We start from the raw sequence: 56453 nt of genomic DNA on the forward strand, positions 1-56453 counted from the left end.
GTGCTGGTCTCCGAGCTCGCGGGGCAGAGCAATATCGTATCGAAGGCGCAGGACATGGGGCTTGACTTTGATCCGGCAAGCGAGCAATCCAAGCATATTATCGGTAAGATCAAGGATCTCGAGCATGAAGGGTATCAATTCGAAGGCGCAGACGCTTCCCTGGAGCTGCTTCTTCGGGAAGCGAACGGAGAGCTCAAGGAGCTGTTTACCTTCGAATCCTTCAAGATGCTGGTCGAGAAGTCGGCCGGACAGCCGGTCGTCTCCGAAGCCTTCGTCAAAGTCAACGTCGCCGGCGAGAGCATTTATACCGCTGCGGAAGGCAACGGTCCGGTCAATGCCCTCGATAATGCGCTGCGTAAAGCGCTGGTCCAATACTTCCCGACGCTCAAGGAAATGCATCTTGCCGACTATAAGGTGCGGGTGCTGGATGACAAGGATGCAACGGCAGCCAAGGTCCGGGTTCTGATCGAATCCAAGAACTTCGAGAATGCCTGGAACACCGTCGGGGTATCCAGCAATGTCATCGAAGCCAGCTGGGAAGCGCTGGTGGACAGTATGCGTTATGCGCTGCTCGGTCAGATTTCCCCGGAGCAGGTGCATGAGTCTGCGGCAAGGCAAGGCTTGGTAAATCATTAGGTTATGTCCAATATAAAAAGCGCGTATCCACCATGTTCAGGACATGGCGGCCGCGCTTTTTTTTGGTTTCGTCAGCTGGCTAAGCAAACGATTAATTTAACAGCTTGGACACCTTTTTACGAAGATCCTTGGGATCGGGAGCGCCCAGAATGATTTCCTGAATCACGCCGTTACGATCGATCAGCACGTTGGTCGGGAAAACCTGGCCTTTATACAGCTCCTCGAACACTTCTCCTTTGGTATCGAGAAGGATCGGGTATTGAAGGTTAAAGTCCTGAACAAATTGACGCGCTTTCTTCGCATTGTCATACTTGGACACGTTCACGCCGTAGATTTCGAGCTCACTTGCATACTCTGCAGCCAACTTGTCGAGCTCCGGCGCCTCCTGCTTGCACGGCTCGCACCAGGATGCCCAGAAATTGACTAGCATTGCTTTATCGCGCGCTCCGCCGCCGGAATAGGACTTATCGTCCATCCCCTTCAAGGTAAAGGTCGGGGCAAGCAGGCCGGCTTTGGCCCCCGTCTCCGTCGGAAGCGGCTTCTCCTGCATGAAGACGGCCTGGATATCGTCGCCGGCTTGATTATAGACAACAGCGCCTGCTGCGATAAGAAGCAGGACGATAATGATGATGTTACGTTTCATAGGTATAGGTTCCTTTGCTAAACTTAGTTATAGAGGTCGTTCAAAAAGTCCGCTTTTGATAAGAAAACCTCTATCGAGGCCACTTCAAGGATGAGCGACCGCGATGTATAGGTAGGTTTTCTTGCGATATAGAATTTCATCAGTTCCACTGATAACTCATAAATTCTATATCTAACACGAAGAGAATCAGGAAGCAGCTCGGCATCGAATCTTGAATTCATCCGGGCCTAAGGAGATGCTTTCGAAGCATGTTTCCTGCGGAAACATTTCAGGTGCTCACGTACCCAAAACGTACGCTCTGCTCCTCACTCCCTAGCTTCATCCAACTGAAGCGTTTTGAAAAAACGCACATCGGAAGCATAAGCTTCGGTGCTGAAAATCGACCTTTTTGAACACGCACTTATAGTTCCTATTGTACCCTGAAACCCTGATCTTTCAAACACGCGATCGACACCACATAAGATCGGACCAATTATATGATCCAGGAGGATTATACATGAACCCGTCTCACACGTCCCTGGAGCGGCTTCTGCTGCGCGAGGCCGTCAAAGAGCATATGTCGGACCATATGCATCATCGTTTGCCGGAGGAAGCTTGCGGCGTCCTTATCGGACATGCCGATGAAGCAAGCCGGTCCATAACCGTTACGCAATTTATTCCCGTAAAAAATACAGCGGAATTTCCGCTGCATTCTTTTCATCTGGACCCCGTTCAGTGGACTCGCTTGGTATTGGCTGAAAAAGGCATCGTCGGTTTGTTTCACAGTCACCCGCATACCACGCCTGACCCCTCCGGCGAGGATCTGCTTCAGCTCCAATCCTTCGGCGGGTTGCTCCGGGTGTATGCTATTGCTTCTCCTGCAGTTCCCGGCGCCTCCGGCTTAAACGGATTGCAGCTCCATGCCTACAAAATTATCCGGAGTGAGGAAGAACGGGAATCCTTCAGCCAGCTGCCGCCAAGCTCCAAGTCGCTTCCGGGAAGGGCATTTTATTCCCTTGCCCCGGTCCCTTTTGCAATTCTAAAGGAATGACGAACTGGCGGACACCTCCAATCTCCAATCCCAATGCTACCCCTCGCTTAGATAGACGTATAAATCTCCTAGCGTGGTAGCCTGGCCGCGCGCCTGAATGTCTTTCATGTAATCCGCCCACAGCCGGGCGGTCATGCGCGCATCGGACAGAGCATGGTGCCTTCCCTCCACCGGAATGCCGCTGCTTCGCAGCAGCTCATCCAGACTGTAATCCTTCTGTTCGGGATATAACCTCTGCGCGAGCATCATCGTATCGAGAAGCCGATGCGTTAATCGAACCTTGGAGGTCTTCCACAAGGCGGCGTTCAAGAAACCCCGGTCATGCGCGGCGGCATGGGCAACAAGCACCCTCCCCCCGATAAAGGCCATGAAATCATGCAGCCCCTCCATTAAAGGCGGGGCTGCATCAACCATTTGCTGCGTGATACCCGTAAGCTCGGCAATGAATGGAGACACCGGGGCACCGCTGTTCACGATCATATGAAAGGTTTCATTCTCGATCACCTGCTCCCCGATGACCCGGATCGCACCGAAAGACAATATTTCATCGCCGTGCTGATGATTGAACCCCGTCGTCTCCAGATCGAATACGACAACCTCCAGCTCGTCCAGCGGGGTGCCCAGAACCTCCGGCCTCCGGTTATCCTTCATCTGGGATCGGATGAATGCCAACTGCTGGGCTGTCTGCGCCCCGCGCATGGAGGCGATGGCGGAATTGATGTTACCCGAACGAAGCGATCTCCAGAAACCGCCGTTCGATTGTACCGGTTCAGTCATGGGCTTCTCCTCTCCGCAAAACGATGCTCGCGCTGCAATGATCGGTGTACCCGTCTCACCACTCCAAGCGTATCGCGAAGCTCGTACTGCATGGTTTTGTTCTTGAGCTGATTCTGCGGGATATACCCGCTGCTCGTAATCAGCCCGTCCTCCACCCGAATGGGCGTATCGTTTCTCAGCCGAAGCGCCGTCAAAAAAGCGCGCTGCACGCTTTCCAGCAGCAGATTCCCGCCTTCAAGCAGCATCACCTTTTCCATGCGTTTTTGCGTCGAGGTTTCGATGATGCCCCGCTGCAGCGCCATGGTGCGTATGCTGTTCACCAGCGGAATATAAACGCCATACTTCACGTCAAACTCGCCGGCATGCTCTCCAAACCGCTCCGTCACGATTCGCCCCATGACATTCAGCGTTGCCTTATGCTTGACCGTGTTCCGCAGCACGGCATGGCCGATGTCCGGATGCTGCTCGACGGAGCTGCGGAAATGGTCCACCCACGCCTCCGAAAGCTCGGTATCGCCCGATATATGGCGCAGGTCCGAAGCAATAATGAAGTTTCGTATCGGTTCCCACTGCCGGTCTCCGCACCATTCGCTGATCTGATTCTTCCAATCGCCAAGCCGCTTGCTCCATAATGGCTCGGAACACATCACTTTTCCGGAGCATTTCGGGTACCCGAGATATTCCAGCAGATTCGCCAGCCGAAGCCCAAATTCCCGAAAGAAGGGGAGCGCCTCCTCTTCCAGCTCATCGCCAATGATCAAACCGTTGTCCTGATCGCTCCACAGCGTAGCTTCCTGCCTTCCGCAGCTGCCAAAAGCTACAAACGCATAACGCGCAGGAGGCCGGCCAAAGCCAGCCTCCCACATGTCCTGCTCACAGATTGCCGCGGCACGCTGTCCAATCAGATCGTGCATCGTATTCACGGATGCGATCCACTCTCTCAGCTCCATGTTACTGCGCATCTCGATGAGATGGTTCTGACAAGCGATCCGTTCATCTCGTAATTGCTGGGCTGTTGCTGCTTTCCGAATTTCCGACAATGCCGGAAACAGATTTACGGATTTCAGAGGTTTCATGCCGCGGCCTCCTTCTGACTTGTTTCATGAACAATGATAATGGTGAGCTTCTTATAAAGCCGTGTCGCTACCGGGAACCGCCTTGCTTCCGGAACGAAACTCTGGGGATTTCCCTTCCGATTCCACCAAAAGTTTCATTTGTTCCGGATATCCGTAGGTTCCATGTTCACTGATATCAAGACCCATCAATTCCTCTTCCTCCGTTACGCGGATGCCCATCGTAACTTTCATGATATACAGAATGATGAACGAGATCACCAGAACGAATGCAAACGTGCCGATCAGACCCAGAAGCTGAACGCCGAGCTGGCCGAAGCCCCCGCCGTAGAATAAACCCTCCTTGCCTACGCCCGTGATTTCAACAAGCCTAGGGGCCGCGAACAATCCGGTGGACACGGCACCCCACATACCGGCAATGCCGTGTACGGAGAATGCATATACAGGATCATCGATACCTTTGCGGTCAAACCATTGCGCCGTAAAGAACGTAACCGTACCCGCTACGGCGCCGATCACGACGGCCGCCCAAGGCTCCACGAAAGCACAAGCGCCTGTGATGGCAACGAATGCAGCGAGAATACCGTTTAGCATGCTAGGAATATCCGCTTTGCCAAGAACCGCCCAAGAGATCAGCAAAGCGGCCAGTGCGCCTGCCGCCGCCGCGATATTCGTATTCAATGCCACGAAACCGAAGAAACCGTCTGTGAGTGCCGAGATGGTGCTGCCCGGGTTAAACCCGAACCAGCCGATCCAGATGATGAATACGCCGAGTACGGATAAAACTTGGTTATGACCCGGTATGCTGTTAGGCTTCCCGTCTTTATTATATTTGCCAAGTCGAGGCTTCAGAAGAATGGTAGCCACCAGTGCTGCCGTTGCGCCTGTCAAGTGAACGACCGTCGATCCGGCAAAGTCCTGCATGCCCAGAGCGCCGAGCCAGCCGCCGCCCCATACCCAGTGAGCAACGATCGGGTAAATCACGATGGTGAACAGCAATCCAAACACGATATAAACGCTGAGCTTTGCCCGTTCTGCCATACCGCCGCAAGCGATCGCCAAGGATACGGCCGCAAAGGACAGATGGAACAGGAACATGATGGTCGTCGGCACATCGTATGCGGACAAGGAATCAAATGAGCCTGCTGCATTGTCTCCGCTTAAGAAAAAGCCTTCAAATCCGAAAAAGCTGTTGCCGTTACCGAAGGCTAGACCAAACCCTAGCGCCCAGAAGGCTACGATCGAAATGCCGAAGGTCAGAAAGGTCTTACCTGCGACGTGTCCCGCATTTTTCATGCGAACCGAGCCGGCCTCCAGCAGAGCGAACCCTGCTTGCATGAAAAATACGAGCAGCGCTGCCAAGAATACGAATACGGAGTTCAGACCAGCCGTCAATTCAACGTTCGTGGCTCCCCCATCAGCGGCGAACGCGCTCGCCGGGAATGCGAGTAGAGCGATTACTACCGCCATTAAACCTAGCCATCTTTTTTTCATGTTTTACACTCCCCTTTGTGTTAACTAATATAACATCGCCTTGAATTCTTATTGTCATTATAGGGGGGAGATTAAAAATCCGCAACGGTTTTTTTCAAAAAAAACTTACTTTATGTAATATAATCTAACATTAAGTGCATACAGTGCAAATCGTTTAACATGATGCTCAGTGAAGAATAAACTAGGCTTCAAGGTTTTTTGTCACAACTATGACGTTTGACTGTATGGTTGAAGATCATGTATCATATTTCTATTAAAATGAAAATATAAATGCATTCATTAATGTCCAATTCAATGAAGGCTTGCGAGGTGATGAATGATGGGGATCACGAGCGGAAACCTTTTCCGGATCGGTGAGCTGGCCAAGGCTGCCGGAATCAGCGAAAGAACCATTGACTACTATACGAAGCTGGGTTTGATCTCCCCTGAAAAACGGACGTTAAAAAACTACCGGCTGTACAGTTCTGAAACCTTAAGCACTCTCGAACGTATTAATCAGTTGAAGCAAGAGAAATATACTCTCGATGAGATTAAGGAGAGACTGGATCGCTGGAAGTCGGTTGCCGATGATTCCGAAATGACGGAGAAGCTAACCAAACTCGAAATACAGATGAAACAGCTGGAACGGGATGTCAAGGAGCTCAACCCGCTTCTTAGCGAATTAAAACCCAGTCAAGCACGGGAGGTGCTCGCTAACATTCTTCCCAAGGGAGCTGCCTGTATCGAGTCGCTGCAAATTTTGCTGAACCAGTTCACTTCGATGTAATGATGCAACACCAAATTGACAACTTTGTATGGGGGTATGATAAATGTATTCTGACTGGATGTTTATACTCATTATTATTGCGTTTATATTCTCTCTCTGGGCTCAGTTCCGGGTCAAAGGCACGTTCAACAAATGGGCCAAGGTTGAAAACAGCACCGGCATGACCGGATACGATGCAGCGCGTCATATGCTGGATGCCAACGGACTCCATGACGTTCCGATTGAACCGGTGCCAGGCACGCTCTCTGACCACTATGACCCGACCAAACGCGTAGTCCGGTTGTCGGAGCCTGTTTATTACGAACGTACCATCTCGGCCGTCTCCGTCGCTTGTCACGAGGTAGGCCATGCGATCCAGCATGCGGAGCACTATCCGATGCTCGTAGCCCGTCACAAGATGTTCCCGGTCGTTAACTTTGCATCCGGTATCGCTCCGTTTCTCTTGATTGCCGGATTCCTGTTCCAAGCCATGAACCTGGTCGGTCTCGGCATTATCTTCTTCTCTTGCGCCGTTGCCTTCCAGCTTGTCACGCTGCCGGTCGAGTTTAACGCAAGCAACCGTGCCCGTCAGCTGATGGTACAAGAAGGCTATATTGCCAATGACGAAGAACGCGGAGTCGCTAAGGTATTGAACGCTGCGGCCCTGACCTACGTCGCTGCAGCTTTGATCTCGCTGCTCGAGCTGATCCGTTACATCATGATCTTTACGAGCAACCGGGAATAAACCCGTTAGACATGAAGGACAACGATAAAGGGCTTTCCTCTCTACCTTGATTGGCGGAGACGGAAAGCCCTCTTTTTTTATAATCACTTGATGATGTCCATCTTGAATTCTAGACTCTTAGGGGAAGAGAAGCGTCATTCCGCTTTCTCTTCCTTTTTCGGCGACGGATCAATGCCAAAATATTGAAGCAGAAACGCACGGAAGGCTTGCGCAACCGGTGGCAGCTTCTCGTCCGCGCGGTGAATCAGACCGATGGAACGCGTTACCTTCGGCTCCGAGATTCGGACGCGTGCCGGTTGAAGCGGATTCGTCTGGAACAGCGCCATTTCAGGTAGCAGGCTGACCCCCATGCCGGCAGCAACCAGCCCGCGGATCGTATCCGTCTCCTCGCCTTCAAAAGCAATTTTCGGCGTGAACCCGGCCTCCAGGCAGGCATGCCATACAATCGGGCGCAAGGAGTAGCCCTTGCTGAACAGCACAAAGCGCTCCTCCTTCAATTGCTCCAGCTTGATGGACTGCTCCCCCGCAAGCGGGTGATTCGGCGGCAGGATCGCAAACAGCTCCTCTGTCAACACGATATCTCCGTCCACTTGATCGTGGCGATCCGGAAACGGAGACACAAACGCCAAATCCACTTCAGCCCCGACGACGTCCCGGATCAAAGTCGGGAACATGCCCTGCTTAAACCGGAACTTCACGTTCGGGTACTTCTTCCGAAATTCAGCCACGATGGACGGAATCAAATGTATGCCCAGGCTGTGAGGGAAACCGATGCGGATCTCCCCCTGCTCCGGGTCCAGGAATTCATGTATCTCGACGACCGCACGGTCCAAATCCTTCATAATGCTCTCCACCCGTTTGCAAAAAAGCTGGCCTACCGGGGTTAACTGCAGATTCCGGCCTTTTTGCATGAACAAATTAACACCTAGTTCTTCTTCCAACTGATGTATTTGACGGCTGACGGCCGACTGAGCCACATGAAGCTCTTCTGCCGCTTGGGTAACGTGTTCCTTTTGCGCAACCTTTACAAAGTATTGCAACTGTCGTAATTCCACGCCTTTTATCGCTCCATTCTTATTCCCTAGAAGACTTGAAGACTTTATCCAAATCATCCAATTCTATTATAACAGACCCTCTTAGGTCCGATTATGTTCGACGTTTGAATAATCGAATCATGAGACCGTAGAGGAAAAATCCGCCTACCAATCCGCCGACATGGGCTACAAGGCTGACCCCTGGGGTAAACGAGAACAAGATCCCCAATATAAGCAGGGTGAACAGCGTCTTGCGGGACGACTCATCAATGACATGCTGCTGGAACAAGGCGATGTACAGATAAGCGCCATAAGCTCCGTATATGGCTCCTGAGGCGCCTACAAGGAAGGTATAGCTATCCATGCGCTCATAATAAGCCAATCCGATTACATTACCAAGAACACCGCTGAGCAGATACAGAATGGCAAATTTCCAGCTCCCCATGATTCTCTCCAGCGGGGGAACGAATACCAGCAGTGCGAAGCTGTTGAACAACAAATGGTCAAATCCGTTATGGAGGAACATCGCCGTAAAGTATCTCCATGCCTGGTCGACGAACTGCGGCAAATCCGACAAAGCCCCATATTTCAGCAGCGTCATCGGATTCCTCGAACCGCCGTCAATGGATGTGATCACAAACATCACCAGGTTAATCACAAGCAGCAGCGATGTAACGGGATAATAACGCAAATAACTTTTCCAATTCTCATAACGTACGAATATCATAGCATCCTCCTCATCCTAAACCAGGCCAGGGGTGCCCTTTAGTGGACATTCCCTTTTTAAAAAGATTATAATGTACCATGAACCTGATCACCAAACTTTGATATCCAAGGAGGAGATTTCTCATGGCTCAAGAACGTTCAGGAGCTGCCACTTTCAAGGGCAATCCTATTACACTCATCGGACCACAGCTCAAGGCTGGTGATGCCGCGCCGGATTTTACCGTGAGCAAGAACCTGCTCGAAGACGTATCTCTTAAAGATTATGCAGGTAAAATCAAGCTGATCAGCGTCGTTCCTTCCCTCGACACCGGGGTATGCGACGCACAGACGCGCCGTTTCAACGAAGAGGCCGCCGGACTTGGCGACGATGTCGTGATCCTTACGATCAGTGCCGACCTTCCGTTCGCCCAGGCCCGCTGGTGCGGAGCTGCAGGCGTTGACCGGGTCATTACGCTGTCCGACTATAAATCGCGTTCTTTCGGTGAAGCGTATGGCGTGCTCATCAAGGAGTTTCAGCTCGACATGCGTTCGATCTTCGTCGTGGATGCTAACGATACCATCACCTACGTAGAATACCTTGGCGAAATGACGGAGCACCCGAATTACGAAGCTGCCATCGATGCCGTGAAATCTCTGCGTTAACACGCCGAAGGCTACATATGCGGCACACCTTTAAAAAGCGGGAGAGCAGCTCTCCCGCTTTTTCTTATTCTACTAAGCATCCACTTTATACTTGCTCAGTTTTTTGTCCAGTACAGCGTACAGGTTCAAGATGACCCGGTAGTTCGCCCCCAGATCCCCAAGGGAACCGCGGGATGCCGAATACATGTCAACTGCGCTGCGAACCGGACTGATGCCGAGCACGGATACGGTAATGTCCAGCGTACGTCCAAAGGAGGTTCTTTTCTCTAACGTGATTTCTCCCACGGATTTTACCTCATGCAGAACTTTGTAACCCGGAATTTTTTTCAGTGTCGAGGAAACCTCTTCAAAACACTTTTCTTTTGAAAGATTGTAATAACGCGTCTTCAGCTTGGGATCTTTAGCACGGTCGCTTGTGCCGTCATAGCTGCGCACGATACCGATTAGAACTCGTTTTAATGACAAAGACCGTTCCTCCTTTATAAATGACCGTTCCTTTCCATACTCTAGTTTAACATTGTTTATGCTTTCAGCAAACCTTTATATACAGCAAAAAGGCACCTCTTTCACTTCGAATTCGAAATAAAAGAGGTGCCCATTCATTGGCTTGACGAAACCCGCCTATGCCGTCCGGTAAACATTGTCTTCGAACCTGCTATAGCAGGTGGGTGACCGCAGAACCGCTTATGAATTCCCCTTGTCATATAGACAGGGCATTTCAGCCACGATTACGTATAGATCTCCCTAGACATCGTCATTGGTTCAAAACAACGGAAAACCGAAACGAACATCGCAGGATGTAGTCTTATTATAGGGGGTTTTGCCGGAAAAGTAAACCTCTCGTTATTTAAGGTTTCGATCCGTTCTCTCCCTTTTTGGCAGAATCCATGCTTTCCAGAAGAGCTTGCTCGGTTTCCGACTCCTCTTCCTCGGCCTTCTTCATTTTTTCCTGCTGCTCCTGCATTTTGGTAAAGGTCGCATAGAAGTTAAAGAACGCGAACAAGGCCATCAGGCAGAACAGGAAGAACACGAAGAGCACCGGCATTTGCGTGCCGATATACGCCAAGACAGCGCTTCCGATCAAAGTCGAAAATACGCGGAACGGACGAATCAGAGTCAGCAGCACCGCATTTTTTAGGAGCTGAGTCGTTTTCATCTCATAATGAACGGTCATGGAGAAGAAATTAAACAGGGAGACAAACAGTACGATGAGAAGCACCAGCATCACGATGCCGACAAGCTGGAAGCCATCGAGCTGCGTCATATAAACCGTGTAATCCACGTACATAATCACGAACAGCAGCGTATAAAAAATACCGCCGATCATGCTCTGCTTGTAATTTTCCTTATAACCCTTAAAGAACGTTTTGAACACGGACACGTCCGGATTGCCCATTACCCATTTCCGCACAACGGTAAATAAAGCCGCCGTAGCCGGAAATAAAACAAACGGTGATAATATTCCCAGGATCCAGTTCGACAGCAGCTGCTCGTTATGCGCTTCCGGTGTCTGAACGGCCATTAGGAATTTGGTTAGAACGATAAACAGGAAAGGCGATGTACAAATAACCCACAAGATGTTCGAAAAAGCAATACGGGTAATCCACTCGGTGAGCTTATATAAGCCACCCATGGCTCCTTTCATTTCCAAATCCGTTTCCTCCTCACTCAAATCATGCATGTATCTATTAATATACCTTATTTTGTACATGCATTGCCAGAGCCTAATTTATACGAACCTGGGTGTATATCCAATCCAGTGGCCCTGTTTCTCCATACGATATCACGTAATCCATTCAACAAGCTTGAATTTCCAAATTTAAAGAGGAGGGATTATGTATGTCTTGTGAAGGCGGAGGTTACGGCTACGGAAATAACGTTGGTATTGTCCTGGTTCTGTTCATCCTGCTTGTAATTATTCTTAGCACATTCTATATCTAATGTCTCCTTAGTCATTATCGTGAAACAGATGGGCTGATCGTGGGTTTAAACTGCGCGGTTAATGGGGATGCACTCAGGGTGCATCCTCTTTAACCATGCACCAAAAGACGAAGCGCGGCTCCACTTGGCGTGGGCTGCTGCTTCGTCTTTTGGTGTTTCGGCAGGTTACTCCCGGTAAAGGAAGTTAGCCGTTATTATTCGTCTCCGCTCCGGTTAGGGCGACGCTCGCCGCCGCTGTAGGAACGCGGTTTGCGGTCACCGCTGTTGTTGCGGTCACGGTTGTAACCACCGCCATCGCGATCACGGTTGTAACCACCACCGCCGTCACGGTTGTATCCGCCTTTGGAGTAGCCGCCACGGTTACCGCCGCCGCCACTTCCGCCGTCACGGCGATATCCGCCGCTGTTGCCGCGTCCGCCATAACCGCCGCTAGGCTTGCGGCCATTACGGATATCCGGCTTCCGGCGTTTGGCGCGGATCGGATCCTCAGGGGTAAGGTGAATATCGGATGCTTCCTTCTTGTCGCCTGTCAGGATTTTCATTGCAGCTGCAAGCAATTGTACGGAATCGTACTGCTCCAGCAATTGAATGGCAAGACCTTTGTACTCGGTCAATTCCCCTTGCTCAATAATTTCAAGCACGCGCTCAGCGATGATGCGCTGTTTACCTTCGATCGCTTCGGCAATCGTTGGCAGCGGCTTGCGCGGAATACGGTGGCGCGTCACACGCTCGATGAAATACAGATGATCCATTTCACGCGGCGTCACGAAGGACCAGGCTGTACCTTCCTTGCCCGCACGGCCCGTACGTCCAATACGGTGTACATAGCTTTCCGGATCTTGCGGCAAGTCAAAGTTTACGACATGGGTAACGCCGGATACGTCGAGACCGCGCGCTGCCACGTCTGTCGCCACGAGCACATCGATGCTGCCGTCGCGGAATTTACGCATGACGGTATCACGTTGGTGCTGGGACAGGTCGCCATGGAGGCCATCTGCCGAATATCCGCGTTTTTGCAGGGCTTCTGCCAATTCGTCGACGCGGCGCTTGGTACGTCCGAAGACAATCGCAAGCTCAGGCGACTCCATATCCAGAAGGCGGCTCAAGGCTTCGAATTTTTGACGTTCAGGAACTTCGATATATGCTTGGTCGATCAGTGGAGCACTAACGTGCTTAGGAATAACGGATACATGCTCAGGTTCCTTTAGGAACTGGGATGCCAACTTCTGAATGTTAGCGGGCATAGTTGCGGAGAACAGCAAGGTTTGACGTTCTTCAGGAACAAGCTTTAGGATCGACTGGATGTCTTCCATGAAGCCCATGTCCAGCATTTCATCCGCTTCGTCCAATACAACGGTTTGTACGTCATCAAGACGGATGGTTTTTCTGTTGATGTGGTCAAGTAATCGACCCGGTGTACCGATAATAATCTGAGGCTTTCTTTTCAAAGCGCGGATTTGACGCCCGATATCCTGTCCGCCGTAAATAGCCAAGGAACGGATTCCTTTAAAACGGGACAGCTTGCCGATTTCTTCAGCAACCTGAATGGCAAGTTCACGGGTCGGTGTCATAATGAGAGCGACGATACGCTCCTCTTCCTTGGCGATTTTGTGGATAAGAGGTAGGCCGAATGCTGCTGTCTTACCTGTACCAGTCTGTGCTTGTCCAATCATATCCTTGCCGGTTAGAGCAATCGGAATCGATTGGGATTGAATCGGTGTGGCTTCCTCAAAGCCAAGCTCAGTGATTGCTTGCAGCACGCGCGGCTCCAAGCCAAAATCTGCGAAATTTTTCAATAGGTTCATACTCCTTCTATCTGTGGACTTCCACTTTCTTCTCTGTATTCTTAAGTAGTGGTAACGTTTATAGGCTTTCCCGGCCAGCAGGATTTTCTGCACGAGGTGAACCGGTATATTTCTCTTATCACCAGTATGGTGACTGGTTAATGTATAATCATCCTGATAAGCTTGCAAAGTTATCAATGTAACGGACTACTCAAGAATATCCAATACATTATATCACAAAACATTTCTGGAATACCAGCAAGCTTAAAGAAGTCATAATAACCGGGAGGTGATTCCTATGTTGAAGCGTCTATGGACCTATTTCTCGATCGTATTCGGGGGCATGATTATCGCCGCCGGATTCAATTTGTTTCTGATTCCCCACCATCTGCTCAGCGGCGGCGTATCCGGCGTGGCTCTCGTGATCGGTTATTTTACGCCGCTTAATATCAGCATCATGTATTTTGTGCTCAACATTCCGATCCTGATCACCGGCTGGTTCAAGCTGGGCAAAAGGTTCGTCGGTCTCAGCATCCTCTCGGTTATCGTCACAACCTTGTTTCTGGAGCTTATCCCGGTGAATCACGTTGCAACCGACATGCTTCTGTCCTCTGTTTTCGGCGGCGTGCTTGTCGGGTTCGGCACCGGTCTCTCCTTTCGGGTCGGCGGTTCAACCGGGGGCTTCGATATCATCGGCTCCCTGGTCACGAAATATCGGGACTTCCCCGTCGGCAGCGTACTGGTGACGCTGAACGCCATCGTCATCATGGCGGTAGCATATCTGGAGCAGGATTGGAACTTGGCGCTCGCTTCCATGGCCTCCATCTATGTTGCCGGTAAAATGGTGGATATGCTTCACATCAGCCACATCAAGGTGACCGTCTTTATCGTCACGAACCGGACGGAGGCCTTGCTGGAGAAGCTGCTCAAGCGCCCCCGCGGCATAACCAAGATCAAAACCCAGGGCGCTTTCAGCCATAAAGAGAAGGATATGCTCATGACCGTCACGACACGATATGAGCTGGCTGAGCTGAAGCAAATCATTACGGAAACCGATCCCGAGGCTTTCGTCAATATCGTGGAAACGACGGCCGTCATGGGGCAATTCCGCAAGAACTAAATATTTACCAGGTGTGAGAGTACGGTAAATATGTGGTATAATATTTGTGCGCGGTTCCTACAATATTCATGAGATCTGATTCCCGGGCGTACGCTCAGGCCCAATTTTAATTGTTTTTCCGTTTTACAAAAGAACGTCCTGCCTAACCAATTCGGAAGGAAAGGGTGATTTTTATGGAAATGGAAACGGTAAAATTGTCACAAATCGTCATGAAGTGGTTCCCGGAAATGATACCGTTCTTCAGACAGAACGAATTGAATTCCATGATCGTTCTTAGGGACGGGCTGAGTATTCTGGAGCAGGAGGACGCTCTTGAGATCATTCAGTTCAGCATTTGCGAGCATCAGAATCAAACTCCGCTTCATTAATTTTAAAGCAACACGCGATCATTGCACGACAAATGCCGTTCTTCTCCGGTCCAGGTAAAATCCACCGGTGAAAAACGGCATTTTTTTATGAGAAAATGTGAATTCTATAGGCACGTCATTTCCCGTTAAGCAGCAAAAGGCCGCATGTAACCGCTATCCATCTTCTTTGTGTTTCTAATCCGACTTGTCACTCCCCATGTTCACACGTTGTTCACGGTAAACTTGCCGCTAATGTCGAACTTTAGCGTTTAAAACGCCCTTCACCCGTTTAATGAACTAGGTACGCTCGCCCACCGTTTCCAATTTATTGTCGTTTGTAACAATCCTGTTCTTTTTGAAGGCAACCGTTCCTTTATAATCATGATGTGAATGTACACAAGGGAGAGAGTAATTATGAATATCATCTTGGCTTTATTCATCTTGGCATCCGCGGGTTTAGGCAGTTCCAGTCCGCAGGAAGGCAATCTTACCGCCAAACTTCAGGCCTCATTAAACACCGCCATGATCCAGGGCATGCACCAAAACAACAGCCAAGGCCACGGCCAAACCGAGGGCAAAGGCCAGGGGCAAAGCGGCATCAAGCCGAATACGACGGCAATCGATCCGCAGGTCGACGCGCCTAAAGTCAAGGGCATTTATGTAACGGCTTATAGCGCAGGCGGCTCCAGAATGAATCAGCTGGTGGATCTTTTGGACAACACCGATCTCAATGCCATGGTCATTGACATCAAGGATGATGAAGGATACATAACGTACAAGACCGATAATCCTAAACTGAAGGAGCTCGGCAAATCCCAGCCGTTTATCAAAGACATCAAGCAGCTGATGAAGCGGCTGGAGAAACACGATATCTATCCGATCGCCAGGGTGGTTGTGTTCAAGGATACCATTCTCGCCAAGAAAAACCCGGAGCTTTCCTTCCGTAAAAGCGATGGCACCGTATGGACCAACGGCGGCGGCGACAGCTTCGTCAACCCGTACAGCAAAGAGGTCTGGGATTACAACATCGAGATCGCCAAAGAAGCCGCCAAACTCGGATTCAAGGAAATCCAGTTCGATTATGTTCGTTTTCCGGAAGGTTTCGAGAAACGGGCCGATTCCCTGAAATATACCAAGACGGATCAATCGCGCGTGGACGTGGTCTCCGATTTCGTGCAGTATGCCCGGGAAGAGCTTGCACCGCTCGGCATCCGCGTATCCGTTGACATCTTCGGCTATGCGGCCTCGGTGCCTGCGGCAGAAGGCATCGGGCAGGACTTCGTGAAAATCTCCAAAAACGTCGATATCATCAGCCCGATGGTATATCCGAGCCATTACACGGCGGGATGGTTCGGCTCCCCCGTTCCGGACAAGGCTCCTTACCAGACCATCAAGGGATCCATGGAAGACACCCACAAGAAGCTCGATGAGCTGGGAGAGCAGAAGCCGATCATCCGGCCTTGGATTCAGGACTTTACCGCCAGCTGGCTCGGAAGCGGAAACTATGCCAAATACGGCAAAAAGGAAATCGAGGAGCAGATTCGCGCCCTCAAAGACACGAACGTCGATGAATACTTACTCTGGAATGCTTCCAACCGTTATACGGAAGGCGTCACTCATAAATAATCACTCATTCGTTTCGAAAGGGTCGGCCATCTTTTATGGCCGGCCCTTTCTTCCGTTTGAACGATGGTGAACCCCTCTCTTGACAGCCAATGCTATGATGAAGATTAGGGTCGGACTACCGACCCTGAACAAGCAAGCTGACGCCCCCCGATTCAAACGCTGGTTGAGTTACGGCTTGCCGCTCAATAAGCCCGTTATTGTACCCGCTCAGGGCAGGGTCCTACAATATAGGAACAGCGTCATAAAACTCCAACGAAAGAAAGGCAAATCACAATGCAACCGACCACTACAACACGGGGAAAGCTGAAACAATTCGCGATCATTCTCATCCCCATTCTCGTAACGCAGCTTGCTTTATCGGCCATTACTTTTTTTGACACCAATATGTCGGGAAAATTCAGCTCGGTCGACTTGGCAGGCGTAGCCATCGCTACAAGCATTTGGATTCCGGTCCAAACCGGACTCAGCGGAATTCTCATGGGGATCACCCCCATCGTTTCGCAGCTCGTCGGCGGACGACAGGAACAAAAAGTCGCCTATCAGGTCAACCAGGCGCTCTGGCTGTCCGTCTTACTGGCCATCGTCGTCCTTGCCATCGGGTATGCCGTCGTACCGAGCATTCTTGGTGCCATGAACCTGGAGCCTGAGGTTCGGCGGATTGCTTCCCATTTTCTTGCCGCCATCTCGATCGGCATCATTCCGTTGTTTGCCTACACCGTGCTTCGCAGCTTCATCGATGCGCTCGGGCAAACAAAAATTTCGATGGTCATCACGCTGATCACCCTCCCGGTGAACGTAGGCTTGAATGCCCTATTGATCTATGGTTACTGGGGCTTTCCGCGATTGGGAGGCGTAGGTGCCGGCCTGGCGTCCGCCATTACCTATTGGACGGTTCTGGCGATCGCCATCGTCATCATCCATAGAAATCACCCATTCTCTCCATTCGGTATCTTCAGGCAGCTTCGGGGAGTATCCTTGAGCGCTTGGAAGAGCCTGTTAAAAATCGGCGTGCCGATCGGGTTCTCGATTTTTCTCGAGACCGCAGTTTTCGCCGCGGTGACTTTGCTCATGAGCAGCTTTGACACGGCTACTATTGCCGCGCATCAGGCCGCCTTGAATTTCGCTACGACACTGTACATGCTGCCGTTAAGCATATGCATGAGCTTAACCATTCTTGTAGGCTTTGAAGCCGGCTCGGGCCGGATGAAGGATGCCTGGAAGTACGCCAAGCTCGGTATCGGCACGGCCGTCATCCTGTCGCTGATCACCGCTGTCGTCCTGTTTATGGCCGGCCGCCAGGTTGCCGGTTTATATTCCAACGAGCCTGAGGTCGTGGCGTTGATCCAGCATTTCCTGCTGTTCGCGATTTTCTTCCAGATCTCGGACGCGATCGCCACGCCGACCCAAGGAGCGCTGCGAGGCTACAAAGACGTTAACGTCGCTTTTATGCTCGCTTTTCTATCGTTCTGGGTCATTGGCCTGCCTGTGGGATACGTGCTCGCCAACTATACCGATTGGCAAGCCTTCGGCTACTGGATCGGGTTGATCACGGGACTTGGGGTAGGCGCGGCCCTGATGCTTATGCGCCTGGTCAAAGTCCAACGCAAGTTCGCTGGCCAGGCAAAGGCAACGTCCTTATCCGCATCATAAGACAACGGACCGCATATCGCGGAAGTTGTTATTGCGACATCAGGATGGTCTAACATTTATACTAAAAAAAGACCGTCTCCAAGCAGAATGGATTCTGCCATGGAGACGGTCTTTTATCGTTATCGTCAAAACGGACTTATTGGGACAATCGCAAAGCCAGATCGTACAGATCCCGGTCAAATTCCTTCTTGGTATTAACGACCTTGTCAATGTCCGTAAGGACCAGTTCGCCTTTGATGATGCCGCATCCTTTGTCGGATTGGCCATCAATCAGGCTGCGAACCGCAAAATCGCCGAGACGGCTTGCCAAATTGCGGTCAAACGGAGTCGGAGCTCCGCCGCGCTGGATATGACCAAGCACGGTTACGCGGGCATCGATTGACGCATGGCACTCTTTCAGATCGTGGACAACATCCTCGCCGCGTCCGACGCCTTCCGCTACGATAATGATGCTGTGGCGCTTACCTTTGGCAAAATTCTCGCGAAGACGCGTCGCCACTTCATCAAGATTGTACTCCACTTCCGGCACCAGGATGGTCTCCGCCCCGGAAGCCAGGCCCGCGTGAAGGGCGATATCGCCGCAGTGGCGTCCCATAACTTCTACAACCGACGAGCGGGCATGGGAAGACATCGTATCGCGCAATTTGTTTACAGCGTCTACAACGACGCTGACCGCTGTATCAAAACCGATCGTATAGTCGGTAAAGGAAATATCATTATCAATCGTGCCCGGAAGACCCATCGTTTTGATTCCGAGCTTGCTCAGCTTGTTCGCACCTTGGTACGAGCCGTCTCCGCCGATGACGACCAAACCGTCGATGCCGTGCTGATTCAGAATGTCGGCGCCTTTCTGCTGCCCTTCCGCCGTCTTGAACTCCTCACAACGGGCGGAACGAAGAATCGTGCCTCCGCGCTGGATGATATCCCCTACGCTGCGAAGGTCCATTTTGATAATGTCGTTTTCGAGAAGACCTTGGTAACCGCGTTGAATCCCGTATACCTCTAGTCCATAATACAAACCGCTCCGTACAACGGCGCGCAGCGCCGCGTTCATCCCTTGGGAATCGCCACCACTTGTAAGAACTGCAATTTTTTTAACCTCTGCCATGTCTCTTTTCCTCCTTCAATGTCACTCATGCTTATGCTTACGAATCCATCGGCTGTTGACGTAGAAAAAAATCCGGGTCATCGGGCTCTTCTTCATCAAACGCTTGGATACGGTGCGAACCAGTTGCTGCTCGCTGACTTTTGGATCGGATAAATATAACGCCAGTAACCCCTCAATGATCATACGATGAAAAGGGGTCGAGGGAATCGTTCTGACATCCTTCCGGGCCCACTCAACAATGGAAGCTATACGGTTCAGCATCGTATCGGCATCTTCGTAATAATTACAAAAGTTCAGATCGCCGCCCAGCCTGTCTTCGTCTTGATCAATAAGATAATCCAGCATAATGTGGAGACTGCATACATTCGGAAAATAAGACGCATGAATGGACGATGCATCCTCGTCATCCAGAAACGGATCGGTTGCAGCCAAGAACAGCATGAACACACCCAAGGTTGATCCCGTTGCAGCCGCAAACTCGTTCCACCGCAGATGCGGTGTCCGGTGTGCATGCCGGGACCACCATTCAAGCAATGCCGCTTCTCTCTTATCCGGATGGATGTGCTTGTATACCTGCAAATCGGTATAAAGCCCAGCCAAATCCCTTATGTAGGGCTTTGCCGCTTCATATCCTGATAATTGCCCGATGCAATCCCGGCATTTCTGCACAAGGCGGAGAAGATAACCTCCGTCCTCCCTTTCGGACCGGAGCGCGTAATAATCAGCCGGCTCCATTTCAGGTGTAACGGCATCCAGCATCGACTGATGGAGCTGTCTGAAATCCGCTGGATCCAGCGAAGTACTGCGGTCACATAAATTATCGAGATAATCGCTAATTGTCTGGTAAGCTACAATCAATGGAATGAGAATGTGCTTTTCCGGCAGATTGGCTGCGGCATACACCGCACCGCCCTGGCAGTGAAATCTTTTGGTATCTATACTGGCCAGTGCCTGCTTTCGTAGCTCCTCATCCGGAATTTGCTCAGCCTCCCGGCGCCACTTCTCCAATTCGCTCCGCACTTCCGGGAGTATGAATTTGTACACCCGGCTCATCAGCCCGACCGGACTGCGCGGAACCTTACGGCTTAGCTCTTGATTATTCAATGAACTCTGCCTCCACATGGTTGTCTTTTTATACCTATCCAAATCAAACCTATTATAATATGATCGCCCATTTTGCACAAATAACACAGATCATTGACGGGGGTCGGCCGTTAACGCATTCTATTATCCATCTATCTCCAATCAGCGATATGTTATATACTAGTCGGAGTTGAACAACAGACCATGAACTTCGCGAATGCCGTTTCATCCACCGGTCCACGGGTTCATGAAAGAACGGAGATCCCCAGCATGAAACTTCCCGCTTCGTCCAGACCGGATCAGAATTGGCTCCGCGCCTTTATGTTTACGATATTCGGCACGACAGCCCTTGTCATTTCATATTTTCCGCTTTATTACAAAGAGATCGGCTTCAGCAGCGCGCAGATCGGCTATCTGTATGCCATCGGCCCGTTGATATCCATGTTCTCCAACATGATTTGGAGCTACACGAGCGACAAATACCGGACCATCAAGCGCATCATGAACATTCTGATTATCGGGCAGCTTGTCACGATGCTCATCCTATGGCAGGTTGCAAGCTTCGGCGTTGTATTGATTACGATCAGCTTGTTTTATTTCTTCTACTACCCGGTCTATCCATTGGCGGATACGATGGCCATCCAGACGGCGCAGCGGTACGGTCGCAGCTTTACCGTCATCCGCGTATTCGGCTCGCTCGGCTACGCGTTCTTCGCCCTTGGCATTGGATATGCCATCGGTGCAGCGGGCGCTTCGGCTGCGCTGTCGATCGGCATCGGGATCGGCGTGTTTACGCTCATATGCTCCTTTCTTATCCGCGATGGCGTCGCGGCCAAGTCAGAGCCTGTAGAACTGGCAGCCCTGCTCAAAATATTGCGTTCGAAAGAAATATTGTGGTTCTTCGGCTGCACCTTCTGTCTTGCCATCGCACACCGCATGAATGAAGCCTTTCTGACGCTCACCTTATCGGGGCTTGGTGCGGGCGAGGGTCTTATCGGGTGGTCCTTGATGATCTCGGCTGCCAGCGAGATCCCGATTTTTTTCCTGCTGAGCAAGTATGGAGACAAGATGAAGGAGCTGCCGCTGCTCGGCTTTGCAAGCCTGATGTTTGCGCTCCGCTTCCTGCTCATGGCGCTGGCGTCCGATCCGTTGTCGGTGCTCGCCGTCCAGTCGCTTCACAGCATTACCTTCGGCGTGTTCTATGTAACCGCGGTCCGTTATATTACCAGGATCATTCCGTGGCAGTACCGGGCGACCGGGATGGCGCTCTTCATTATTTTCTGGTCAAGCGTCTCAGGGCTTCTCAGTGGAGCTTTCGGCGGTTTGCTGTTCGAAGCCGCGGGGAGATCGTCCTTCTACCTGCTTGCAGCTCTCCTGTCCTTCGCTGCCTGCCTCGGCTTTATCTACCGGCACCTCTTCGCCAAGCCGGAGGAGATGCATACCTCTGGATTCGGCGCCTAGAATACAGCGCGAAACGCCCCCTGGGTATAAGATCATAAAGGCAAGTACGGACCGGGTATCGATCCGAACCTGCCTTTGATTGATCCTGACCAGACCTGCTTGACCCAAAAGAATACAAAAAAGCACAGTTCTCGTTAGAGAACTGTGCTTCATGCCTTGGTAATTCTATAAGATCTCCGTATCGGGAGTTAGCTTACAGTTTTGTTACGTTGGCTGCTTGAGGACCACGGTTACCTTCTGTGATGTCGAACTCAACCGCTTGACCTTCTTCCAAACTCTTGAAGCCTTCTTCTTGAATTGCGGAGAAGTGTACGAATACATCCTCGCCACCTTCAACGGAAATGAAGCCGTAACCTTTTTCTGCGTTAAACCATTTAACTGTACCTTTCAAATGAACAACCTCCTAAAAATACCGCCATCTATGGCGAATATCCATATTATATCCCATGTTTTCTGACAATGCAATCCGTCAATTCACCCTAAGGGGCTTTTTTCGGCACACTATTTTAATCAGAAGATGATTTGCTTTTAAGCCCGCGAGTGCGTTATCATTTACCCAAAAGCCTAAGTAGCAAACGGAGATGCATATGATCAAAAAACATGAAATATACAAAAAAGACAAGTGGAACATGATGACGGTCGAAGTTCAGGGCCGATACATCGTTCTTCGCGAAATTTCCGACCAGTGGGGTGAAGAGACCCATACCTTCATGAGTCGGCCAGCCTTGATGCACTGGGCTCAAAACCGCTTTCCCAAAGAAGATTTCGAAGGCCGGGAAGATGAGTGGAGAGAAATGATGGCTGCCTTTAAGCAGGTGTAATGGATGGATTATACGAATATCGTCATCTTCATTATTCTGGCCTTCAGTCTGGGTGCCATCATGATCATGTACCGGGATCGGATACCCCAAAGACTGAGAAGGGGGATGGCCCTGATTGCCGTCGCCTTTATCTTGTTTGCCTTTTACCTTATTGTATACAGTTTCTTGAATCTGGGTTCCTCGTAAATTTATAGGATGAAAGTGGCGGGTACGCGGCATACTATCGCTCGGATGCTTCAATTCGAGGAGGTATTATGCCATGAGAGGCGCCAAGGTGCTCTGCATTACGCTTGCCATCAGCCTGCTAGCTCTATCCGCTGCCCGCTCCGAAGTCTTGTCTGAAGGAACCCGGACTCCAACTAATCCATATCATTCAAGGAGGATTTCCATGGAACAATTGTTGAAACGCGCTGATGTCCCTAAAGAGCATCAATGGAAACTCGAGGATTTATTTGCTGATCAAAAGGCTTGGGATGCAAGCTTTGCGGAGCTGAAGAATCTGCTGAAACGAACCGCCGATTACCAAGGCAAGTTAAACAACGCAGCTTCCATCAAGGAATGCTTCGAGCTCGAAGACGAAATCTCATACCATGCCGAACGCTTATACGTATACGCCCATATGCACCATGACGAAGATACGGCAAACCCTACATATCAAGCACTAACCGCCAAAGCCAAAAAACTGAACGTCGAAGCCGGAGAAGCCCTCTCTTTCATCACGCCTGAAATTCTGTCCCTGTCCGAGGCGGAACTGGATAAACTGATCGAGGACCCTACCCTGAAGGAATTCAAATTCACGCTGACGGAGATGAAACGGGAGAAAGCGCACGTTCTGTCCAAGACGGAAGAAGCGCTGCTGGCTCAAGTCGGCAACCTCTCCTCTGCACCGCAGACCATTTTCGGCATGCTCAACAATGCGGACATGAAATTCCCGAAAATCAAAAACGAGGACGGCAAGGACGTCGAGCTTACGCACGGCAATTATATTCAATTCCTGGAGAGCCCGAACCGCGAGGTTCGCGAGCGTGCCTTCAAAGCCGTCTACGAAACCTACGGCAAGCAGAAAAACACGATTGCGGCTACGCTGAACGCCAACGTTAACAAAAATATGTTCTACTCCCGCGTCCGCAAGTACCCTTCCGTTCTGGAAATGGCTCTCTATGGGGATAACATTCCGAAGGAAGTCTACACGAACCTGATCGACACCATTCACGAGAGCCTGCCGCTCCTTCACCGTTACATGGAGCTCCGCAAGAAGCTGCTGGGCGTGGATGAGCTTCATATGTACGATTTGTTCGCTCCGCTCGTAGAAGAGTACAAATGGGATATCACATACGAGGAAGCGAAACAAATGACCAAGGAAGGCCTTACGCCGCTTGGTGATGATTATCTCAGCAGCCTGCAGGAAGGCTATGACAACGGCTGGATCGACGTGTACGAGAATGAGAACAAACGGACCGGCGCGTACAGCTGGGGCGCATACGGCACCCATCCATATGTTCTGCTGAACCATAAAGATAACCTGAACAGCATGTTTACCCTTGCCCACGAGATGGGTCATGCGCTTCACTCCTACTACTCCGACAACGCCTTGAAATACCGTGATGCGCAGTACACCATCTTCCTGGCCGAAGTGGCGTCCACCACGAACGAGGCGCTGCTGATGGATTACCTGCTGAAGAACGCCAAGGATCCGAAGCAGAAGATGTATCTGCTGACCTACTATGCCGATCAATTCCGGACAACGGTATTCCGTCAAACGATGTTTGCCGAGTTCGAGAAGATCGTGCATGAACGCGTGGAAAGCGGCGAATCCCTGACGCCACAGGATCTTTCCGACATCTACTACGAGCTGAACGTGAAATATCACGGCAAAGGCATGCAGGTGGATAAAGAGATCGGCATGGAATGGGCACGGATTCCTCATTTCTACAACAGCTTCTATGTGTACAAATACGCGACCGGCTTCTCGGCTGCGACCAGTTTCTCCAAGCAAATCCTGGAGGAAGGCCAGCCTGCCGTTGACCGTTATCTCGGCTTCCTGAAGAGCGGAGGCAGCGACTACTCCATCAACATCCTCAAGAAGGCCGGCGTGGATATGTCTTCTCCGGAGCCGATCCGTGAGGCGATGAGCGTGTTTGAAGACGTCATCAACCAGATGGAGCAGTTGACGAAATAAACAGCCGGCTTTTGCGGGCTTGAGCTAATCTCAATTGACCAGTGGAATAAAATCCCTTGCCCTTTACGGGCGAGGGATTTTATACTGTTTGGAGGAAGGAGGTGTTCCCCATGAAAATTCAATGGTCGTTAATCGCAGCCTTATTGTTTGCCCTGATTACGGCTGTGTTCGCCGTCATCAATGTCAATCCGGTTGCCGTGAACCTGTTATTCGGCACCGTCAACGTACCGCTGATTCTGCTGATTATCGGATGCTCGCTGATCGGGGGACTGATCGTCGGCACGTTCGGGATTTACCGTCAATATCAAATGCAGAAGGAAATCCGTTCGTTAGCGGAGCAGCTCATACATATCCGTGAAGTAACGGGATACACCCCTGAAATACAAGCTGCGGAAGAGGAAAACAAGAAAGATCAGAAGGACGCTCCCGTTGAATAAGGAAGGCTGTCCCATCGAACCAAGGAGGCATAACAACCCGTGTCGATACAACCGAATGAAACATACGTGCTGGGCCTGCTAAAAGAACTGCTGGATACGCCGAGCCCTACCGGATATACACACGATATCATGAAGCGGATCGAGCAGGAAGCCGCTTCGCTTGGAGTTTCCCTGGAATGGAATGAGAAAGGCGGAGCCATCCTGTCCGTTCCCGGACAAGACGGCAGCCGAACCGTCGGCCTGAGTGCCCATGTGGACACGCTCGGCGCCATGGTTCGTGCCGTGAAATCGGAAGGGACGCTCCGGCTTACCTCCGTCGGCGGATACATGATGAACAGCATCGAGAATGAATACTGCATCATCCATACGCGCAGCGGCAAGAAATATACGGGCACGATCCTGTCCACGCATCCTTCCGTTCACGTGTACAGCGATGCCCGTGATTTCAAGCGCCAGGAAGCCCATATGGAGGTCCGGATCGACGAATTGGTGGAGTCTGCCGAAGATGTGAAGAAACTCGGAATCGGCGTTGGTGATTTTGTGTCCTTTGATGCGCGTGCGGTCATTACGCCGAGCGGTTACATCAAATCGCGCCATCTGGATGACAAAGCCAGCGTCGCGGCCCTCTTCGGCTTGCTCGAAAGCATGAAGCGGGATAACTGGAAGCCTGCCTACAATGTGAAGCTTCTCATCTCGAACTATGAAGAGGTCGGACATGGCGCCGCCTACATTCCTGCCGACATCCATGAACTGATTGCGGTCGATATGGGTTGCATCGGCGATGACCTGAGCTGCAAGGAAACCGATGTATCCATCTGCGCGAAGGATTCTTCCGGTCCCTACGACTACGGCATGACCAGCCGTCTGATCCAGCTGGCTGAAAGCGAAGGCATTGCTTATGCGGTGGACGTGTACCCGCATTACGGCTCCGATGCATCCGCGGCGCTCTCCGCCGGCAGCAACATCAAGGCTGCGCTGATCGGTCCCGGCGTTCATGCATCCCATGCGATGGAAAGAACGCATAAACAGGCTGTTCTTAACACCGTTAAGCTGCTGGCTGCCTACGTGAAATAAGTCATCTCCATACAGAAAAAGAGGCGTCCCGCCAAGGCCTTAAGCCTGGGGACGCCCCTTTGTTATGGGTGTTTCGCTTGCATATTCAGGATTTCTTGCTCTGCTCAATCTTCTCCGCAAGCTCGTTCAGATAGGTCCAGCGCTCCATCAAATGCTCCAGCTCGCCTTCCGTCTCCTCTTGGGACTTCATCAGCTCCTGAAGCCTGGCCGCATCGCTGCCGGCGGTCTCCATCTCCGATTGAATCGAAGCGAGCTTGTTCTCGGCGGCTTCGATAAGACCGTCAATCTGCTCGTACTCCCGCTGTTCTTTATAACTGAATTTCAAGCGCTCCCGCGGCGTTTCCTGAGCGGAAGCACTGCCTGAGCCTCCCGAAGCAGGCTTGGCACTGGATGCTTCCGCCTTGCCCCCGGCGGCTTCGCCGCCATGGCGCTGCATCCATTCGGCATATTCGCTGTAAGAGCCGACATGGACACGGATCTGTCCGTTGCCCTCAAACGCCATGATCTTGTCCACCGTTCGATCCAGGAAAAAGCGATCATGGGATACCACGATGCAAACGCCCGGGAATTCATCCAGGTACTGTTCCAGGACGGACAGCGTCTGAATGTCCAGATCATTGGTCGGTTCATCGAGAAGCAGCACGTTCGGCGCGCTCATCAGCACCCGCAGCAGGTACAGCCTGCGCTTTTCGCCCCCGGACAGTTTGGCGATCGGCGTCCACTGCAGCGCCGGCGGGAACAGGAAGCGTTCCAGCATCTGGGCCGCGGTAATGGCCGAGCCGTCCGCCGTGCGGACAACCTCCGCTTCATCCTTGATATACTCAATCACTCGCTGACTGCCGTCCATCTCCTGATGCTCCTGGGTGAAATAACCGAGCTTGACCGTGGGGCCCAGCACGACTTCCCCGGCATCCGGCTGAAGCCGCCCGGCAATCAGATTGAGCAGCGTGGATTTGCCGCTGCCGTTCGGGCCAACGATGCCAATCCGATCCTCGGGAACGGCAATGTAGGAAAGATCCTGAATGAGAACTTTGTCGTCGCTCTTCTTCCGCAGACCTTCAATCTCCAGAATTTTTCGTCCCAGCCGGGTGGAAGCGACCGAGACGTCCAGTTCGCCGGAGCTGTGTACCATCTCCTGATCCTTGAGCTTCTCGAATCGTTCGATCCTCGCCTTCTGCTTGGTCGTACGCGCCTTGGCTCCTCGGCGAATCCAGGCCAGCTCGCTTCGCAGCAAATTCTGGCGCTTCTGCTCGGAAGCAGCCTCACGCTCCTCGCGCTCCGCCTTCAGTTCCAGAAAGCGGCTGTAATTCGCCTCATATCGAAACAGCCGCCCGTGATCCAGCTCCAGCATGACATTGGCCACCCGGTCCAGAAAATACCGATCATGCGTAATCATGAGCAGCGCACCCCGGCGCTTCTGCAGATACTGTTCCAGCCAGGCCACGGATTCATTGTCGATATGGTTAGTCGGCTCATCCAAGATGAGCAGATCGGAAGGCTGAATCAAGGCCGCAGCCAATGCGACCCGCTTACGCTGGCCGCCTGAGAGCGTCCCCATCTTCGCGTCATAATTCCGGATGCCCAGCTTGGACAGGATGGTTTTCGCATCGCTTTCCAGCTGCCACGCCTGCAGCGTATCCAGCGTCTGATTGAGCTTCAGCAGCTTCTGCTGCAGGTCTTCGCGATTCGGATGCAGCTCCAGCAGTTCCATCGTTTCGGTGTACTCCCGGACCGCCTTCATCTCTGGAAGATCGCCCTCAAATACCTGCTGCAGGACGGTATTGTCCGGATCAAACTCGGGGTTCTGGGCCAGATAACGCACCCGGATGCGATTGCCCATCGATATTTTACCGGCATCCGGCGGCTCAATCCCCGCGATAACGCGCATAAACGTGGATTTCCCCGTGCCGTTTACGCCGATGATCCCGATTTTATCCTGGTCCTCCATCCCGAAGGAAGCATCCTGAAACAGAATTTTGTCTCCATAGCTTTTCGTTACCTGTTCCACGGTCAATATATTCATAGTTATGATCCCTACTTACATTTATAGATTTCGTTGATCGTTCCTTCATCACTAAGACGGATACATTATAACGCAATCCACGCCGCAATCCCATAAGCTGCCGCGCCGCCAAGCAATGAGCTGACCAGATTGACCGCATCGTTGGACATCCAGGCATGTCCGCGCATGCGCACCGTATCCTGGCCGCAATGTCGAGACACTTCCACCGATTTGCCGCACACCGGGCAGCGATACATTACCTGCATGGTCGCACCGAGGTACGAATCGGCAAAAGCTCCGACCATGCCGCCCGCAAGGGCAGCCAGGACATACGGCAACAGATCCGCATTCATGCCGCTCCACTCGGCCAGCAGCCATCCGCCTGCCCCAATCAGCGTACTCCCCGCCGCCGCGGCGGCGGAGCCGACCCAGGACACGCCGCCGGATTCCCCGGCTGTCAGCACCCTTCCGTTCAGCACGGAACGCGGAGGCTTCCGGCTAAGGCTGCCCACCTCCGTGGCCCAGGTATCCGCCGTCACCGTAGCCATGACGCCTATAAACAGGTTCACCCACAGATGAGACGGAATCCATACGTTCAACAGACACAGCACCATGCCGATTCCGCCATTGGCGAAGACCTGACCGGCATCCCGCCGGCCGGTCTTGGCATAGGATTTCTCCAGGTCCGCCTTCCGCTGCTTCCCATGCCGCGAGAGCAGCGTGGACGTTATGAAAAAAAGAAGCAGGGTTCCGAACCAAAACGCGTTCCCTGCTCCGTAATATATGGTACCCATCAGAATAGCGGCTAAGGCTCCGGATTCCGATAACGATCGTTTCCTGTAAGCGGCTCCTGCCACGATGACGGCACCCGCTGCCCCGATCAGCCAATCCATCCGCGATCCCTCCCATATTAATGCTTGTCAGATTACCCGATTTCGCAGCGGCCCAGACGGACGTCTCCCCAGAACAATTCGAACACGTCGCCGGATTCCGTGGGTCCCACGCCGGCCGGCGTGCCTGTGAAGATCAAATCCCCTTGACCAAGACCGTAATGCTCGCCGATGTAATCGATGATGCGCTGAAGAGAGAAGATCATATCCTTCACATTCCCCCGCTGGACCTGGGCGCCGTTCTTCCAGACGGTAAAATCCTTATCCTCAAGCTTGGCGGTTCCCGGGAAAGCAATGGATGGCGTAAGCGGTGCGGAAGATTTAAACGCTTTTGCCGCCGTCCACGGGTGTCCTTTCTCCTTAATGACCGTCTGTACGTCACGCAGCGTGAAATCGATGCCCAGGGCCATCGTTTTTACAAGCTCGTCCACGGTCTTGCCTGGCGCGTAATCCTCTGCAAGCTGAATAACAAGCTCGCCTTCAAAATGAAGGCTGCCCCTGCCCATCGGCAGCTTCAGCACGCTGCCGTCCAGCGGAACGACGGCATGCGATGGTTTAAGAAAAATCATCGGCTCTTCCGGTACGGCATTGCCGAGCTCCGCCGCATGCAGTTGGTAATTACGTCCTACACAATAAACGTTATTCACTAGGGCACACATCAATTAAAACCTCCATTTTCTTCGCCAGAACGGAACTTTTGGTGCAATTTTATGAATAAAGATTTGGCCCCATGTATCGGGCCGGTTCGTACAGATCATGATGGCGGGATTCATTCGGGCGAGCGATCTCATGCTCTTCGCATCATCCACCGTCCAAGCCATGGGCGTAATGCCGTTCTTCACCAGATCCGACGCAAAAGCCGCATCCAGGTGGGAATAGCCGATGGATAAAAAGGAACATCTCATTTGCTTCAAGCGTGCCAACAAATTGCGAGGATGCGCATCGATGATTAGTCCGGTTTTTACGTCGGGCTCCAATTCCTTTGCCTTCATCAAAGCTTTCGGTTCAAACGAAGTAAGCACCACGTCCGGCAGCATCCGGTGGGCTTGAATCCGCTCCAGGACAGCGGCTTCCAGGCCGGGATACATGTCCCCGCTCGTTTTGAGTTCGATGTTTAGTTTCAATCGGCCTTTGACCAGCTGCAGGACCTCATCCAGCGATGGAACCTGCTCTCCCCTGAACTGGCGTCCCTTCCATTCTCCGGCGTCCATCCTCCGGATTTGCTGCCAGGTCAGATCCTTCACCTTGCCCTTCCCGGTCGTCGTACGATCCACGCTGAAGTCATGGATCACGACAGGGACCCCGTCCTGAGTCAGCTGCACATCAATCTCCATCCAATGCACGAAGGGCTCATCCATCGCCATCTGAATGGCTGCGCGCGTATTTTCAGGCGCTTTACCGGAAAACCCCCGGTGAGCCACGCATAAATTGTTCATGGTGGGACCTCCTTGATGTAACGTTTAACGAATTAGTCTGCAGCCTTGCCTGCTATAACTTCACCATCAAGCGCTATTTTGACGCCGCCGACGGATCGCTCCTGGACCTCTTTCAGCAGGGCTTCGGCTTCTTTGCCTTCAAGCGGAATGACCTGTCCGATCTCCGTACGGTAAGGCGTCAGCTTCAGGTCGCAGTCTCCTTGCTTGCTGCATGAAGCCCGGAACACGGCTGTTTTCCACGTATCCGCATTCGATGATTTGGTAAAGATGAAATTGCCGGTGCTGTACGCAATCCACTTGCCCTTGTACTGCTCCAATCCCTGCAGCACATGCGGGTGGCCGCCGATAATCAGATCGGCGCCGCCGTCAATGAATGCGCGTGACAGATTGATCTGATGGACATTCGGCGTCTTATGAAGCTCCTCCCCCCAATGGGCGATGACAACCACCAGATCGGCCTTGTTCCTTGCCTCCTGGATCGCTTCAACCGCCTTGGGCAGCACATGGTCATAAGCCCCGGCGACCCCCGGCCTGTTCTCCAGCGCATACCAGGTCGTCTCCGGCAGGACGCGGCTGAAGCCCAGCAGGGCAACCGTCATGCCCTGTCGTTCGAAATACTGGGCCGCAAAGGCTTCTTCCTCGTTCCGGCCCGCGCCCACATAACGGATATCATGGTCCTTCAGGTGCTTCAAGGTATCCAATAGCCCCTCCTGCCCTTGGTCCAGAATGTGATTGTTAGCCAGATTAACGGCTTCCACCCCGGCATCCCGGAGGGCGGGCAATACGTCCGGAGAGGACTTGAATACGAATTTCTTGTTGGCGGCGCCAACGCCTCCGGTCGTAACCGGGGTTTCCAGATTAAGCACGGTTAGATCGTCCTCCAGGAATGCGGTACCCAGATGCTTGTAGGGATAATCATATCCATGCTTCTTCAGCTCAGCCTCCACCTTGCCCGAGAACAACGTATCCCCTGCAAAATGCATGACCACCCGCGCTGCCATCTCGTCATCGGCAGCTTCATCCGCTGCGCTGCCATCAGGCTCGGTCATCTCGGAATCGGGAGGTTCGCCGGGCTCCGTCGTCTTCGAAGGATCCGATTCCGTTCCCGCGCCTTCGCCCTGCTGCCCGGAGCCGGTGCTTCCCGCCTGCTCCCCTTCCATGCCAAAGTCCGGCATACCAGGGGGATAAGCCGTTTGCGGAACCGGATCTTCCTTGAATTTAAAATGATAGACAAGCAAAGCAGCGATCATAAAAATCAGGCATAGGTTTAGAATGAGCCAAACCTGTCCGGTACGCTGCTTACGGGCCTTCTTCTCGGCCTTGCTTTTCTCTGATCGTGACAGATGCTGCATAGGTCACTCCTTTATTCACTCATGAGCTCGCGCAATAAGTCGCTTCCCCCATTATACCAGCTTCCCCATAAAGAATAGAACCCCCCGTCGCCGGGGAGTTCCATATCAAAGCATTCTGTTGAGAAATTCGAAATTCGGGTAATAACGGCTTACAGTCCAATCAAGGTGATCACGGAGTCGCTGAGCGCCTCCATATAGAGCGGGTCGCTGTTCAAGGAGTCGATGCGCTCAAGCCGCATATCCATCTCCTTGGCAATGCTTTTGGCTTCGATATCCAAATCGTAAAGCACCTCAAGATGATCCGATACGAAACCGACCGGCGCGACCAGCACGTCCTCCACCTGTTCTTCTTTGTTCAGCGTCTGCAGCGTATCCAGAATGTCCGGGCCCAGCCAAGGCTCCGCCGTCCGGCCGGCGCTTTGCCACGTAAACTGCCACTGCTTCACGCCTGCCTTCTCGGCTACGGCCTTGGATGTCTCAAGCAGCTGATCCTGATAAGGATCTCCGACGGACAAGATGCGTTCCGGAAGGCTGTGGGCACTGAACAGCACCCTCACGCTGTCCCGGACAGCCCCCGCTTGCTCGAACTGGTTCAGCTTCGCCGACACCCGGTCTGCAAAAGCCTCGATCAGTTTCGGATGCATGTGATAGCTCTCCACGAACGAAACCTGAAGTCCCAGCTCATCGGCTTTCGCCTGCGCACGCTTCACGTAGGATCCGATGCTCATGGTGGAGTAATGGGGAGCCAGCACGATGCCGACGGCTTCCTTGATGCCGTCCCGGACCATTTGCTCCACGCCGTCTTCAATATACGGAGCCGCGTGCTTCAAGCCTTGATAACACACAAACTCAAGATCGATGGCCCGGGGATCCGCATTTAATGTATCCTGCAGCGTGCGGACCTGCCGGTCCGTGTTCTCGCGGAGCGGAAACACGCCTCCCACAATCGCCTCATAGCGGTCCGTCAGCTCCTTGAGCTGCTCTTCCGACGGCTTATTTCCGCGGCGGATATGCGTATAATAACTTTCGATTCCTTCCATGCTCTCCGGCGTGCCGTAGGACATGACCAATACGCCAATCTTATTCTTCATACCATCTCACCTCTGGCTAATAAAATATTCAACGTTTAAGAGCGTTGTGCTCCTGCCTGCAGTGCTTGAGCGGAGTATTCGTGAATATACGATGTCAGCTCACGCAGCTTCTCAAGGGAAGCCTCCGGGAATAAACCGTGTCCTAGATTAAACACAAAGCCCGGCTCCTGAATCCCCTGATCGATAATTTCTTTGGCATACTGCTGAATGACCGGCATAGGCCCGGTCAGAACCGTCGGATCCAAATTGCCCTGAACGGCATATTTATGCTCCAAGCGGCGGCGTCCCTCCGTAATGGACACTCGCCAGTCGAGACCGATGACATCCGTGCTGAGATCCGTAAGCGTAGGCAGCAGCTCTCCTGAGCTTACCCCCGGGAAATAGATCTTCGGAACACTTAGGTCCTGAAGCTCGGCAAAGATACGCCGAATGGTTGGAAGGACAAACGTTTGGAAATCCTTTGGAGACAAAGCTCCCACCCAGCTGTCGAACAATTGAAACGCTTTCCCGCCGTTAGCCACGTGGGCGCGCAAATAAGCGATCACCATGTCGCCGAGCTTGTCCATCAGCGAAAACCATACCTTCGGCTCGCTGTACATAAGCTCTTTCGTGCGAAGATAATTTTTGGAAGGTCTGCCTTCGATGAGATAACTGGCAATCGTGAACGGAGCACCGGCAAACGTAATGAGCGGAACGTCGAGCTCCTTGTCCAGAATGCGAATCGTCTCCAAGACATGGCCGAGATCACCTTCCACGTCGATCGGGCGAAGCTTCTCTACATCCGCTGCGGATCGGATCGGATTGTCGATTACGGGACCGATATTTTTCACAATATCGAAGTCTACCCCGATCGAGGCAACGGGATTCATTATATCGGAATATAAAATAGCCGCGTCCACGCCGAGCTTCCGTACCGGCATCAAGGTCACTTCTGCCGCCAGCTCGGGTTGACTGCATATTTCCAGAAGGGAGTACTTTTCTTTAATCTTTCGATACTCCGGGTCGTAGCGTCCCGCTTGTCGCATGTACCATACAGGAACGTGGTCCACTTCCTGCTTGCGGCAAGCGCGGATGAATTGATCGTTATAGGTCATGATTAGGCCCCCATCAATGTGTATAAAGTTTCCTAAAGAACATTATGCCCTTTTTAAAAGTAAGTAACAACCGTCTTACATGGACATCCTATGAAAATCGCATGACAATCTTATGACATTGTTGGCTTTTGGCACTTTTTAAATATGTTATACTGGAAGAACGGCTTTTTTAGGGTAATTCCACATACGTCCGGTTCGCGCCGGACCCGACAGCTTAGAAAGGAAGTGAAGAGCACATTGACCAATTGGAAAATCAATCTCATTGTGCTTTGGTTCGGGCAGTTCTTGGTCAACTCCGGAATGACCATGATCACCCCGTTCCTGACATTGTATTTGGCGCAGGACCTGAATGTCGTAGGAGACCGGGAGATAGGCGTATGGGCCGGATTGATCTTTGCGGCCAACTTCCTGACCTCGTTTATTTTTCAGCCGATCTGGGGAAAAGTCGCCGATAAGTACGGACGCAAAATCATGCTGCTGCGCTCGGGCTTCGGCATGGCGCTTGTCATCGCATGCATGGGCTTTGCCACCCATCCGTGGCATCTGCTGGCTCTTCGGCTGCTGAACGGTACCATATCGGGATTTAACCCTGCGGCGATATCGCTCGTATCGGGCACGACGCCCAAGAATCGGATGGGGTTTGCGATGGGCATCATGCAATCCGGACAAGTCGCCGGCACCATACTCGGTCCGTTGATCGGCGGACTCATGGCCAGCTGGGTCGGCTTCCGGCCGATTTTCTATATTACAGGCGGGTTAATCTTTACGGCCTCGCTGCTCGCCTTGTTCCTCGTCAAGGAAAACTTCAACCGCGAGCGGGCGGCCAAGGCGCCGCAGCCATCGGTTATCGCCGGGCTCAAGGAGCTGAGCCACATTCCGCAGCTGCCGGCGTTATTCGCCGTCACGTTTCTGCTTCAATTCGCGATGATCAGCCCTATGGCGCTGCTCCCGCTGTATGTTCAGAAGCTTCATGGATCCGCGGTGGATATCGCGATATGGGCCGGATTCGTCGTGGCGGTCACGGGGCTGTCGAACATGATCGCCTCCCCGATTCTCGGCAAGCTCAGCGACAAGGTCGGCGCGCACCGCATACTGACGTACGCCTTGATCGGTACGGGACTTACGTTGATCCCGCAAGCCTTCGTGCAATCCGTGTGGCAGCTGATCATCGTGCGGTTCATGATGGGCGTGTTCATGGGCGGGCTGCTGCCAAGCGTCAACGCGCTGATTCGCTCCTACACGCCGGACGGCATGGAAAGCCGCTCCTTCGGCTTCAACACAAGCTCGCTTGCGCTTGGCAACATGCTGGGCGCGGTGATCGGCGGATTCTTATCCGGATTCATCGGAATCGAAGGATTGTTCATTACATCCGGCTGTCTGCTGATCATCAATATGTTATGGGTGAGACGGAAACTGTTCTCGCATAAGACTTCGCCCAAATACCGTTGAGCCTGCCAGCAGAATAACAGCAACCGTCTTATCCAAAAAGGGGCTGTCCCGTGGTCTAACCGACCCGAGGACAGCCCCTTTGTGTTATCTGTTTCATCCCTTCACGCGCGCAAGGATCAGCCCGTCATAGGCGGGCAGCAGCGTGCTGATCAGCCTCTCGTCCGTCGCGATGATTTCATTAAAACGGCGGACGGCCTGAACCGAAGGACCGTTCTTCTCCGAGTTCAGCGTCCGGCCCCGCAAAAAGCAGTTGTCTCCGGCAATGAGGGCACCGGGATTGGCAAGCTCCATGGCATATTCCAAGTACAGAGGATAGTTCTCCTTATCCGCATCAATAAAGAAAAAATCGAATGTCCGCCCTTCCTGCTTCAAAACCTCCAGACTATCCGCCGCCGGACCGATGCGGTACTCCACCTGATCCTTGAATCCGGCCTTCTCCAGATGACGTCCTGCGAGTGCCGCGTATTCTTCCTTCAGCTCTAAGGACGTGAGCTTGCCGTCGGCTGCAAGTCCGCGGCACAAACAGATGCCGCTATATCCGCCAAGGGCGCCGATTTCGAGAATATTCTTTGCGCCGGCAGTCTGTACCAGCATGGTCAGCAGCCGGCCGTATGCCGGTGCCACCGAAACCTCCGGCATCCCGTGCTCGCGGATGGCTTCTATTACAAGCTGAAGCTCTTCATCTTCAGGGTATAATTGGTTAACATAATCATCAGGGGTCGTAAGCAATGAAGCTGCCTCCTTTTTCTAATAACATGCCTTGACTCCGTTAAACCTAACGAGAACTATCATATGATAATTGTCTTAGCCAATGCAATCGCCTATACTATATAGATTGAACCGGCGGCGACTCTCGCCGTACACATGTTAAATGGAGTTGACATCGTTAATGCCTCGATTACAATTGATCGCGACGGCCCCGATGGGGCTGGAAGCCGTCGTTGCCCGCGAGTTGAAAGAGCTCGGGTATGCCGACATGGAAGTAGAGAATGGAAGAGTTACCTTTTCGGGTGACCTGATCGATATTTGCCGCTGCAATCTATGGCTCCGGACGTCGGACCGAATCCTCGTCAAGATGGGGGAATTTACGGCCCTTACCTTCGACGAGCTCTTTGAAGGAACCAAAGCGCTGCCGTGGGAGGAATGGATTCCGGCGGATGGCGAATTCCCCGTGGAAGGACGTTCCCATAAATCGCAGCTTAGCAGCGTTCCCGCCTGTCAGGGCATCGTGAAAAAAGCTATCGTGGAGAAGCTGAAGCTCTCGCACCGCACGGAATGGTTCCCCGAGAACGGTCCCCGTTATGTAGTCGAGATATCTCTCTTGAAGGATCGAGCCATCCTGACGCTGGATACGACAGGGCCAGCCCTGCATAAACGAGGTTACCGCAAGCTGGTGACGGAAGCTCCGCTGAAAGAAACGATGGCTTCCGCCCTGCTGCAGTTAAGCCGCTGGGGCCCGCATCGCCCGCTGTATGACCCGTGCTGCGGTTCGGGCACGATCCTGATTGAAGCCGCCATGATGGCCTGGAACATTGCGCCTGGCCTGCGCCGTTCGTTCCCGTCCGAGCACTGGGATATCATTGGAGACAGCCTGTGGGAGGATGCGCGCGAGGAGGCGTTTGATGCGGTAAAGGACGATATTCCGCTCCATATCGCAGGAAGCGATATCGACCCGAAAGCCATCGAAGTAGCCAAAGCCGCTGCCAAAAGCGCGGGCCTTGCCGGCGAAATCGACTTCAGGGTCCTTCCAGCGGCCAAAGCCATTCCTGATGGCGAATTCGGCTGTATGATCACTAATCCGCCTTATGGCGAACGGTTAAGCGAGAAAGAGGAAGTTGAACGTTTGATCCGCCAATTCGGCTCCGTCATGCATTCGCTTCCGACCTGGTCCTTCTTCGCGATCAGCCCGACCAAGCAATTCGAGCATTACTTCGGCCGCAAGGCGGACAAGCGCCGCAAGCTGTTCAACGGCCGGATCGAGTGCCAGTATTATCAATATCTGGGGCCCTTGCCACCGCGCAACAAATCGGCGGAATAACGTCATGACGCCGCTTGAACCGCCGCCTTCGGGCGGCTTTTTTGGCTGCATCGCCGTTTGAATTCATGCCGGGCCAAGCTATAATTAGAAAAGCGTCTATCGACGTTCTTGCATAGAAATCAGACAACGTTTCGAGAATGTTACAGTTTTAGATAAAGGAGGATAACCTCGTGCTCTCATCGCCGTCATGGATCGATATCCGCAGCCGGGTCTCCAGAGGACTGCATTACCGGTACACCGCCTATCTGTTATTCCTTATCCTCATGATGTACAAGCTGATCATGCTGGATCATCAGCTTCATATTGCCAACATGAAGCTGGACCGGGCCGACTATGTGATCGCCGTCGGCTCGCTCCTGCTGATCTCCTTCTGGACCTTATGGCTCCCGGCAAGAGGCCGGCTTGCTTCATTAACCCTACTGAATCTGGTATGGACGGGGATCCTGTACGCCGATTTAATCTATTACCGGTACTTCGATGATTTCATAACGGTGCCGGTGCTCATGCAAGCCGGGCAAGTCGGCTCGCTCGGAGACAGCATCCGTTCCCTTATACACGGCGTCGACCTGTTCTTTTTTATCGATTGGGTTGTCATCGTCCCGTTTACGGCCGTGATGGTGTTCCGCAAACGGAGAACGACCTTCCAAACGTACGGGTTCCCGGGTGAATTTCAGCGGCATCGGAGGAAACGGGTGTTTGGCCGGTTGGCAGCTGGTGCGCTCGTCTTCTTCCTTGGCATGGTGATGACTTTCGTTCCCATCAAGAAAGCGTCCGATACTTGGGCTGTCGGCCTCTTTGAAGGCAATTGGTGGAATATTACGCTATATAACGTGACGGGACTGATCGGTTTTCACGGATATGATCTGTACCGTTACGGCCGGGATCATCTCATCGGCCAGCCGAAGCTGGCAGAGGAAGAGGTCAACCAGGTCAAGGCATGGTTTGATGCCAAGCATGGGAAAGCATCCGGAACCGGGGCTTTGTTCGGCAAGTATAAAGGCAGCAACGTCATCATGATCCAGACGGAGGCCTTCATGAATTTTGTCATTGGCCAGTCGATTGGGGGGCAGGAAATTACCCCCAACTTCAACCGTTTGATGAAGGACAGCATGTATTTCAGCAATTTCTACCATCAAACCGGGCAAGGACGAACGTCCGATGCGGACTTTGTCACGCACAGCTCCCTGCTTCCCCTGCCCACGGGTTCCGTGTTTACGCGATATGCCGACCGCGAGTACGATACTCTTCCGGAGATTCTGAAGGAGCAGGGTTATGCAGCAAACGTGTTCCATGCCTATGACAGCAGCTTCTGGAACCGGACGACGATGTATCGGGAAATGAACTATGACCGTTTTTACAGCAAGAAGGATTATGAAATGAACGATGTGCTCGGATGGTCGCTGAGCGACAAAGCATTCTTCGCGCAATCGCTGGATCGTATGAAAGGCATCGAGCAGCCCTTCTATTCCTTCCTGATTACGTTAACGAGCCATCATCCGTATTATGTCCCGAAGGATGCCCGCAAGCTGGATACTGGAGAGTTTGAAGGCACGATGTTCGGGGATTATCTGCAGTCGATCCATTATGTGGACGAAGCCTTCGGCCAGTTCGAGGAGCAGATGAAGCAGCAAGGGCTGTGGGATAATACCATACTGCTCATCTACGGCGATCACGATAATTCGATCAAGGAAATATCGGACTATGAGAAGTTTCTTGGACGGGATCTGAACGCACTCGACATGGAACAGATCATGAACCAGGTCCCCCTGCTCATTCGCCTGCCTGACGGCGGGAATGCCGGAGTATATCCCGAGGCCGCCGGCATGATGAACGTGACGCCGAGCATCCTTCATCTTCTCGGCGTATCGGAAGCGCCGTATTACTGGATCGGGGGCCATCTGTTTGATGATAAGCCGCGTCTGATTCCGCTGCGCAGCGGCGCTTTTTCCGAAGAGAAGGTGTTCTACCTGCCTTCTGAAACGGCCGGGCTGGAAGGTGGAACCTGTTATGATCTGACAACGCGTCAGCCAACCGATATCCAGGCCTGCCGTGACGGGTACGACGAAACCCGGAAGCAGCTGCAAATCTCGGACCAAGTCATCACGTACGATCTTTTGAAGTTATTTAAAGCACAGGGCAAGGGTGAAACGGAGTAACAGAACAGCTTCGGATTTAGGTTCGACCTAAGGACCCAGGCGCCCCACTTAACCAAAAAAACAGGCTGATCATGATGATCAGCCTGTTTTTTAATGCGATTTTCGATAAGACCATGTCCCCTTACAAGAAGACCCTTATTCTTGCCGCCTGCTTCTTCCCCCTGCCCAATAGGACACTGACTCGAGTCGGTTTCCCTATCTTGGCAAACGCTTCACCACATATCACCTGAGCTTCTTCTAGGATGGCCGCCCCAGCTTCATATAAGTTGGCCAAAAAGCCCGTTCAAAGCTTGAAAGCTCTGGAACGGGCTTGCACAGGATGATTTACTTTTTAGCCGAACGAAGCTTGGACAGGCGTTCCTTCTCTTCACCTAACAACTCTTCCGCCAATTCCACGGCGTTTCGGTTCCCCTGCTCAATCACCTGAGCGACCGCTTGCTCTGTATGGGATAACGAATTCTCCGCTTGCTGAATTAACTGTTCCGTCGGATGGGACATGGCCGAGGATACGGCCCGGTGCAGTTTCTCCACGGAATCTAACGCGCTGTTGCTTGGACTGTTGGAGTGAAGACTGGAATCGTGACTGTTCATGACGGATGCTCCCTTCTAAAGTCATTGTTCCTGTTGCCCTCTTAGCATGGATGGCTGAGCCAGGAACTATACCCGTAGAAATGGGAAATCCATGAATCTTCATTTGGGGGCCCGAACAGCCCGTTGGTTACTTCACAAACGGCAGCGCCTTCGCCAGCACTTCATCCTCTGTAGGTGCGCTGACATAACGGCCGTTGATATAAATGAATGCGCGTTTGCCGCAAGGACCGCAATAGGATTTGCAGCCGATCTTAATGTCGGCATCCGGCACCATTTTCTGAATCTTCGGGATGATTGTCTTCAATTTCGTATGCCTGCATTTCTCGCAGACGCGAATATCATTAGCCATTATTCATTACCTTCTTTGTTCTGAAGTATCCTAGTGGTCGCCGTGATTCCCTTGGGATGGATTCGTAATGACAAAGCCTTCCTCGGGAAAATAAAGATAGTCGATTTTGACGCCGTCCAGAAAAGGTTGTCCAGCCTCCAAAATGACGTCGATCTCTTTATCCGTCGATACGACGACATCGCTTTCCTTAGGTGTGTCCAGATCCAGTCCATAGTGGGCATGATCGCCATGCGCATGGGTAACCAGCACGCGAAGTTTCTTGTCCTTGTTTTCTTCCTTGTCCAGCTCTCGCTTTATCACTTTGGCCGCATTGCGGGTAATTTTACATTTCACGTATATTCATCTCCTCACGGATGTTTCATTCAATATGTTATTGTAGACCCCTGCCGACTTTTTCGCAAGGGTTCTATCCGTATTGCCGCTGCCCGAAGGCCGCTTACCTTGCGCGCTTGACCGTGCCTTGATTCTCACCGAGCAAACCCGGATATTTCCGTTCGACGCGGGATACGAACCAGTTCATCAGCAGCATCGTGACTCCGATATCATCGATCGGCAGGAAAGGCATGAAATCCGGCAGTACCCAGTACAGCGCAACCGGAACCATGAATAACAGCTTGTCCCCTAAAGCAACCCGGGAAGAGGCCAAGTACCCGAATATCCGCTGGAATACGTGCGACCAGCGCCGAAGCGACCATAATCTTCTCCACTTCATGGTGTATACCTCCATTCCAATTGCATGAATATATATTACCCAATTCCTGAATCTCTAAGAAATCCCGGCCATTCCTATGCGGCCCGCAATCAATCAGAGGGCGAAAAGAGGCCACTGCCTTGATCCATGACAAGCAGCGGCCGATTCTTCTATCTTTGTATACGTTTAGGAATGCTTCTCGTTTCATTATCAGGTTATTCCAAAGACATGAACGCCGACAGGATCGATCCCACCTCGACGCACAGGTCCTCGAAATCCTCAAGCGGCAGCGGATTAATCCCATAACCGATCTCCACCGTAAAGCCCGGTCTCCTGAAATGCTGGATGAACCAATCCTTGTAGCCCGCATCGCTCCCCTGAAGCTTCACCGGCCTGTAACCGCCCGCCTGACCCATTATTCTGGCCATGTTCTCGCTTTCCGGAGGTTCGTAGTCCCTGTAATTCCAATAAATTTCCCTGCCTTGGCTGTGAAGGGAAACGGCTCGTTCCGGAGAGATCGACAGGGTATGCTGATAGACGGCGTCGGCTTCCGGCTCGCTCAGCGGCTTAGCCCCCGCATAATCCTGCGGAGAAGGACGCGTTTTGCCCCTGCGAGCAACCTCCTCGTTCCAATGGGCCGGGAATTGGTCCCCCAAATCCACGCCGTTGATATTCGCCTTCCATCGGCGAAAGTCCTCGCGACCGCCATTCCATTCCAGCAGACGTTCATAATATGGTTGAGAAGGTGTGATTCCTTCTTGTACGAGCTCTACCCCGTCCGGGTTTGCCATCGGGACAACCCACAGCGTATAGTCCCGGTACCAGGCCGTCGGTTCCTGATGATAAACCGTTGAATCTTGGACCAACGCTCTGCCGTACTCCTCCATGAATCGCATCAGACAAGGAGTGGTGATCCATTCATTGGCATGCAGCGCCGCATTCATGTGAAGATTCTTCGGGCCTTTGCCGATTTTGGCCGCATATATGGGTTTTCCGAGCACGCTCCGTCCGATGACGCTCCACTCGATGGCAGGGTAATGCAGCTGCATCTCTTGGATATCGCGCTCCAGATCCCCCGGTCCATACTCGCCGGATAACCGTATCAAATGCTTTTGCGTCGGGCCCGGCAGAACGATCGTTTTTCCTCGGGGCAGCTGATTGGCCGATAAACCGGGATTCAATTCTTCCAAGGCTTCCTTGCGAAACCGGAACGCACTGGCAATACGATCAAACGTATCATGCTCCTGAATGACATACCGCCGGCGCAGCGATGCAGGAAGATAGAGCATTTGTCCCTGCTGGAGATACGGCTGTTGGGCGGCCCATGGATTTGCCGTAATCAGCTGTTCATACGCCAGACCGTATCTGGCAGCCACGCGTCTTAATGTATCGCCTTTCTGTACGACATATTGCTGCATAATGGATTCCTTTCCGCGGCTAAGCCGCTTCAATTAGCGTCCAATCCATGTATATGAGCAGCCGCTTGTCCGACATGAATGATGCAGCCGATCGAAACGGCGCCAAGCCCCTTCCTATCGTATGAAGGCGATCGTGAAACCAAAGAAAGGCAGGAAAGGGCCTCATCCCTTGTCCTGCCTGCCTTGCATTCTCGTATTCGTAATCATTTTAATAAGCTTTAAAGTATGAACCGCGAATTATAGCTTCGTAATCTGCCATACCACCGGCGTCCGCTTGATATGCTCACCAAGCCATTCGGTTGCAATGCTCTGAAAAATCTCCGGATCTCCTGTACAGAAAAATTGATGCACCGGCCCTTCCATGCTGCTCGCGAGCTGGCCTTTATCGTACAGAATCGTGCTGACTTCGCGTGCCGTCTCATCGGCGGAGCTGATCAGCTTCACATTCGGCCCCATGACGGTTTGAATCGTATTCATGAGAAACGGATAGTGGGTACACCCCAGGATCAGGCAATCAATGGAGGTATCCTTGATGCCTCGTAGCGATCGCTCCACCACCTGCAGGGAATCCTTGGACCGGAACAATCCGTGTTCGACGAGCGGTACCAGTTCGGGGCAGGCTTGACTCTCTACCCCGATATATGGCGACAGCTGTTTCAGAGCCGCTGTATACGCTCCGCTGCCAATGGTTCCGACCGTACCGATCACGCCGACGTGTCCGGTCTTCGTTGCGCTTATGGCGGCTCGTGCCCCTGGATGAATGACACCGATGACCGGCACAGGCACTTTGGACGAAATATAATCAAGCGCCGCCGCCGTTGCCGTATTACAGGCGATAACGATCATTTTGGGATCATATTGAATTAAATAATCTACGATTTGCTCCGTAAATAAACGGACTTCTTCCGGTGTACGGGGTCCGTAGGGTGCGCGGGCTGTATCTCCGAAATAAATAATCTTCTCTCTCGGGAGCTGTCTCATCACTTCTTTGGCGACAGTCAGCCCGCCCACACCCGAGTCTAGTATTGCGATTGCTTGCTGCACGAACCCACCGCTTCCTTCTTGTCAAATTCATGGTTTACAGTGATACCATATGTCATTTCGGATCGAAATGTACCTTAAATCTTACCCCAATTCCCCCCTATCTTCAACAAGGGCGCCGTTGTGAAAAACCTTGGATACAATGTTCAAGCAATTGTAGGACTCTTGCTCCAGATGCGGAGCTTAGGTAGTTTATACTATAGTAAGCGCGCGTATAGAAAAGGAGAATCTCACGTGAATGACAGCATACATCGCACCGGCCTTTTTCAGGCTGCGGAGCAGTTTATCGGGCTCTGTTATGCAGAGTTAAACCGGACCGGGGAAGAAGTGCAGTCCCGGATCAGCGACATCCGCTCACAGATCGAGCGGACAGGTACATATGAACATACGCTAGAGGAACTGACGCACGGGGCCAAAATGGCCTGGCGAAACAGCAACCGCTGTATCGGGAGACTGTTTTGGGATCGTCTGAAGGTCATTGATGCCAGACACTTAACGGAGACCTCCGACATCTTTTCGGCGCTTCTCCACCATATCGAGAGTGCCACCAATGGCGGAAAGATCATACCTACGATTACCATTTTCAGAGCTGCACGTCCCGGGGAAGCTCCCCTAATGATCAAAAACCATCAATTGATTCGGTATGCGGGTTACGAAACGCCCGACGGCACGATTGGCGACCCGGCTTCGATCGCCTTCACGAAGGAATGCATGGAGATGGGTTGGCAGGGTGACTTGACCGCCCATGATGTGCTGCCGCTGGTGGTGCAGCAGGGGAATGAGCCGCCCGAGTGGCTGCCGATACCGAAATCCTCCGTGCTGGAGGTCTGCCTGGAGCATCCTGATCTTCCGGAGCTTAAAGAGGAAGGGTTAAAATGGTACGGGGTGCCTCTCATCTCGGACATGCTGCTTGAGATCGGGGGCGTTACGTATACGGCCGCTCCGTTCAACGGATGGTATATGGGAACCGAAATCGGTGCCCGCAACCTCGCAGACGAGGCCCGTTACAACAAGCTTCCGCTCATCGCCAAGCTGATGGGACTGGAGACTTCAAGCGAAGCCACCTTGTGGAGGGATCGTGCACTGGTCGAACTCAATGTGGCCGTGCTTTATTCCTACAAAAAGGGGGGCGTCAGCATCGTGGACCATCACTCGGCTGCAGCCCAGTTCGGTCTGTTCGAACGGCGTGAAGCGCAGGCCGGGCGCGAGCTTACCGGAGACTGGAGCTGGCTGATTCCTCCGGTTTCGCCGGCCACCACGCATATTTTTCATGCATCCTATCATAATGACATGCGTTCGCCGAATTTCCATTATAGGAACAAGGAACAATAATCCCGCCTGACCATGCTAAACACTAAACGCAGCAAAGCCGGGGCGTTTGGCGCCGCCCCGGCTTTTCATGTATTTTGGCGTGATCCATATTCCCGTAATCGATGTGCTGAAGACTGATGATCCTGGTTTTAATCGTTGATCTTCTCTTCCGAAACAGAGGGCACATACGCCTCTTCTTCAAAATCCTCATCAAACGAGGACACCTGTGCGATTTCCTCTTCTGCCAGCCAGCTCTCCTGCCGGTTCCGCCAGGACTGAATGTCGGAGATGACATGCTCGGCACGATCCGTCATGATGCCGATCAGATTAACGCCCTGCTCTCCTACCTTCTCCGCTGCCTCCTGCACCTTGGCACCGATTCCGCGTGCGCCGTCAGCAATGTCATCCCGAAGCTCTTTGCCGGATTTCGGAGCCAGAAGAAGTGCGGTAACAGAACCTGCAACACTGCCGATCAATACTCCCCAGAGGAGTCCTTTGCTCTTCTCTTTCATATCCCATCTCTCCTTCTATTTGGCTTGCCCTTCGCCGGACTTGGAGGCATATTTGTTCCAGGAATGCCAGAGCGTCATCCCGGCATCCACCCAACGGAACATCTCCCCGATCTGCCGTTCATTATCGAGGCGAGCACGTTCCAGATGCTCAATGGCCGTTATGGAAGCTTTTTTCCCCACAGCATGAACCGCATCGGCCGTCTTGGCTACGGCTGTCGCTGCACTGGACATGGAAGCGGTAAAAGCTTCGCCGGCTGCCAGCTGACGCTGTATCATCTCCAAAGAGACGGAAGCCTGCTCAAGCACTTGCGAAGCCTCCTGTGCCAATCGGGCGCTGTCTTCTTCAAGCCGGCCCAGCAGGGTCTCAGCCCGCCGCATCAGCTTTCTAATCGACAGCATCATGACCACCGCGGCAACCGCGATCAGCACGATGCCGGCGGCAGCGGCCAGCGCACTCCATTCTGTCATCGGGAACTCCTCCTTTCGTCCGACCGGGCGAATGCCTAGTCGCTTGATGCATTATAAGCAGGATGGGCTTGTCTTGACACAACATCGGCGATCTTTTTATTGCGGCCAGAGAACAACGAATATCCCCGCCCGCTCAAGGAACATGCCGGCAACGGTACGAATTCAACAAAAAACAGACCGGTCAGAGGATTTCCCTGAAGGTCTGTTCTTCCATGAGTCATATAGATGAGCGAGCCCATGCGGGCATGGGAGATATCATTCAAGCTAAGCTAAGCAGCCATCAGTACAGTTCGTTCTTTAAATATTCGCGAACGTTTCCCGCAAACTGCTCCAGCACATCGGGCAGCACGGGCGTTAAAGAATGCAACGCCTGCCGGTCCCAATCATAGTAGTCCTGTACGAGCGGCTTACGTAAACGAACCAGCTCCATCAGAACCTTATGAACCTCTTGCGGAAACACCTTTTCCTCATGATTGATATCCATGATATCTTCGTAACTGCTGGCATCCCGCATAATAAATCCGTCGATCAGGTAGCTGCCCACATCCGTGACGACCTCGATCGCCAGATGAAGCGCACGCTCCTGAACCAGGCCCAGCACCAGGCCTCCGTCCCACGATTGCGCCGCGGCCCGCAAACCTTCCGCAATGTCCGGAATTGCGTTCAGCCGCCGTTCAATTTGCTCTTGATTCACATAATACACCGCAAATCTCCTCCAGCCTGTTGTTGTAAGTCTATCTACGCCTACACTTCAAAATCAACGCTAAGCGTATGATCTTTCACCGTATTGATGTATTGGATCACTTCCTGGTGTACGGGGTGAACGGCATAAGCCTGCAAATCTTCAAGATTGTCCACTTCAACGATCAAAGCCAAATCATAAGAGCGCTCGGAGCGGATCACATCGGCACCCGCTTCAAGGGATCTCAGCATCGGAATTTTCCCGTCCATGTCGCGCAGCACCTGCACGGTTTTCTCAATATTCTCTGCGGTTGGATCCTTCAATTTGAAAAAAACAATATGTTTAATCATCGTCCGTTCCTCCATCTCTAGCATATATGTAATCTCTCGTATCTATCATACCCCGTTCGACCGGAAAAAGAAATCGCTCCCACGAACATGAGGAACATACAAGGCTCGCCAGATATAACCAAACAGGAGCACCAACTGGACGGCGCCAGAACGTGCTCCTGAATGAACATCCTATTAAAATGCCAGCGATTTGGATTTATGCGCTAAATATGGTTCAGCATGTTCCGGGCAATCCAGACCCCGGCGGCTCCTGCCTGAGCAAGCCCTCGGGTAATTCCGGCGCCATCCCCGCCGCAATACAGCCCCTTGATCTCCGTCTCGAAGGAATCCGACAGCTTCGGCCTTGCGGAGTAAAACTTGGCCTCGACGCCGTAGAACAACGTGTGCTCCGACGCGATCCCCGGTGTGACTTGATCAAGCGCTTCAACCATCTCGATCAGACTTTTCATCGTATTGTAAGGCAGCACCAAGCCAAGATCGCCTGGAACGGCTTCCTTCAGCGTCGGCTCAAGAAACCCTTCGCGGATTCTGCCCTCGGTGGATCTCCGGCCGCGAAGCACGTCGCCGAATTTCTGCACGATGACCCCGCCGCTGGACAGATCATTCGCCCGCTTGCATATTTCGCGCGCGTATTCGTTAGGCTTATCAAACGGCTCCGTAAACTTATGGGATACCAGCAGCGCAAAGTTCGTATTGGCCGAGCCCAATGCCGGATCCTTGTAGGAATGGCCGTTAGCGGCCATGACGCCGCTGTGGTTTTCCACCACGACATGGCCGGAAGGATTACTGCAGAATGTCCGCACGCGGGTCCCGACCGAAGTGTTGAAGATGAATTTGCCTTCATACAAATGCTCGTTGATTTCACGCATGACCACATCCGAGGTTTCGACGCGCACGCCGACATCCACTTGGTTATTATGCATTTTCAATCTGCGTTTTTTAAGAATGCCGGTCAACCAGGCAGACCCGTCGCGGCCGGGGGCAACCATCACCAGATTCGCCTCATGGACCTCTCCGCCCTTCATCGCGATGCCGGTGACGCGGTGGGTGCCGTCCTCCTTGACGGTGACGATGTCCTCGACCTCCGCCCGGAATGCCATATCAATCCTTGTCTTTAAATATTCATAAATCGACTTCAGGATTTCCAAATTCTGCTCGGTTCCAAGATGTCTTACCTGTGCGCGAAGCAGCTTAAGGCCTGCTGCGTATCCTCGCTGTTCAATATCGCAGATCGCATGGGTCGTCGGATCTGTAATGGCAGGCGTCGCCCCATGCTCCAGGTTGATGGCATCCACATATTGAATGAGCTCCATGACTTTGGATCCGGGCAAATAATCGGTCATCCAGCCGCCAAACTCTGTGGTTATGTTGAATTTGCCGTCACTGTATGCCCCGGCTCCACCAAATCCGGCCGTAATCGAGCAGGCCGGCAGGCAACCGGCGAATTCCTTCCGGCCTACCGCCGGAGGACACAGCTTAATCTTCTCCTCCAGAATCGGACAGCTTCTCCGGTAAATATCATGTCCCTTGTCAACCAGCAGCACCCTGCTGCCCGGTGATTTCAATGTCAGCTCATAACATGCAAAAATTCCCGCAGGACCGGCACCAACAACGATAACATCATATTTGCTCATCATATCCCCCTGTGTGTTTGACTGTCGTTTGCGCACACCGATTTCAGGCACAAAAAAATCCTGCTCCGAATAGGTATGCTTGCGCACCCTATTCGTAGTCAGGAATTTAAGGTCCCTTGTAGAAACCCCTGAACCTTATTTTCAGGGATATACGAATAAGCCTATTTTTCTCTTCAACAACCATAGTTAATATAAAACGTAATTACGAATGAGTCAATACGAATATTTGAAATTGTTCGTCTTTTGAGATAAATTTCGATTTATCCAGGGGCATTCTCGTTAATTTTTATAAAAATACGAACAATGTTCCAACAAGACCAAATACACATTGTAGGTCTATCGAACCACCGCGCCGGCTCCATAAATCATGTAACAACGAAATGGAAACAAATGTTTAGTGATTGGCTATTGAAAAGCTAGTGTCGAATATTGTAGTATTGTGTTAAAAAAAATCGGAGGAATTATGCCTACACAACTGCAGCAAGAAAAACACTCCATTGAGGCGTGGTCCCTGATCAACCGTAAATATTTGGGGAAAGGCGTGCGAGTCAAGCGCTTTCGTCGGCCGACCCGCTGCCAAATTCGTAACCGCGTCCTGCTAGCCGTACTTATGGCCAACGATATCAAATTGTCGCAATTGGCCGAGGAACTGGGAGTATCCTCCCGTAGCGTCAGCGCCTGGGTATATGAGGGACGCGTTCCCGGAAAAAACAACCTGGAGAAAGCCTGCGACTACTTGGGTTATCCCCGCCACATTCTCTTCAGAGAAGAATTGCTGGACAAGTCGCCCTTGATCTGTCAGCCAGCGCCTTCCCGATTCATGAAACGCACCCTGACACGCTCTCCGGTCAGCAATCGGATTCTGACAGGCCTGTGCATGGTTCATGATTTGTCGGTGAGCGATGTCAGCCGCTGGATCGGCGTGCATCCCGGCACGTTCCGCAAATGGCTGCACCAAGGCACCGTACCTTCAGCAGCATTCCAGGAGAAAGCGGAACAGTTCTTTCGAATCCCTAAGTCTGTGTTATTCGCAGATTGCGCACTGAAGCAAGAGTCCCGATAAAACTACCGTTAAACCAATAACCATACTTATGATCTGACACAATTGCTCTGCTTGCCGGACTCCATTCGGCCAAGCCGGGCTTATTTTGTGTCATGGCATAGTTTGAGGTTTTCAGGGAATACAAGTAACATCGGGCATACGAAAGCATCCAGGAATGAGGTGACTGACGAATGAAGCTGCGTCAGAAGGAAATTGGCGCTTCACTGGGATTGCTGGCTGGAACGACCATGGGAAGCGGCATCGGATTCCTGCTCGGATGGCACTCCTACAATCTGATGGCCCTGGTATCCCTCTTCGGTTTTTTCGGAATTGCAGCCGGTATTTGGGCAGGCTCCCGAAGAATATTCAAAGAGCTCCCTTAAAAACCATGCGAGGCTCGTCGTTCTGCCTGATTCTTGATGAACATTTAGGCATAAGCTCAAAAAAAGCAGGCCGGTAATTTTCCGGTCTGCTTTGTTATGATTAGTTATGGGTCTTCGTCTCGTTTATAACGTACAATTTCCCAGGCTTAACGCCATCGTTTTTGAAATGTTGAACGACTCCGTCAGTGGCGGCTCTTTGGTCATGGCCTCGGGTGGTCGTATCCGGCATATCCTGAATGCTCCAGGTCTTGCCTCCGTCCTCGGTTTTGGCTTGACCGCTGAATCCCGTTTCGGGCGAGATAAAATGGAGAAAGCCGGCATTCGGCGTGCTTCCTATCCGGTTCCATGTTTCTCCGCCATCCGTCGTACGGTACAGATCGTTATTCTCCATCACGGTCCAGGCCTGCTTTCCGTTCAGCGCAAAGATTTGGCGTACTGTGCCCTTCGGCTGAGCTTGAACCTCCCATTCCGTGCCTCCGTCATCACTAAAAGCAATCCAGCCTTCTCCGCCGATCCAGCCTGAGTTATGATTAACGAGCCGGACTGCCGTCACATCCGATAAATCCACATCGGGTTCGGCCGCTGGATCTTCTTGCGTGTCTGCTGCGGAACCGTTTCCTGCGCTGCCATCCGTATGGCCTGAGGTTTCATCCGTGCCGGAAGGCGGCGCTGCCTGAGGAATATCTCCCTTGGGGGAATTCGCCGATGCTTCAGTCGGCAAAGGCCCGGCCCCATTCCCTTTATCCGATGACTGGCATCCGACAGCTACGCTGACTGCGATCAACATCATCAGCATAAAGCCCATCCTGTTTCGAGGTTTTATCATGCGATCACACCCCTTATGTTCTAAAATACCAACCGTAACGGCTATTTACGCTATTCGTCCCATTCCATCACCCTCATACGGAACGGTACCTCCTATTCAGTATAACGCGATTTCCACATGAAGAGGAACGAAAAAAGCTGTTTTCCAAGTGAATTCCACTTGAAAAACAGCTTTGCTTCATAGATGCGGTCGAGAGGACTCGAACCTCCACGGGGGTAAGCCCACACGGACCTGAACCGTGCGCGTCTGCCAATTCCGCCACGACCGCATATTATGTAAGTCGTGATCGTGTTGATCACCGTAATTAAGAGTATATTACGCCCCAAGCTAAAAAGCAAGCATTTATTCAAAAAAAATGTCGAAACCATCATTTCATCATGGTTTCGACTAATCAGGCCAGTCTCAGATCGTCCATTGATCATGTATGATGCCGGACAATACCCAACGATCCTCATACCGCTCAAACACTAGCCGCAGGCTTTCCCAGTCCATGCCCGCATAATTAGGATCAACTCCATCATAATAATACTCCACGATGCCGGCCTCTCTGTACTGGCTGCTGGCATTGTTCACCGTATTTCCTTCGCTCTTCGATTGGTTGTATCCGATCCACGGCGCCTTCGCAAAGTCCAGCGAATATATGAATTTCTTGTAATAGTCATCAAAAGTCATCGAAATCGGTTCTCCGCTGCCGTCAAACTCACCCCATCGGTAGACGGCGTCGTTGTTCAATCCCTGCCGCACCTGCTGCTTGCTGAGCGTTACGTCCTTCCGCCGGTCGACATGAGCATACGGTGAGAAGGTGATTCCGTCTGGATGAGCAAGCTCGGCCAGCTTCTCAAACTCCTTGTTTTTCAAGAACGCGATCGCTTCATCACTGATTTTGGATAGGGCGGCTTCTGCCTCTTTCGGCGTGAGCAGCGGATAAATCATAGCTTCTTTTGCCTTGTTATCCCAGGCAACCTTGCCTCCAAGCCCTTCAGCCGAGAAACGGAGCGGGATGTAAACCCGTCCCTCCCTGAGAAGAGGCGGAGCATCCAAGGTCACGACCTTGCCGTCTTTCATGGCACGGGTATGCCCAACGGTATAACTCGTTGTATGTTTGCCATTGCTCACGACCGCCGTCCGATCGGCTTGATTCCAACGCACTTCGGCACCCATTGCTGCCGAAATGCCGCGGAATGGCACCATCACCCTCCCTTGATGAATAAAAGCTGGCGAATCCAGCAGCAATTTGCCGCCATTCACCCTAACTTCAATAGGTTGGTCTGAAGATGTGCCCGAAGCCCAAACTTCTTCTCCTCCGAACTGGAAAACGGCGATCCCAATCGCTGCCGCCATGAAACCGGCCAGCAGCTTTTTCACTGCTTGACGTTTCTTCATCACGAACTCTCCCTCCTTCAGCTCAGTTCACTATTCCTTTCTCCATTTCATTATAAAACATCTATTACCCATAGACCCATCCCTAAAGCAATTGCTGCCGGTTACTCCGTACAGGCCACTGGATATGCCCTCCCCTCACGCTCCAGGTCCGCTATGGCTAACCCCCCATTATATTCACTCAACATCCCCTTTACGTCGAGAATCAGGAAAGAGGAATTGGGGCGCTGAGGAAGAATTGTCTAAGCATGAGATTACATTTCTTACGGGGGGAATTGATTTGAAACGATATGCGCTGCCGTTGTTTATCCTGATCATGAGTCTGCTTTACATTTTCTTCATTCCTTCCGAGCCCTTGCTAATCAAACTGCTGTTCAAGCTCATCCCCATGTGGCTCATCATCCTGTTTGCATATCGGCAATTCCCGCCCCGTGCCACGAAAGTTCACTATCTTCTGTTATCGGGACTGTTCTTCTGCATGATCGGTGACGGTACGCTGATCTGGTTTGTCGTCGGCCTTACCTTTTTTCTGATCGGTCACCTGTTCTATACGGCCGGCTTTCTGGGACAATGGCGATATTCGCTTCCCCGCCTCCTCAGCATTGTTCCGATTGCGGCCTATTCGGTCTGGATGGGCATTCAATTGGTGACCTCTCTCAACTCAAACGGGGAGCAGGCTTTGATATTTCCCGTCATCGCTTATATTGCGGTCATCTCGACCATGCTCTGGACCTCCGTCATGACCGGAAACCGGTTAGCCATGCTTGGAAGTCTGCTCTTTGTCATCTCGGACTCGATCCTGTCCTGGAACATGTTTGTTTCCGATATCCTTTATTCGAACGTATGGATCATGACCACGTATTATGCAGCCCAGTTTCTGATAGCCAGAAGCATCTCGGCTTTTAACTGGACGAAAGCGCGGAACAGGGGCGACTCGTCACTCAATGCTTCCGCCATCCATTAGAAAACCAAAAAAAGCCGAGTCCGGGTTCCCCCGGGCTCAGCTTTTACAGGACATTTCACCGCTTCATGTTCCATGATATGTCGGTCCATAACTCCCCTATCAAGCAACGAAGCAACGCCGAGTCCTTAATCACGCCAGTTCATGCGAACCTGCTTAATCCCCTCTACCTGCCACAACTGCTCGAACAATCCGTTAATTCCCTTGCTGTTGAACGAGTATACCCGGAATTCCATTGTGACCTTGGTCGAATCGTCTTCCGTCGTGTCATTGTTCACGATCATGCCTTCCACCGTCATATTGGCCTTTTGCAGCAATTCCGTAATTGTGCTCACATGTACCGGACGGTCACCCGCCTCGATGATAATCTTTAAGCTGCCGGACTTTTTGATAAAGAGAAACCTCGATTCCAATTTATTCAGCACCAGCGTGCTGACCAGAACGATCGCTGTCGTGATGATCGCAGGCCAGTAAAAACCGGAGCCCACGCTTAAACCGATAGCCGCTGCCACCCATAAAGTGGCGGCCGTGGTCAGACCTGAAATGATATGATTGGAACGACGCAATATGGCTCCGGCACCAAGAAAACCGATACCGCTTACAACTTGTGCTGCCAGCCGGGCAGGATCAAACCTCGCATTGGGATGATTGATCAGTGCAGAATCAAACCCGTAGATGGAAGTCAGCATAATCAGCGTCGATCCGACGGCTACCAAGAGATGGGTTTTTAACCCGGCCTGCTTATTCCGGCGTTCCCGCTCCCAACCGATCAAACCACCGAGCAATGCAGCGAACAGCAGCCGCATCAGCATGGTCTCCGTATCCAGTTGAAACACATCCATTCCTAATCTCCACCCATCTTCATCTTGTAAGGCGGCTCTTCGTTATGCCATATGTTCATCCTGCCAGCGCCATAACTCTTTGCTGGAGGTGGATATGCCGATTACACCGCTCTTTAGAGCCGTATCAAAATCCTCCAAATCGATCATGAGCCCCCCTGCAATGACAGGCACGTCCACCTCTGCGCGAATACGTTCCATAATCCGCTGGCACACCATGCCCGGGAGCACTTCAATGGCATCGGGATTGGAGGCCTTAATCATCTTGATCCCGTTGTCCAGGGAGACGGAGTCAAATACGAACAGACGCTGAACCGTTAACAAGCCCAGCTTCTTTGCTTCCACAATCGCCGTGTTTTTTGTCGTGACAATCCCGTCGATGCCAACCTTCTCAGCCAAGTACTTAACTCCCGTCTTATCTTTGCCGATCCCTTCAATCAGATCAAAATGCACAAACGAAAGCTTGCCTGCCTCGCGAATCTCCTCGACGATCGATTCAATGATAAAAATATCGGTCTTGAGAATAAATACGATGTTCGATTCGGTCGCTAACACGGCAGGAAGTTCATCCGCATTCATTAATGAAGTAATAATGGGTTTACGCTTCAAGCAATACGAAATTCGTTGTGCACCTTCAACACTGGTTTTCATGTCTTCACCTCGTTGCCGCCGCAACCTCTCCAATTCTCCCGTTGCCCCGGCATATTTTTGTAGATACTCGTCATTGTGCTTCGTTTGCCTGCTGCAAGGCAGTACCGCTGAGATAAATATCGTGAACCGAATTCAGCACATAGGTGGGCTTCACGCTGCTGTCCATCAGATCCTCCTTGGTCGACACCCCGGTCAGCACCAAAGCCGTGCTCATTCCCGCCTGATTGCCCATCTTGATATCCGTCTCCAGCCGATCCCCCGACATCAGGCAATCTTCGGCCTTCACTCCCAAAATATCAAGAGCCGTCAATGCCGTCAAGACGGAGGGTTTGCCCATGACCGTCGTAATGGTAATGCCGGCAGTGCCTTCGATGGCACCAATCATGCCGCCGCAATCCGGAACATCACCGCCAGGCATCGGACATGTTCGATCCGGGTGGGTAGCAATAACCTCAGCGCCCCCCTTGATCGCCTGATATGCAAAATCCAGATGACGGTAGTGAAAATCCCGATCCCACGATACGACCACGACGTCGGTTTCCTCCGGGGATGAGGCGAATCGTATCCCATTGTCCAGGAGCTCATCCTTCAATATATCCTCGCCAATGACGTACACTTTTGCGTCCGGATGATGCTTCTGAAGATAATGAATCGTAACAAGCGCGGGATTCAGAATATGATTCAATTCAACCTGAATGCCAAGCTTCGCTAATTTCTTTAAATAATTCTCCCTAGAGTCTATCGTTTTGTTGGTCAAAAACAACAGCCTCTTATCCAGTCCCTGCAAGTAATGAATGGTCTCCACGGCACCGTCGATGGCCTCGGCCCCAAGATAAATCGTTCCGTCCAAATCAAAAATATACCCTGCAAAATGATCCATACTTCGTTCTCCTCTGCATGTTCAATCTGTAATTTCGCCTGCAAACGTCATGGGACAGGTCTGGTCAAATATCTCTGTTATATCTCCAGCCCCTGTCCGTAAGGTATACATATGACAGCGCCATGTCCTTTAGTCCCTGGACCGGCGGTTCCTTGCGGATACAAAAAAATGAGAAGCGCTTTGCATGGAAGAAACCTTCATTCATGACAAATGAAAGATTCTCGTTATGCAAAGGGCTTCTCATCATCTCTGCCCGCTCTATAACTTTATATGGTTATACTACATCCACATTTTACATTTGACAAGATCATCATGATGATAAACCTTATCGGTTCATCGCCGACACGGCCGATGGATGCCCGGCTTCTTCTTCGGAGACCGTTTCATTGACGTGTTCCCGATCCGTCGGAGCTGCAGCCAGCTCCATTCTGCTGCCTTCCGCCACTCCCCATGCCGCTTGCAATTGGTCCTGCAGCAGTTCCCATTGCCTGTCGACTTCCTCATGATCCCACTCTAAGTATTCTCCCATCAAGCTCATGACGGAAGCAATGACTCGCTCGGTTTTGGGCCGGTCGAATAACATCCAGCCTGTTCTTCTTAACAGAAAATCCACGGCACTCATCGTCATTTCGCATTCGATGGAATACTCGATTTCGGCACGCAGCAATCTAAATCCGACAGCTTCTGTTTTGTCGGAAGCAGCCTTGATCCGTTTAAACAGTTCAAGGGTATCGGTACCATACCTGGTCATAAGGCTCCT

Annotated in this window: 60 protein-coding genes, 1 tRNA gene, 1 other RNA gene and 1 riboswitch (2 of these 63 running past the window's edge); of the genes, 23 read left to right on the forward strand and 39 right to left on the reverse strand. The window is 52.0% G+C overall.

Translation table 11 applies throughout. The features are described 5' to 3' along the window. Positions 1-636, forward strand: the final stretch of a protein-coding gene (cimA, locus tag MHI43_RS23270) for a citramalate synthase (protein ID WP_015736688.1). Its footprint begins 981 nt before the window's first position; only the last 636 of its 1617 coding nucleotides appear in the window; its start codon lies off the left edge, out of view; it ends in the stop codon at positions 634-636. Between the two features lie 91 nt (positions 637-727). Here cimA and MHI43_RS23275 read toward each other — a convergent pair whose 3' ends face one another. Next, the gene (locus MHI43_RS23275; protein WP_036660215.1) at positions 728-1279 is read right to left on the reverse strand and encodes a TlpA disulfide reductase family protein; all 552 of its coding nucleotides are present in this window, start codon (positions 1277-1279) and stop codon (positions 728-730) included. Between the two features lie 496 nt (positions 1280-1775). Between MHI43_RS23275 and MHI43_RS23280 the strand changes: the two genes are divergently transcribed. Next, a complete protein-coding gene (locus MHI43_RS23280; protein ID WP_036660214.1) occupies positions 1776-2309 on the forward strand; it encodes a M67 family metallopeptidase in 534 nt (177 codons plus the stop codon). A 36-nt stretch (positions 2310-2345) separates the two neighbouring features. Here the strand turns inward: MHI43_RS23280 and MHI43_RS23285 are convergent, their stop codons facing one another. The 3 genes from MHI43_RS23285 to MHI43_RS23295 are packed head-to-tail and all read right to left on the reverse strand — an operon-like array spanning position 2346 to position 5653. After that, positions 2346-3086, reverse strand: a complete 741-nt coding sequence (locus MHI43_RS23285; RefSeq protein WP_015736691.1) for a 3'-5' exonuclease — start codon at positions 3084-3086, stop codon at positions 2346-2348. Next, positions 3083-4162, reverse strand: a complete 1080-nt coding sequence (locus tag MHI43_RS23290) for a DUF294 nucleotidyltransferase-like domain-containing protein (RefSeq protein WP_036660213.1) — start codon at positions 4160-4162, stop codon at positions 3083-3085. The genes MHI43_RS23285 and MHI43_RS23290 overlap by 4 nt, the downstream gene beginning before the upstream one ends. Before the next feature lie 51 nt (positions 4163-4213). After that, positions 4214-5653: an ammonium transporter gene (locus MHI43_RS23295; protein ID WP_015736693.1), complete on the reverse strand. Its 1440-nt coding sequence runs from the start codon at positions 5651-5653 to the stop codon at positions 4214-4216. Positions 5654-5969: 316 nt separating this feature from the next. Between MHI43_RS23295 and MHI43_RS23300 the strand changes: the two genes are divergently transcribed. Beyond that, on the forward strand, positions 5970-6419 hold the full coding sequence (locus MHI43_RS23300) for a MerR family transcriptional regulator (protein ID WP_009594823.1): 450 nt from the start codon (positions 5970-5972) through the stop codon (positions 6417-6419). Positions 6420-6462: 43 nt separating this feature from the next. Beyond that, entirely contained in the window at positions 6463-7143 is a 681-nt protein-coding gene (locus tag MHI43_RS23305) for a zinc metallopeptidase (protein WP_009594846.1), read from the forward strand. 134 nt (positions 7144-7277) lie between these two features. Here the strand turns inward: MHI43_RS23305 and MHI43_RS23310 are convergent, their stop codons facing one another. Beyond that, complete coding sequence (locus MHI43_RS23310) at positions 7278-8198, reverse strand: LysR family transcriptional regulator (protein ID WP_009594790.1); 921 nt, start codon at positions 8196-8198, stop codon at positions 7278-7280. A gap of 91 nt (positions 8199-8289) precedes the next feature. Further along, positions 8290-8904 carry a rhomboid family intramembrane serine protease gene (locus tag MHI43_RS23315; protein ID WP_015736694.1) on the reverse strand — a complete coding sequence of 205 codons (615 nt, stop codon included), beginning with the start codon at positions 8902-8904 and terminating at the stop codon, positions 8290-8292. A gap of 122 nt (positions 8905-9026) precedes the next feature. Here MHI43_RS23315 and tpx point away from each other — a divergent pair, with 122 nt between their 5' ends. Then, on the forward strand, positions 9027-9545 hold the full coding sequence (gene tpx / locus MHI43_RS23320) for a thiol peroxidase (RefSeq protein WP_009594784.1): 519 nt from the start codon (positions 9027-9029) through the stop codon (positions 9543-9545). 72 nt (positions 9546-9617) lie between these two features. Here the strand turns inward: tpx and MHI43_RS23325 are convergent, their stop codons facing one another. From MHI43_RS23325 to MHI43_RS23335, 3 genes are all read right to left on the reverse strand, one after another. Next, entirely contained in the window at positions 9618-10010 is a 393-nt protein-coding gene (locus tag MHI43_RS23325) for a DUF1499 domain-containing protein (RefSeq protein ID WP_006211699.1), read from the reverse strand. A 145-nt stretch (positions 10011-10155) separates the two neighbouring features. Continuing rightward, a non-coding RNA gene (gene ssrS / locus MHI43_RS23330) (6S RNA) lies at positions 10156-10347 on the reverse strand. Between the two features lie 45 nt (positions 10348-10392). Further along, positions 10393-11196 (reverse strand): DUF624 domain-containing protein, encoded by an 804-nt coding sequence (locus MHI43_RS23335; protein ID WP_015736695.1) that lies wholly within the window; start codon positions 11194-11196, stop codon positions 10393-10395. A 188-nt stretch (positions 11197-11384) separates the two neighbouring features. Here MHI43_RS23335 and MHI43_RS23340 point away from each other — a divergent pair, with 188 nt between their 5' ends. Further along, positions 11385-11486 carry a hypothetical protein gene (locus MHI43_RS23340; RefSeq protein ID WP_015736696.1) on the forward strand — a complete coding sequence of 34 codons (102 nt, stop codon included), beginning with the start codon at positions 11385-11387 and terminating at the stop codon, positions 11484-11486. Positions 11487-11680: 194 nt separating this feature from the next. Here the strand turns inward: MHI43_RS23340 and MHI43_RS23345 are convergent, their stop codons facing one another. Beyond that, positions 11681-13282: a DEAD/DEAH box helicase gene (locus MHI43_RS23345; RefSeq protein WP_009594830.1), complete on the reverse strand. Its 1602-nt coding sequence runs from the start codon at positions 13280-13282 to the stop codon at positions 11681-11683. A 286-nt stretch (positions 13283-13568) separates the two neighbouring features. Here MHI43_RS23345 and MHI43_RS23350 point away from each other — a divergent pair, with 286 nt between their 5' ends. The 4 genes from MHI43_RS23350 to MHI43_RS23365 all read left to right on the forward strand — a co-directional run bounded on the left by MHI43_RS23350 (position 13569) and on the right by MHI43_RS23365 (position 18013). Beyond that, positions 13569-14390, forward strand: coding sequence for a YitT family protein (locus MHI43_RS23350; RefSeq protein ID WP_015736697.1), 822 nt, complete (start codon positions 13569-13571; stop codon positions 14388-14390). A 173-nt stretch (positions 14391-14563) separates the two neighbouring features. Then, positions 14564-14758 (forward strand): hypothetical protein, encoded by a 195-nt coding sequence (locus tag MHI43_RS23355; RefSeq protein ID WP_006211704.1) that lies wholly within the window; start codon positions 14564-14566, stop codon positions 14756-14758. A gap of 393 nt (positions 14759-15151) precedes the next feature. After that, entirely contained in the window at positions 15152-16363 is a 1212-nt protein-coding gene (locus MHI43_RS23360; protein WP_015736698.1) for a putative glycoside hydrolase, read from the forward strand. A 273-nt stretch (positions 16364-16636) separates the two neighbouring features. Continuing rightward, the gene (locus MHI43_RS23365) at positions 16637-18013 is read left to right on the forward strand and encodes an MATE family efflux transporter (RefSeq protein ID WP_015736699.1); all 1377 of its coding nucleotides are present in this window, start codon (positions 16637-16639) and stop codon (positions 18011-18013) included. Between the two features lie 136 nt (positions 18014-18149). On the opposite strand, the gene pfkA is transcribed toward MHI43_RS23365, so the two are convergent. Together pfkA and MHI43_RS23375 are read right to left on the reverse strand one after the other, a co-directional pair. Then, positions 18150-19121: a 6-phosphofructokinase gene (gene pfkA / locus MHI43_RS23370; RefSeq protein WP_009594803.1), complete on the reverse strand. Its 972-nt coding sequence runs from the start codon at positions 19119-19121 to the stop codon at positions 18150-18152. A 21-nt stretch (positions 19122-19142) separates the two neighbouring features. Continuing rightward, positions 19143-20225, reverse strand: coding sequence for a tetraprenyl-beta-curcumene synthase family protein (locus MHI43_RS23375; protein ID WP_015736700.1), 1083 nt, complete (start codon positions 20223-20225; stop codon positions 19143-19145). A gap of 249 nt (positions 20226-20474) precedes the next feature. Between MHI43_RS23375 and MHI43_RS23380 the strand changes: the two genes are divergently transcribed. After that, positions 20475-21665 carry an MFS transporter gene (locus MHI43_RS23380; RefSeq protein WP_015736701.1) on the forward strand — a complete coding sequence of 397 codons (1191 nt, stop codon included), beginning with the start codon at positions 20475-20477 and terminating at the stop codon, positions 21663-21665. A 193-nt stretch (positions 21666-21858) separates the two neighbouring features. Here the strand turns inward: MHI43_RS23380 and MHI43_RS23385 are convergent, their stop codons facing one another. Next, positions 21859-22056 (reverse strand): cold shock domain-containing protein, encoded by a 198-nt coding sequence (locus MHI43_RS23385; RefSeq protein WP_006211711.1) that lies wholly within the window; start codon positions 22054-22056, stop codon positions 21859-21861. Between the two features lie 196 nt (positions 22057-22252). Here MHI43_RS23385 and MHI43_RS23390 point away from each other — a divergent pair, with 196 nt between their 5' ends. The 5 genes from MHI43_RS23390 (at position 22253) to MHI43_RS23410 (ending at position 26176) form a co-directional block, all read left to right on the forward strand. Then, on the forward strand, positions 22253-22486 hold the full coding sequence (locus MHI43_RS23390) for a hypothetical protein (protein ID WP_009594800.1): 234 nt from the start codon (positions 22253-22255) through the stop codon (positions 22484-22486). Between the two features lie 3 nt (positions 22487-22489). After that, positions 22490-22672: a hypothetical protein gene (locus MHI43_RS23395; RefSeq protein WP_015736702.1), complete on the forward strand. Its 183-nt coding sequence runs from the start codon at positions 22490-22492 to the stop codon at positions 22670-22672. A gap of 202 nt (positions 22673-22874) precedes the next feature. After that, a complete protein-coding gene (gene pepF / locus MHI43_RS23400; RefSeq protein ID WP_015736703.1) occupies positions 22875-24665 on the forward strand; it encodes an oligoendopeptidase F in 1791 nt (596 codons plus the stop codon). A gap of 110 nt (positions 24666-24775) precedes the next feature. Then, the gene (locus MHI43_RS23405) at positions 24776-25102 is read left to right on the forward strand and encodes a lipopolysaccharide assembly protein LapA domain-containing protein (protein WP_009594827.1); all 327 of its coding nucleotides are present in this window, start codon (positions 24776-24778) and stop codon (positions 25100-25102) included. A gap of 39 nt (positions 25103-25141) precedes the next feature. Continuing rightward, positions 25142-26176, forward strand: coding sequence for a M42 family metallopeptidase (locus MHI43_RS23410; protein WP_036660208.1), 1035 nt, complete (start codon positions 25142-25144; stop codon positions 26174-26176). 85 nt (positions 26177-26261) lie between these two features. On the opposite strand, the gene taeA is transcribed toward MHI43_RS23410, so the two are convergent. The 7 genes from taeA to hemE form a co-directional block, all read right to left on the reverse strand. Then, positions 26262-28199, reverse strand: a complete 1938-nt coding sequence (gene taeA, locus MHI43_RS23415; protein WP_036660206.1) for an ABC-F type ribosomal protection protein TaeA — start codon at positions 28197-28199, stop codon at positions 26262-26264. A gap of 65 nt (positions 28200-28264) precedes the next feature. Then, positions 28265-29071 carry a DUF92 domain-containing protein gene (locus tag MHI43_RS23420; protein WP_036660203.1) on the reverse strand — a complete coding sequence of 269 codons (807 nt, stop codon included), beginning with the start codon at positions 29069-29071 and terminating at the stop codon, positions 28265-28267. 32 nt (positions 29072-29103) lie between these two features. After that, entirely contained in the window at positions 29104-29727 is a 624-nt protein-coding gene (locus tag MHI43_RS23425; protein WP_036660201.1) for a fumarylacetoacetate hydrolase family protein, read from the reverse strand. Between the two features lie 3 nt (positions 29728-29730). After that, entirely contained in the window at positions 29731-30504 is a 774-nt protein-coding gene (locus tag MHI43_RS23430) for a glycerophosphodiester phosphodiesterase family protein (protein WP_036660198.1), read from the reverse strand. Positions 30505-30536: 32 nt separating this feature from the next. Then, positions 30537-31856: a CapA family protein gene (locus tag MHI43_RS23435; protein WP_015736709.1), complete on the reverse strand. Its 1320-nt coding sequence runs from the start codon at positions 31854-31856 to the stop codon at positions 30537-30539. 149 nt (positions 31857-32005) lie between these two features. Further along, positions 32006-32947, reverse strand: a complete 942-nt coding sequence (hemH, locus tag MHI43_RS23440; RefSeq protein WP_015736710.1) for a ferrochelatase — start codon at positions 32945-32947, stop codon at positions 32006-32008. 35 nt (positions 32948-32982) lie between these two features. Then, entirely contained in the window at positions 32983-34041 is a 1059-nt protein-coding gene (hemE, locus tag MHI43_RS23445) for a uroporphyrinogen decarboxylase (RefSeq protein ID WP_036660194.1), read from the reverse strand. A 237-nt stretch (positions 34042-34278) separates the two neighbouring features. Between hemE and MHI43_RS23450 the strand changes: the two genes are divergently transcribed. Further along, positions 34279-35490 carry an MFS transporter gene (locus tag MHI43_RS23450; protein ID WP_036660192.1) on the forward strand — a complete coding sequence of 404 codons (1212 nt, stop codon included), beginning with the start codon at positions 34279-34281 and terminating at the stop codon, positions 35488-35490. A 93-nt stretch (positions 35491-35583) separates the two neighbouring features. Here MHI43_RS23450 and MHI43_RS23455 read toward each other — a convergent pair whose 3' ends face one another. After that, positions 35584-36219: an O-methyltransferase gene (locus MHI43_RS23455; RefSeq protein ID WP_015736713.1), complete on the reverse strand. Its 636-nt coding sequence runs from the start codon at positions 36217-36219 to the stop codon at positions 35584-35586. A 160-nt stretch (positions 36220-36379) separates the two neighbouring features. Between MHI43_RS23455 and MHI43_RS23460 the strand changes: the two genes are divergently transcribed. Together MHI43_RS23460 and MHI43_RS23465 are read left to right on the forward strand one after the other, a co-directional pair. Next, complete coding sequence (locus tag MHI43_RS23460; protein WP_015736714.1) at positions 36380-37528, forward strand: class I SAM-dependent RNA methyltransferase; 1149 nt, start codon at positions 36380-36382, stop codon at positions 37526-37528. Between the two features lie 170 nt (positions 37529-37698). Continuing rightward, positions 37699-39684 carry an LTA synthase family protein gene (locus tag MHI43_RS23465; RefSeq protein ID WP_015736715.1) on the forward strand — a complete coding sequence of 662 codons (1986 nt, stop codon included), beginning with the start codon at positions 37699-37701 and terminating at the stop codon, positions 39682-39684. A 324-nt stretch (positions 39685-40008) separates the two neighbouring features. Here the strand turns inward: MHI43_RS23465 and MHI43_RS23470 are convergent, their stop codons facing one another. From MHI43_RS23470 to racE, 6 genes are all read right to left on the reverse strand, one after another. Next, positions 40009-40275 (reverse strand): hypothetical protein, encoded by a 267-nt coding sequence (locus MHI43_RS23470; protein ID WP_009593780.1) that lies wholly within the window; start codon positions 40273-40275, stop codon positions 40009-40011. Positions 40276-40402: 127 nt separating this feature from the next. Beyond that, positions 40403-40624, reverse strand: coding sequence for a DUF1450 domain-containing protein (locus MHI43_RS23475; protein WP_015736716.1), 222 nt, complete (start codon positions 40622-40624; stop codon positions 40403-40405). 30 nt (positions 40625-40654) lie between these two features. Further along, positions 40655-40957, reverse strand: coding sequence for a heme biosynthesis protein HemY (locus MHI43_RS23480; protein WP_009593786.1), 303 nt, complete (start codon positions 40955-40957; stop codon positions 40655-40657). 103 nt (positions 40958-41060) lie between these two features. Further along, positions 41061-41336, reverse strand: a complete 276-nt coding sequence (locus MHI43_RS23485) for a hypothetical protein (protein ID WP_036660186.1) — start codon at positions 41334-41336, stop codon at positions 41061-41063. 194 nt (positions 41337-41530) lie between these two features. Next, positions 41531-42733, reverse strand: coding sequence for a M14 family metallopeptidase (locus MHI43_RS23490; RefSeq protein WP_036660271.1), 1203 nt, complete (start codon positions 42731-42733; stop codon positions 41531-41533). 237 nt (positions 42734-42970) lie between these two features. Continuing rightward, entirely contained in the window at positions 42971-43777 is an 807-nt protein-coding gene (gene racE, locus MHI43_RS23495) for a glutamate racemase (protein ID WP_009593789.1), read from the reverse strand. Positions 43778-44008: 231 nt separating this feature from the next. On the opposite strand from racE, the gene MHI43_RS23500 reads away from it, so the two are divergent. Then, positions 44009-45106 carry a nitric oxide synthase oxygenase gene (locus tag MHI43_RS23500; protein WP_051425284.1) on the forward strand — a complete coding sequence of 366 codons (1098 nt, stop codon included), beginning with the start codon at positions 44009-44011 and terminating at the stop codon, positions 45104-45106. 128 nt (positions 45107-45234) lie between these two features. On the opposite strand, the gene MHI43_RS23505 is transcribed toward MHI43_RS23500, so the two are convergent. The 5 genes from MHI43_RS23505 to MHI43_RS23525 all read right to left on the reverse strand — a co-directional run bounded on the left by MHI43_RS23505 (position 45235) and on the right by MHI43_RS23525 (position 48731). Further along, on the reverse strand, positions 45235-45597 hold the full coding sequence (locus tag MHI43_RS23505) for a YtxH domain-containing protein (RefSeq protein WP_036660184.1): 363 nt from the start codon (positions 45595-45597) through the stop codon (positions 45235-45237). Between the two features lie 15 nt (positions 45598-45612). Continuing rightward, a complete protein-coding gene (locus tag MHI43_RS23510) occupies positions 45613-46065 on the reverse strand; it encodes a DUF948 domain-containing protein (RefSeq protein ID WP_036660182.1) in 453 nt (150 codons plus the stop codon). 280 nt (positions 46066-46345) lie between these two features. Continuing rightward, on the reverse strand, positions 46346-46768 hold the full coding sequence (locus tag MHI43_RS23515; protein ID WP_009593787.1) for a HepT-like ribonuclease domain-containing protein: 423 nt from the start codon (positions 46766-46768) through the stop codon (positions 46346-46348). A 41-nt stretch (positions 46769-46809) separates the two neighbouring features. Continuing rightward, on the reverse strand, positions 46810-47097 hold the full coding sequence (locus MHI43_RS23520; protein ID WP_015736721.1) for a Dabb family protein: 288 nt from the start codon (positions 47095-47097) through the stop codon (positions 46810-46812). A 203-nt stretch (positions 47098-47300) separates the two neighbouring features. Beyond that, positions 47301-48731, reverse strand: coding sequence for an NAD(P)/FAD-dependent oxidoreductase (locus tag MHI43_RS23525; protein WP_036660180.1), 1431 nt, complete (start codon positions 48729-48731; stop codon positions 47301-47303). A 75-nt stretch (positions 48732-48806) separates the two neighbouring features. Next, positions 48807-48906, reverse strand: a riboswitch (purine riboswitch). A gap of 288 nt (positions 48907-49194) precedes the next feature. Here MHI43_RS23525 and MHI43_RS23530 point away from each other — a divergent pair. Together MHI43_RS23530 and MHI43_RS23535 are read left to right on the forward strand one after the other, a co-directional pair. Next, entirely contained in the window at positions 49195-49794 is a 600-nt protein-coding gene (locus MHI43_RS23530) for a helix-turn-helix transcriptional regulator (RefSeq protein WP_009593788.1), read from the forward strand. 170 nt (positions 49795-49964) lie between these two features. After that, the gene (locus tag MHI43_RS23535; protein WP_036660178.1) at positions 49965-50156 is read left to right on the forward strand and encodes a hypothetical protein; all 192 of its coding nucleotides are present in this window, start codon (positions 49965-49967) and stop codon (positions 50154-50156) included. A 100-nt stretch (positions 50157-50256) separates the two neighbouring features. On the opposite strand, the gene MHI43_RS23540 is transcribed toward MHI43_RS23535, so the two are convergent. The 3 genes from MHI43_RS23540 to MHI43_RS23550 all read right to left on the reverse strand — a co-directional run bounded on the left by MHI43_RS23540 (position 50257) and on the right by MHI43_RS23550 (position 52365). Continuing rightward, entirely contained in the window at positions 50257-50982 is a 726-nt protein-coding gene (locus MHI43_RS23540) for a hypothetical protein (RefSeq protein ID WP_235201621.1), read from the reverse strand. Positions 50983-51166: 184 nt separating this feature from the next. Continuing rightward, a tRNA-Leu gene (locus tag MHI43_RS23545) sits at positions 51167-51250 on the reverse strand. 134 nt (positions 51251-51384) lie between these two features. Then, positions 51385-52365 (reverse strand): copper amine oxidase N-terminal domain-containing protein, encoded by a 981-nt coding sequence (locus MHI43_RS23550; protein WP_036660175.1) that lies wholly within the window; start codon positions 52363-52365, stop codon positions 51385-51387. A 277-nt stretch (positions 52366-52642) separates the two neighbouring features. Here MHI43_RS23550 and MHI43_RS23555 point away from each other — a divergent pair, with 277 nt between their 5' ends. Further along, positions 52643-53326, forward strand: a complete 684-nt coding sequence (locus tag MHI43_RS23555; RefSeq protein ID WP_036660173.1) for a lysoplasmalogenase — start codon at positions 52643-52645, stop codon at positions 53324-53326. A 125-nt stretch (positions 53327-53451) separates the two neighbouring features. Here MHI43_RS23555 and MHI43_RS23560 read toward each other — a convergent pair whose 3' ends face one another. The 4 genes from MHI43_RS23560 to MHI43_RS23575 all read right to left on the reverse strand — a co-directional run. Beyond that, entirely contained in the window at positions 53452-54165 is a 714-nt protein-coding gene (locus MHI43_RS23560; RefSeq protein WP_009593619.1) for an MgtC/SapB family protein, read from the reverse strand. A 42-nt stretch (positions 54166-54207) separates the two neighbouring features. Further along, positions 54208-54813, reverse strand: coding sequence for a glycerol-3-phosphate responsive antiterminator (locus tag MHI43_RS23565; protein ID WP_009593577.1), 606 nt, complete (start codon positions 54811-54813; stop codon positions 54208-54210). Positions 54814-54883: 70 nt separating this feature from the next. Beyond that, the gene (locus tag MHI43_RS23570) at positions 54884-55693 is read right to left on the reverse strand and encodes an HAD-IIA family hydrolase (RefSeq protein ID WP_015736729.1); all 810 of its coding nucleotides are present in this window, start codon (positions 55691-55693) and stop codon (positions 54884-54886) included. Positions 55694-56018: 325 nt separating this feature from the next. Continuing rightward, positions 56019-56453, reverse strand: the end of a protein-coding gene (locus MHI43_RS23575) for a glycerol-3-phosphate dehydrogenase/oxidase (RefSeq protein WP_036660170.1). It continues 1329 nt past the right edge of the window; the window shows 435 of its 1764 coding nt (coding positions 1330-1764); its start codon lies off the right edge, out of view; the stop codon is at positions 56019-56021.

Origin of the sequence: Paenibacillus sp. FSL H8-0457 (assembly GCF_038051935.1) — a bacterium.
GTDB lineage: Bacteria > Bacillota > Bacilli > Paenibacillales > Paenibacillaceae > Paenibacillus_AQ > Paenibacillus_AQ lautus_A.

Excerpts from the sequence above, each read along its gene's own strand:
- MHI43_RS23275 (WP_036660215.1), bottom strand. The coding sequence starts at position 1,279 with ATGAAACGTAACATCATCATTATCGTCCTGCTTCTTATCGCAGCAGGC.
- MHI43_RS23280 (WP_036660214.1), top strand. The coding sequence starts at position 1,776 with ATGAACCCGTCTCACACGTCCCTGGAGCGGCTTCTGCTGCGCGAGGCC.
- MHI43_RS23285 (WP_015736691.1), bottom strand. The coding sequence starts at position 3,086 with ATGACTGAACCGGTACAATCGAACGGCGGTTTCTGGAGATCGCTTCGT.
- MHI43_RS23290 (WP_036660213.1), bottom strand. The coding sequence starts at position 4,162 with ATGAAACCTCTGAAATCCGTAAATCTGTTTCCGGCATTGTCGGAAATT.
- MHI43_RS23295 (WP_015736693.1), bottom strand. The coding sequence starts at position 5,653 with ATGAAAAAAAGATGGCTAGGTTTAATGGCGGTAGTAATCGCTCTACTC.
- MHI43_RS23300 (WP_009594823.1), top strand. The coding sequence starts at position 5,970 with ATGATGGGGATCACGAGCGGAAACCTTTTCCGGATCGGTGAGCTGGCC.
- MHI43_RS23305 (WP_009594846.1), top strand. The coding sequence starts at position 6,463 with ATGTATTCTGACTGGATGTTTATACTCATTATTATTGCGTTTATATTC.
- MHI43_RS23315 (WP_015736694.1), bottom strand. The coding sequence starts at position 8,904 with ATGATATTCGTACGTTATGAGAATTGGAAAAGTTATTTGCGTTATTAT.
- tpx (WP_009594784.1), top strand. The coding sequence starts at position 9,027 with ATGGCTCAAGAACGTTCAGGAGCTGCCACTTTCAAGGGCAATCCTATT.
- MHI43_RS23340 (WP_015736696.1), top strand. The coding sequence starts at position 11,385 with ATGTCTTGTGAAGGCGGAGGTTACGGCTACGGAAATAACGTTGGTATT.
- MHI43_RS23350 (WP_015736697.1), top strand. The coding sequence starts at position 13,569 with ATGTTGAAGCGTCTATGGACCTATTTCTCGATCGTATTCGGGGGCATG.
- MHI43_RS23355 (WP_006211704.1), top strand. The coding sequence starts at position 14,564 with ATGGAAATGGAAACGGTAAAATTGTCACAAATCGTCATGAAGTGGTTC.
- MHI43_RS23360 (WP_015736698.1), top strand. The coding sequence starts at position 15,152 with ATGAATATCATCTTGGCTTTATTCATCTTGGCATCCGCGGGTTTAGGC.
- MHI43_RS23365 (WP_015736699.1), top strand. The coding sequence starts at position 16,637 with ATGCAACCGACCACTACAACACGGGGAAAGCTGAAACAATTCGCGATC.
- pfkA (WP_009594803.1), bottom strand. The coding sequence starts at position 19,121 with ATGGCAGAGGTTAAAAAAATTGCAGTTCTTACAAGTGGTGGCGATTCC.
- MHI43_RS23380 (WP_015736701.1), top strand. The coding sequence starts at position 20,475 with ATGAAACTTCCCGCTTCGTCCAGACCGGATCAGAATTGGCTCCGCGCC.
- MHI43_RS23390 (WP_009594800.1), top strand. The coding sequence starts at position 22,253 with ATGATCAAAAAACATGAAATATACAAAAAAGACAAGTGGAACATGATG.
- MHI43_RS23395 (WP_015736702.1), top strand. The coding sequence starts at position 22,490 with ATGGATTATACGAATATCGTCATCTTCATTATTCTGGCCTTCAGTCTG.
- pepF (WP_015736703.1), top strand. The coding sequence starts at position 22,875 with ATGGAACAATTGTTGAAACGCGCTGATGTCCCTAAAGAGCATCAATGG.
- MHI43_RS23405 (WP_009594827.1), top strand. The coding sequence starts at position 24,776 with ATGAAAATTCAATGGTCGTTAATCGCAGCCTTATTGTTTGCCCTGATT.
- taeA (WP_036660206.1), bottom strand. The coding sequence starts at position 28,199 with ATGAATATATTGACCGTGGAACAGGTAACGAAAAGCTATGGAGACAAA.
- MHI43_RS23420 (WP_036660203.1), bottom strand. The coding sequence starts at position 29,071 with ATGGATTGGCTGATCGGGGCAGCGGGTGCCGTCATCGTGGCAGGAGCC.
- MHI43_RS23425 (WP_036660201.1), bottom strand. The coding sequence starts at position 29,727 with ATGTGTGCCCTAGTGAATAACGTTTATTGTGTAGGACGTAATTACCAA.
- MHI43_RS23430 (WP_036660198.1), bottom strand. The coding sequence starts at position 30,504 with ATGAACAATTTATGCGTGGCTCACCGGGGGTTTTCCGGTAAAGCGCCT.
- MHI43_RS23435 (WP_015736709.1), bottom strand. The coding sequence starts at position 31,856 with ATGCAGCATCTGTCACGATCAGAGAAAAGCAAGGCCGAGAAGAAGGCC.
- hemH (WP_015736710.1), bottom strand. The coding sequence starts at position 32,947 with ATGAAGAATAAGATTGGCGTATTGGTCATGTCCTACGGCACGCCGGAG.
- hemE (WP_036660194.1), bottom strand. The coding sequence starts at position 34,041 with ATGACCTATAACGATCAATTCATCCGCGCTTGCCGCAAGCAGGAAGTG.
- MHI43_RS23460 (WP_015736714.1), top strand. The coding sequence starts at position 36,380 with ATGCCTCGATTACAATTGATCGCGACGGCCCCGATGGGGCTGGAAGCC.
- MHI43_RS23470 (WP_009593780.1), bottom strand. The coding sequence starts at position 40,275 with ATGAACAGTCACGATTCCAGTCTTCACTCCAACAGTCCAAGCAACAGC.
- MHI43_RS23475 (WP_015736716.1), bottom strand. The coding sequence starts at position 40,624 with ATGGCTAATGATATTCGCGTCTGCGAGAAATGCAGGCATACGAAATTG.
- MHI43_RS23485 (WP_036660186.1), bottom strand. The coding sequence starts at position 41,336 with ATGAAGTGGAGAAGATTATGGTCGCTTCGGCGCTGGTCGCACGTATTC.
- MHI43_RS23490 (WP_036660271.1), bottom strand. The coding sequence starts at position 42,733 with ATGCAGCAATATGTCGTACAGAAAGGCGATACATTAAGACGCGTGGCT.
- MHI43_RS23505 (WP_036660184.1), bottom strand. The coding sequence starts at position 45,597 with ATGAAAGAGAAGAGCAAAGGACTCCTCTGGGGAGTATTGATCGGCAGT.
- MHI43_RS23510 (WP_036660182.1), bottom strand. The coding sequence starts at position 46,065 with ATGACAGAATGGAGTGCGCTGGCCGCTGCCGCCGGCATCGTGCTGATC.
- MHI43_RS23520 (WP_015736721.1), bottom strand. The coding sequence starts at position 47,097 with ATGATTAAACATATTGTTTTTTTCAAATTGAAGGATCCAACCGCAGAG.
- MHI43_RS23525 (WP_036660180.1), bottom strand. The coding sequence starts at position 48,731 with ATGAGCAAATATGATGTTATCGTTGTTGGTGCCGGTCCTGCGGGAATT.
- MHI43_RS23530 (WP_009593788.1), top strand. The coding sequence starts at position 49,195 with ATGCCTACACAACTGCAGCAAGAAAAACACTCCATTGAGGCGTGGTCC.
- MHI43_RS23535 (WP_036660178.1), top strand. The coding sequence starts at position 49,965 with ATGAAGCTGCGTCAGAAGGAAATTGGCGCTTCACTGGGATTGCTGGCT.
- MHI43_RS23540 (WP_235201621.1), bottom strand. The coding sequence starts at position 50,982 with ATGATAAAACCTCGAAACAGGATGGGCTTTATGCTGATGATGTTGATC.
- MHI43_RS23550 (WP_036660175.1), bottom strand. The coding sequence starts at position 52,365 with ATGAAGAAACGTCAAGCAGTGAAAAAGCTGCTGGCCGGTTTCATGGCG.
- MHI43_RS23560 (WP_009593619.1), bottom strand. The coding sequence starts at position 54,165 with ATGGATGTGTTTCAACTGGATACGGAGACCATGCTGATGCGGCTGCTG.
- MHI43_RS23565 (WP_009593577.1), bottom strand. The coding sequence starts at position 54,813 with ATGAAAACCAGTGTTGAAGGTGCACAACGAATTTCGTATTGCTTGAAG.
- MHI43_RS23570 (WP_015736729.1), bottom strand. The coding sequence starts at position 55,693 with ATGGATCATTTTGCAGGGTATATTTTTGATTTGGACGGAACGATTTAT.